Source organism: Streptomyces sp. NPDC096136 (assembly GCF_044763325.1).
Lineage (GTDB): Bacteria > Actinomycetota > Actinomycetes > Streptomycetales > Streptomycetaceae > Streptomyces.
The window spans coordinates 1-57,671 of record NZ_JBIWFZ010000011.1; the positions used below are offsets into that span (position 1 = coordinate 1).

Annotated in this window: 44 protein-coding genes (1 of these 44 running past the window's edge); 28 read left to right on the top strand and 16 right to left on the bottom strand. The window is 75.0% G+C overall.

What is annotated here, in order from left to right; genetic code table 11:
• From ACIRBY_RS22520 to ACIRBY_RS22550, 7 genes are all read left to right on the top strand, one after another.
• Nucleotides 1-891, top strand: an 891-nt coding sequence (locus ACIRBY_RS22520; RefSeq protein ID WP_403902925.1) for an urease subunit alpha, incomplete at its 5' end; no start/stop codon positions are given.
• Between the two features lie 95 nt (nucleotides 892-986).
• Entirely contained in the window at nucleotides 987-2,000 is a 1,014-nt protein-coding gene (locus ACIRBY_RS22525) for an agmatine/peptidylarginine deiminase (RefSeq protein WP_403902926.1), read from the top strand.
• A 90-nt stretch (nucleotides 2,001-2,090) separates the two neighbouring features.
• A complete protein-coding gene (locus ACIRBY_RS22530; protein ID WP_403902927.1) occupies nucleotides 2,091-3,752 on the top strand; it encodes an ABC transporter substrate-binding protein in 1,662 nt (553 codons plus the stop codon).
• Nucleotides 3,749-4,711, top strand: coding sequence for an ABC transporter permease (locus ACIRBY_RS22535; protein ID WP_403902940.1), 963 nt, complete (start codon nucleotides 3,749-3,751; stop codon nucleotides 4,709-4,711). The genes ACIRBY_RS22530 and ACIRBY_RS22535 overlap by 4 nt, the downstream gene beginning before the upstream one ends.
• Nucleotides 4,708-5,562, top strand: a complete 855-nt coding sequence (locus tag ACIRBY_RS22540; protein ID WP_403902943.1) for an ABC transporter permease — start codon at nucleotides 4,708-4,710, stop codon at nucleotides 5,560-5,562. Before ACIRBY_RS22535 ends, ACIRBY_RS22540 begins: the two co-directional genes overlap by 4 nt.
• Nucleotides 5,559-6,581 (top strand): ABC transporter ATP-binding protein, encoded by a 1,023-nt coding sequence (locus ACIRBY_RS22545; RefSeq protein ID WP_403902945.1) that lies wholly within the window; start codon nucleotides 5,559-5,561, stop codon nucleotides 6,579-6,581. Before ACIRBY_RS22540 ends, ACIRBY_RS22545 begins: the two co-directional genes overlap by 4 nt.
• On the top strand, nucleotides 6,571-7,392 hold the full coding sequence (locus tag ACIRBY_RS22550) for an ABC transporter ATP-binding protein (protein ID WP_403902947.1): 822 nt from the start codon (nucleotides 6,571-6,573) through the stop codon (nucleotides 7,390-7,392). The genes ACIRBY_RS22545 and ACIRBY_RS22550 overlap by 11 nt, the downstream gene beginning before the upstream one ends.
• Nucleotides 7,393-7,428: 36 nt before the next feature.
• On the opposite strand, the gene ACIRBY_RS22555 is transcribed toward ACIRBY_RS22550, so the two are convergent.
• Complete coding sequence (locus tag ACIRBY_RS22555; protein ID WP_403902950.1) at nucleotides 7,429-8,082, bottom strand: TetR/AcrR family transcriptional regulator; 654 nt, start codon at nucleotides 8,080-8,082, stop codon at nucleotides 7,429-7,431.
• Between the two features lie 157 nt (nucleotides 8,083-8,239).
• Here ACIRBY_RS22555 and ACIRBY_RS22560 point away from each other — a divergent pair, with 157 nt between their 5' ends.
• From ACIRBY_RS22560 to ACIRBY_RS22595, 8 genes are all read left to right on the top strand, one after another.
• Nucleotides 8,240-9,406, top strand: coding sequence for an agmatine/peptidylarginine deiminase (locus tag ACIRBY_RS22560; RefSeq protein ID WP_403902953.1), 1,167 nt, complete (start codon nucleotides 8,240-8,242; stop codon nucleotides 9,404-9,406).
• Between the two features lie 175 nt (nucleotides 9,407-9,581).
• On the top strand, nucleotides 9,582-11,129 hold the full coding sequence (locus ACIRBY_RS22565) for an alpha/beta fold hydrolase (RefSeq protein WP_403902955.1): 1,548 nt from the start codon (nucleotides 9,582-9,584) through the stop codon (nucleotides 11,127-11,129).
• Nucleotides 11,130-11,141: 12 nt separating this feature from the next.
• Complete coding sequence (locus tag ACIRBY_RS22570) at nucleotides 11,142-12,758, top strand: alpha/beta fold hydrolase (RefSeq protein WP_403902958.1); 1,617 nt, start codon at nucleotides 11,142-11,144, stop codon at nucleotides 12,756-12,758.
• Between the two features lie 383 nt (nucleotides 12,759-13,141).
• Complete coding sequence (locus ACIRBY_RS22575) at nucleotides 13,142-14,605, top strand: xanthine dehydrogenase small subunit (protein ID WP_403902960.1); 1,464 nt, start codon at nucleotides 13,142-13,144, stop codon at nucleotides 14,603-14,605.
• Nucleotides 14,602-16,968: a xanthine dehydrogenase molybdopterin binding subunit gene (gene xdhB / locus ACIRBY_RS22580; RefSeq protein WP_403902963.1), complete on the top strand. Its 2,367-nt coding sequence runs from the start codon at nucleotides 14,602-14,604 to the stop codon at nucleotides 16,966-16,968. The genes ACIRBY_RS22575 and xdhB overlap by 4 nt, the downstream gene beginning before the upstream one ends.
• A 1-nt stretch (nucleotide 16,969) precedes the next feature.
• Nucleotides 16,970-17,779: a xanthine dehydrogenase accessory protein XdhC gene (gene xdhC / locus ACIRBY_RS22585; RefSeq protein WP_403902966.1), complete on the top strand. Its 810-nt coding sequence runs from the start codon at nucleotides 16,970-16,972 to the stop codon at nucleotides 17,777-17,779.
• A gap of 173 nt (nucleotides 17,780-17,952) precedes the next feature.
• Complete coding sequence (locus ACIRBY_RS22590; protein ID WP_403902969.1) at nucleotides 17,953-20,658, top strand: AAA family ATPase; 2,706 nt, start codon at nucleotides 17,953-17,955, stop codon at nucleotides 20,656-20,658.
• Between the two features lie 133 nt (nucleotides 20,659-20,791).
• Nucleotides 20,792-21,754 (top strand): helix-turn-helix domain-containing protein, encoded by a 963-nt coding sequence (locus ACIRBY_RS22595; RefSeq protein ID WP_403902972.1) that lies wholly within the window; start codon nucleotides 20,792-20,794, stop codon nucleotides 21,752-21,754.
• 16 nt (nucleotides 21,755-21,770) lie between these two features.
• On the opposite strand, the gene ACIRBY_RS22600 is transcribed toward ACIRBY_RS22595, so the two are convergent.
• From ACIRBY_RS22600 to ACIRBY_RS22620, 5 genes are all read right to left on the bottom strand, one after another.
• Nucleotides 21,771-22,412, bottom strand: coding sequence for a hypothetical protein (locus ACIRBY_RS22600; RefSeq protein ID WP_403903563.1), 642 nt, complete (start codon nucleotides 22,410-22,412; stop codon nucleotides 21,771-21,773).
• A 71-nt stretch (nucleotides 22,413-22,483) separates the two neighbouring features.
• The gene (locus ACIRBY_RS22605; protein WP_403902974.1) at nucleotides 22,484-24,385 is read right to left on the bottom strand and encodes an amidohydrolase; all 1,902 of its coding nucleotides are present in this window, start codon (nucleotides 24,383-24,385) and stop codon (nucleotides 22,484-22,486) included.
• 95 nt (nucleotides 24,386-24,480) lie between these two features.
• Entirely contained in the window at nucleotides 24,481-25,311 is an 831-nt protein-coding gene (locus ACIRBY_RS22610; RefSeq protein WP_403902977.1) for an alpha/beta fold hydrolase, read from the bottom strand.
• A 72-nt stretch (nucleotides 25,312-25,383) separates the two neighbouring features.
• Complete coding sequence (locus ACIRBY_RS22615; RefSeq protein ID WP_403902979.1) at nucleotides 25,384-25,878, bottom strand: DoxX family protein; 495 nt, start codon at nucleotides 25,876-25,878, stop codon at nucleotides 25,384-25,386.
• Nucleotides 25,879-25,882: 4 nt separating this feature from the next.
• On the bottom strand, nucleotides 25,883-26,545 hold the full coding sequence (locus ACIRBY_RS22620; RefSeq protein ID WP_403902982.1) for a hydrolase: 663 nt from the start codon (nucleotides 26,543-26,545) through the stop codon (nucleotides 25,883-25,885).
• Between the two features lie 333 nt (nucleotides 26,546-26,878).
• Here ACIRBY_RS22620 and ACIRBY_RS22625 point away from each other — a divergent pair, with 333 nt between their 5' ends.
• The gene (locus ACIRBY_RS22625; RefSeq protein ID WP_403902985.1) at nucleotides 26,879-28,375 is read left to right on the top strand and encodes a DHA2 family efflux MFS transporter permease subunit; all 1,497 of its coding nucleotides are present in this window, start codon (nucleotides 26,879-26,881) and stop codon (nucleotides 28,373-28,375) included.
• A 322-nt stretch (nucleotides 28,376-28,697) separates the two neighbouring features.
• Here ACIRBY_RS22625 and lanKC read toward each other — a convergent pair whose 3' ends face one another.
• On the bottom strand, nucleotides 28,698-31,295 hold the full coding sequence (gene lanKC / locus ACIRBY_RS22630) for a class III lanthionine synthetase LanKC (protein ID WP_403902988.1): 2,598 nt from the start codon (nucleotides 31,293-31,295) through the stop codon (nucleotides 28,698-28,700).
• 204 nt (nucleotides 31,296-31,499) lie between these two features.
• Between lanKC and ACIRBY_RS22635 the strand changes: the two genes are divergently transcribed.
• The 4 genes from ACIRBY_RS22635 to ACIRBY_RS22650 all read left to right on the top strand — a co-directional run bounded on the left by ACIRBY_RS22635 (nucleotide 31,500) and on the right by ACIRBY_RS22650 (nucleotide 40,029).
• Nucleotides 31,500-34,601, top strand: a complete 3,102-nt coding sequence (locus ACIRBY_RS22635; protein ID WP_403902990.1) for a type 2 lanthipeptide synthetase LanM family protein — start codon at nucleotides 31,500-31,502, stop codon at nucleotides 34,599-34,601.
• A 122-nt stretch (nucleotides 34,602-34,723) separates the two neighbouring features.
• Nucleotides 34,724-34,924 (top strand): hypothetical protein, encoded by a 201-nt coding sequence (locus ACIRBY_RS22640; RefSeq protein WP_403902992.1) that lies wholly within the window; start codon nucleotides 34,724-34,726, stop codon nucleotides 34,922-34,924.
• A 124-nt stretch (nucleotides 34,925-35,048) separates the two neighbouring features.
• Nucleotides 35,049-38,006 carry a helix-turn-helix transcriptional regulator gene (locus tag ACIRBY_RS22645; protein ID WP_403902995.1) on the top strand — a complete coding sequence of 986 codons (2,958 nt, stop codon included), beginning with the start codon at nucleotides 35,049-35,051 and terminating at the stop codon, nucleotides 38,004-38,006.
• 226 nt (nucleotides 38,007-38,232) lie between these two features.
• Complete coding sequence (locus tag ACIRBY_RS22650) at nucleotides 38,233-40,029, top strand: BTAD domain-containing putative transcriptional regulator (RefSeq protein ID WP_403902998.1); 1,797 nt, start codon at nucleotides 38,233-38,235, stop codon at nucleotides 40,027-40,029.
• Between the two features lie 110 nt (nucleotides 40,030-40,139).
• On the opposite strand, the gene ACIRBY_RS22655 is transcribed toward ACIRBY_RS22650, so the two are convergent.
• The 6 genes from ACIRBY_RS22655 to ACIRBY_RS22680 all read right to left on the bottom strand — a co-directional run bounded on the left by ACIRBY_RS22655 (nucleotide 40,140) and on the right by ACIRBY_RS22680 (nucleotide 46,340).
• On the bottom strand, nucleotides 40,140-41,675 hold the full coding sequence (locus ACIRBY_RS22655; RefSeq protein WP_403903000.1) for an MFS transporter: 1,536 nt from the start codon (nucleotides 41,673-41,675) through the stop codon (nucleotides 40,140-40,142).
• Nucleotides 41,672-42,604: a DUF6895 family protein gene (locus ACIRBY_RS22660; protein WP_403903003.1), complete on the bottom strand. Its 933-nt coding sequence runs from the start codon at nucleotides 42,602-42,604 to the stop codon at nucleotides 41,672-41,674. Before ACIRBY_RS22660 ends, ACIRBY_RS22655 begins: the two co-directional genes overlap by 4 nt.
• Before the next feature lie 2 nt (nucleotides 42,605-42,606).
• Nucleotides 42,607-43,833, bottom strand: a complete 1,227-nt coding sequence (locus tag ACIRBY_RS22665; protein WP_403903566.1) for a radical SAM protein — start codon at nucleotides 43,831-43,833, stop codon at nucleotides 42,607-42,609.
• Between the two features lie 38 nt (nucleotides 43,834-43,871).
• Nucleotides 43,872-44,834, bottom strand: coding sequence for a DUF6895 family protein (locus tag ACIRBY_RS22670; protein ID WP_403903005.1), 963 nt, complete (start codon nucleotides 44,832-44,834; stop codon nucleotides 43,872-43,874).
• Nucleotides 44,806-46,101 carry a glycosyltransferase gene (locus ACIRBY_RS22675; RefSeq protein ID WP_403903008.1) on the bottom strand — a complete coding sequence of 432 codons (1,296 nt, stop codon included), beginning with the start codon at nucleotides 46,099-46,101 and terminating at the stop codon, nucleotides 44,806-44,808. The genes ACIRBY_RS22670 and ACIRBY_RS22675 overlap by 29 nt, the downstream gene beginning before the upstream one ends.
• 116 nt (nucleotides 46,102-46,217) lie before the next feature.
• The gene (locus ACIRBY_RS22680) at nucleotides 46,218-46,340 is read right to left on the bottom strand and encodes a hypothetical protein (protein ID WP_403903011.1); all 123 of its coding nucleotides are present in this window, start codon (nucleotides 46,338-46,340) and stop codon (nucleotides 46,218-46,220) included.
• A 295-nt stretch (nucleotides 46,341-46,635) separates the two neighbouring features.
• Between ACIRBY_RS22680 and ACIRBY_RS22685 the strand changes: the two genes are divergently transcribed.
• The 6 genes from ACIRBY_RS22685 (at nucleotide 46,636) to ACIRBY_RS22710 (ending at nucleotide 53,239) form a co-directional block, all read left to right on the top strand.
• Nucleotides 46,636-47,721, top strand: a complete 1,086-nt coding sequence (locus ACIRBY_RS22685) for a radical SAM protein (protein ID WP_403903013.1) — start codon at nucleotides 46,636-46,638, stop codon at nucleotides 47,719-47,721.
• Nucleotides 47,718-48,380, top strand: coding sequence for a hypothetical protein (locus ACIRBY_RS22690; RefSeq protein ID WP_403903015.1), 663 nt, complete (start codon nucleotides 47,718-47,720; stop codon nucleotides 48,378-48,380). Before ACIRBY_RS22685 ends, ACIRBY_RS22690 begins: the two co-directional genes overlap by 4 nt.
• Nucleotides 48,377-48,604, top strand: coding sequence for an aroma-sacti cluster domain-containing protein (locus ACIRBY_RS22695; protein ID WP_403903017.1), 228 nt, complete (start codon nucleotides 48,377-48,379; stop codon nucleotides 48,602-48,604). The genes ACIRBY_RS22690 and ACIRBY_RS22695 overlap by 4 nt, the downstream gene beginning before the upstream one ends.
• A 66-nt stretch (nucleotides 48,605-48,670) precedes the next feature.
• Entirely contained in the window at nucleotides 48,671-51,808 is a 3,138-nt protein-coding gene (locus ACIRBY_RS22700; RefSeq protein WP_403903020.1) for an adenylate/guanylate cyclase domain-containing protein, read from the top strand.
• Nucleotides 51,805-52,638 (top strand): S8 family peptidase, encoded by an 834-nt coding sequence (locus ACIRBY_RS22705; protein WP_403903023.1) that lies wholly within the window; start codon nucleotides 51,805-51,807, stop codon nucleotides 52,636-52,638. The genes ACIRBY_RS22700 and ACIRBY_RS22705 overlap by 4 nt, the downstream gene beginning before the upstream one ends.
• 25 nt (nucleotides 52,639-52,663) lie before the next feature.
• On the top strand, nucleotides 52,664-53,239 hold the full coding sequence (locus tag ACIRBY_RS22710; RefSeq protein WP_403903025.1) for a GAF domain-containing protein: 576 nt from the start codon (nucleotides 52,664-52,666) through the stop codon (nucleotides 53,237-53,239).
• A gap of 82 nt (nucleotides 53,240-53,321) precedes the next feature.
• Here ACIRBY_RS22710 and ACIRBY_RS22715 read toward each other — a convergent pair whose 3' ends face one another.
• Nucleotides 53,322-53,729, bottom strand: coding sequence for an FKBP-type peptidyl-prolyl cis-trans isomerase (locus ACIRBY_RS22715; RefSeq protein ID WP_403903028.1), 408 nt, complete (start codon nucleotides 53,727-53,729; stop codon nucleotides 53,322-53,324).
• A 229-nt stretch (nucleotides 53,730-53,958) separates the two neighbouring features.
• Nucleotides 53,959-55,098, bottom strand: a complete 1,140-nt coding sequence (locus tag ACIRBY_RS22720) for a PucR family transcriptional regulator (RefSeq protein WP_403903031.1) — start codon at nucleotides 55,096-55,098, stop codon at nucleotides 53,959-53,961.
• An 87-nt stretch (nucleotides 55,099-55,185) separates the two neighbouring features.
• Here ACIRBY_RS22720 and ACIRBY_RS22725 point away from each other — a divergent pair, with 87 nt between their 5' ends.
• Entirely contained in the window at nucleotides 55,186-56,241 is a 1,056-nt protein-coding gene (locus tag ACIRBY_RS22725; RefSeq protein WP_403903034.1) for a ferredoxin reductase, read from the top strand.
• A 7-nt stretch (nucleotides 56,242-56,248) separates the two neighbouring features.
• A complete protein-coding gene (locus ACIRBY_RS22730) occupies nucleotides 56,249-57,367 on the top strand; it encodes a fatty acid desaturase family protein (RefSeq protein ID WP_403903036.1) in 1,119 nt (372 codons plus the stop codon).
• 95 nt (nucleotides 57,368-57,462) lie between these two features.
• Here the strand turns inward: ACIRBY_RS22730 and ACIRBY_RS22735 are convergent, their stop codons facing one another.
• On the bottom strand, nucleotides 57,463-57,671 hold the 3' portion of the coding sequence (locus ACIRBY_RS22735) for a hypothetical protein (protein WP_403903039.1). The gene runs 28 nt beyond the window's last position; 209 of the gene's 237 nt are visible here — the last part of the coding sequence; its start codon lies off the right edge, out of view — the gene reads right to left on this strand; it ends in the stop codon at nucleotides 57,463-57,465.

A 57,671-nucleotide genomic window follows, 5' to 3' on the forward strand; every position in this document is an offset into this window, starting at 1 on the left:
GGCTGCGGCGGCGGACACGTCCCCAACGTCCTGAAGATGGCGGGCGTGCCGAACGTGATCGGCTCCTCCACCAACCCCACCCTGCCCTTCGGCCGCGACGCGGTCGCCGAGCACTACGGCATGATCGTCTCCGTCCACGCGCTGAAGACGGACCTCCCCGGCGACGCGGCCATGGCCCGCGACCGCATCCGCGCCGGGACGATGGGGGCCGAGGACGTCCTGCACGACCTGGGCGCCATCGCCATCACCTCCTCCGACGCCCAGGGCATGGGCCGCGCCGGCGAGACCGTCCGCCGGACCTTCGCCATGGCCGGGAAGATGAAGGCGGATCTGGGTCCGATGGAGGGGGACGGGGAGGGCGACGACAACGCCCGCGTCCTGCGGTACATCGCGAAGCTGACGATCAACCCGGCCATCGCCCACGGCCTGGCCCACGAGATCGGCTCCATCGAGGTCGGCAAGCTCGCCGACATCGTCCTGTGGCGCCCCCCGTTCTTCGGTGCCAAGCCCCAGATGGTCCTGAAGTCCGGATTCCCGGCGTACGGGGTCACCGGCGATCCCAACGCCGCCACGGACTGCTGCGAACCGCTGGTCCTCGGCCCGCTCTTCGGCGCCCACGGCGCCGCCCCCGCCGACCTCTCCGTCGCCTTCGTCAGCCGCGCCGCCGCCGAGTCCGGCTCCTCCGGCGCCCCGTACGACGCCCTCGGCACCCGGCGCCGCAGGGTGGCCGTCCGCGGCACCCGGGGCATCGGCCCGGGGAGCATGGTCGGCAACGCCCGCCTGGGGGAGGTCGACGTGGACCCCCGCAGCGGCCTCGTGACCCTCGACGGGGAGCCCCTGCGCTCCGAGCCGGCGGACCGGGTCTCCCTCAACCGCCTCTACTTCCTCTGAGGCCGTCCCGCCGCCCGTCCTGCCCCACCGCTCAGCTCTTGACTGAATTTTCAGTTCGATGGAAGACTCCACCGACAGAAGAAATGAGACACCTGATGGCTGAATACCGTATGCCCGCCGAATGGTCCGCGCACGAGGGCTGTCTGATGGCCTGGCCCACCCGTGAGGACCTGTGGGGCAGCGTCCTGGACGACGTCAAGGAGGAGTACGCGAACGTCGCCCGCGCCATCTCCGCGTTCGAGCCCGTCACCATGGTCGCCCCGCCCGGACACGGCGAGGACGCCCGCGGCCACTGCGGGGACGGCATCACCGTCATCGAGCTGCCGCTCGACGACTCCTGGTTCCGCGACTCCGCCCCGCTGTTCGTCCTGGACGGCGACGGCCGGCGCGCGGGCGTGGACTTCCGCTTCAACGCCTGGGGCGGCAAGCACCACCCCTTCGACGCCGACGACCGGATCAGCTCCCTGCTCCTGGAGCACCTCGGGGTCGACCGCATCGCCTCCGGCATGGTCCTGGAGGGCGGGGCCATCACCGTCGACGGGGAGGGCACGCTCATCACCACCGAGCAGTGCCTCCTGCACCCCAACCGGAACCCCGGCATGACCCGCGAGGAGATCGAGGACGAGCTGAAGACCCGCCTCGGCATCACCAAGGTCATCTGGCTGCCGTACGGCGGCCTGCGCGACACCGAGACCGACGGCCACGTCGACGGGGTCTGCGCCTTCGCCGCACCCGGCACGGTCGTCGTCTCCCTCCCCTCCGATCCCGCCCACCCCGACTACGCCCGGATGCGCGCCAACCGCGCCGTCCTGGAGGCCGTCACCGACGCCCGCGGCCGGCGCCTGGAGGTCGTCGAGGTGCCCCAGACGGCCTTCACCGACCTCGCCGACGGCGAGATCGAGGTGTCGTACATGAACTACTACATCGCCAACGGCGGCGTCGTCGTCCCGGTCGCCGGCGTGCCCCAGGACGAGGACGCCCTCGCCGTGATCGCCTCCGCCCACCCCGGCCGCAAGGTCGTCGGCGTACGGGCGCTCGCCATCGCCTTCGGCGGCGGCGGTGTCCACTGCATCACCCAGCAGATCCCGGCCCCGCCCGCCGCCGGCTGATCCCCACGCCCTTCCGCTCCAGGCGGACCGCCCGCCCCGGCGGTCCGCCCGCTCCTCCCCCCGACCCTCACGGAACGAAAGAGCGCGACGATGACCAGCTCCCCACCCCGCACGAGCAGACGCCCCCGCCCCCGCCTCCGCGCGGCGGCCGCCCTCACCGCCCTCCTGACCTCCTGCGCCCTCCTCTCCGCCTGCTCCGGCCCGCCCAAGGACGCGGCGGGCGGCGTCACCGACGTCACGCTGTCCCCCTCCACCCCCGAGGCCCGCGGCGAGATCGACTCCTTCACCTGGGCCGTCTACGCCGAACCGCCCACCCTCGACTACACGGCGGCCTTCGACTACCCGCAGAACACCGTGCTCTCCAACGTGTGCGAGAGCCTCATGCGCTGGACCCCCTCCCTCACCACGGAGCCCGGCCTCGCCCGGCAGGCGACCAACCCCGACCCCACCACCTGGGTCTACGACCTGCGCCCCGGCGTCCGCTTCCACGACGGCCGGGAGATGACCGCCGACGACGCAGTCTTCAGCCTCGCCCGGCAGATGGACCCCGAGAACGCGGCCGCCTGGGCGCAGGTGTTCCAGAACGTCGCCGCCGTCACCGAGACCGGCCCGCTCCAGGTCACCGTCAAGCTCAAGAAGCCCGACTCCCAGTTCCCCCAGTACATGGCCACCGCCGCCGGCGTGGTCGCCTCCAAGGCCACCGTCGAGGCCGCGGGCAAGGACTACGGCACCACCGGCGACCTCGGCTGCACCGGCCCGTTCAAGCTCGGCCCGTGGAACAAAGGGCAGTCGATCGAGCTGGACCGCTTCGACGGCTACCGCGGCCCCAAGACCAAGTCGAAGAAGGCCGTCTTCCGCATCCTGACCGACCCCTCCGCGCGCACCAACGCCCTGCTCAGCGGGGAGGCCGACGGCGGCTACCTGATCCCCACCGAGAGCTACGCCCGGCTGCGCGACAGCGGGACCGGGACGCTCTACTTCGGCGAGGGCCTGAGCACGGTCAACCTCAACGTCACCGACATGAAGGGCCCCCTCGGCGACATCCGCGTCCGCCGGGCCCTGTCCCTGGCCCTCGACCGCACCGGCTTCGTCAAGGCCGGACTCGGCGGCGCGGGCACCGTCACCAACTCCCTCACCACCCGCGCCGCCTGGGCCGCCGCGCCCGAGCGCACCCTGAAGACCGCCTTCGACGGCCTGCCGCCCACCGGCCAGGACATCGAGAAGGCCACGGCCCTGGTCAAGGAGGCCGGGGCCACCGGCAAGACCCTGACCGTCGCCACCAGCTCCATCGGCCAGGACGTCTCCCTCCTCGCCACCGCCGTCCAGGCGGCCGGCACCCGCATCGGACTGGACGTCCGGCTGAAGACGATCGCCCCGAACGCCTTCACCGCCCTGTTCACCGACCCCCGGGCGCGCGAGGGCATCGACATGTTCCCGCTCACCTACTACGACTCGATCACCGACCCGCTCGACCTGCTGGTCAACTTCAAGACCGGCGCCTACCTCAACTTCGGCGGCTACAGCGACCCCGAGTACGACCGCCTCGTCGACCAGGCCACCGCCGCCTACCCGACGGAGGAGCGCATGGACATCGCCGCCAAGCTCCAGCACCAGGCGTCCGAACAGCTCCTGTGGATCCCCGTCGCCGAATGGCCCACCGCCCTGTTCATGAACAAGCGGATCACCGGCGCCCCCACCACCATCTCGTACATGTACCACCCGTGGGCCGCCGACGTGGGGGCCGCCCAGTGAGCTTCCTCAGATTCGCCGTACGACGGGTGGCGGAGATGGCCGCCACCCTGCTCGTCGCCTCGTTCGCCGTCTTCGGGGCCCTGTACCTGGCACCGGGCAACCCGGCGAGCTTCCTGCTCGCCGGCCGCTCCGCCTCGCCGGACGCCCTCGCCGCCGTCAACGCCCAGTACCACCTGGACGACCCCTTCCTCGTCCGCTACCTGCGCTGGCTGGGCGACGTCCTGCACGGGGACTTCGGCCGGTCGATCACCTACCGCACCGACGTCTCCCGCCTGCTCGCCGACCGGCTGCCCACGACCCTGGTGCTGATCGCGATGTCGCTCGTCGTGGTCGTCGCGGCCGGCCTGCTCCTCGGCCGGATCGCCGCCGTCCGCGGCGGGGCCGCCGACTCCGCGATCCTCGTCACCACGACCCTCGCCGTCGGCACCCCCTCCTTCGTCGCGGCGGTCCTCCTCCAGGGCCTGTTCGCCGTCGACCTCGGCTGGTTCCCCAGCAGCGGTACGGGCGAGGGCGGCTTCGGGGACCTCGTGTGGCACCTCGTCCTGCCCTCGGTCGCCCTCGCGCTGTACCTGATCGGCATGCTCGCCCGGGTCACCCGCTCCGCCATGCTCGAAGCCCTCGACAGCGAGCACGTCACCGTCGCCCGCAGCCGCGGCGTCCCCGAACGCCAGGTCATCCGCCGCCACGTCTTCCGCAACTCGCTGGGCACCGTCCTGACCACCGGCGGCCTGATCGTCTCCACGCTGCTGGTGTGCACCATCCTCGTCGAGACCGCCTTCAGCGTCGGCGGGATCGGACAGCTCCTGGAACTCTCCACCACCACCAAGGACTTCCCGACCGTCCAGGCCATATCGCTGATCATCGTCGCCCTCTTCATGACCGTGAACCTGCTCGTGGACCTGGCCCTGCCCCTCGTCGACCCCCGGGTCGCCCTCGGATCCAGGAGGGCCGCCGCGTGACCGCCGTACTGACCCGCAGGCCCGGCCTCGCCCGGATCCGCGCGGCAGCCCCCCCGCTCCACATCGCCTGCCTGGCGCTGGTCGCCGTCGTCGTCCTCGCCGCCCTGCTCGCACCCTGGCTCGCCCCGCACGACCCCAACACGGTCGACCTGGGCGACGCCCTCGCCGCGCCCTCCGCCGCACACCCCTTCGGCGTGGACGCCGCCGGCCGCGACACCCTCTCCCGGCTGGTGCTCGGCGCCCGGACCTCCCTGCTGGGACCGCTCGGCGTCGTCGCCTTCTCCACCGTCGCCGGCATCGCCATCGGCACGGCGGCGGCCTGGCGCGGCGGCTGGCTCGACTCGGTCCTCTCCCGCAGCACCGAGCTGGTCTTCGCCTTCCCCGGCATGCTGCTCGCCATCCTGATCATCTCCGTCTACGGAGAGGGGCTGCTCGCCCCGGTCCTCGCCCTCGCCGTGGCCTACACGCCCTACGTCAGCCGCCTCACCCGCTCCCTGGTCCTGGTGGAACGGGCCCGGCCGTACGTCAGCTCCTACCGGGTCCAGGGCCACTCCGCCCTCCAGATCTGCCTGCGCCACGTCCTGCCCAACATCGCGCCCGTCGTCCTCGCCCAGTCCGCCATCAACTTCGGCTACGCCCTCATGGACCTCGCCGGACTGTCCTTCCTCGGACTCGGCGTCCCCGCGCTCACGCCCGACTGGGGCCGCATGGTCTTCGACGGACAGACCGCCGTCCAGCACGGCTACCCGCTGTCCGCGATCCTGCCCTGCGCCGTCATCGTGCTGACCGTGGTCGCCTTCAACGTGGTGGGCGAGCGCTGGGCGGACCTCGTCGCCAGGAGAGACCGATGAGAACACCGAATCCGTCCGCCGCACCCGCCGCCGCACCGGGCCCCGCGCTCGACATCCGGGGCCTGAGGATCACCCTGCCCGGCACCGCCCGGCCCGTCCTCGACGGGATCGACCTCACCGTCGCCGCCGGCGAGACCGTCGCCCTCGTCGGCGAGTCCGGCTCCGGCAAGTCCCTCACCTCCCGCAGCGCCCTGCGCCTGCTGCCGCCCGGCGCCGCCGTCGAGGGCGAGGTACGGGTCGGCGGCCGGGACGTCCTCACCCTGAACGCCGCCGCACTGCGCGCCGTACGGTCCGGCACGGCGGCCATGGTCTTCCAGGACCCGCGCGCCGCCGTCAACCCGCTGCGCCGGATCGGCGACTTCCTCACCGAGAGCGTCACCCTCACCGGGGCCATGGGGCGCGACGGGGCCGCCTCGCGGGCCGCCGAACTCCTGGGGGCCGTCGGCCTGGACGCGTCCGTCCTGCGCAAGTACCCCGGCCAGGTCTCCGGCGGCATGCTGCAACGGGTCGTCATCGCGGCGGCCCTCATGGGAGACCCCGCGCTCCTGCTGGCCGACGAACCGACCACGGCGCTCGACGTCACCAGCCAGGCCGAGGTCATCGCACTGCTGGCCGCACTGCGCGAACGCTTCGGCACCGGACTGCTGTTCGTCACCCACGACCTCGACCTCGCCGCCGCCATCAGCGACCGGGTCTACGTCATGTACGCCGGACGGATCGCCGAGACCGGCCCCGCCGAGGCCCTCTTCGCGCGCCCCCGCCACCCCTACACGGCGGCCCTCCTCGCCTCCACCCCGCGCATGGGCGGCCCCCGGGGCCGGCTCGCCGCCATCGCCGGCCAGCCGCCCGACCTGCGCCGGGAACTGCCCGGCTGCGCCTTCGCCGCGCGCTGCCCGCTCGCCACCGAGGTCTGCGACGAGCGGGCCCCGCTGCCGGCCGCCGCCCCGGACCGCCCGGAGCACCGGGCGGCCTGCCACCACAGCGACCGGCTCGAAGGGAGCGCCGTCGATGCCCGATGACGTGGACGACGTACGGGACGTACTGGAGGTCAAGGGGCTGCACCGCTCCTACGGAGCCGTGCGCGCCGTGGACGGCGTGTCCTTCTCCCTCCGGGCGGGCGGATCGCTGGGGATCGTCGGGGAGTCCGGGTCCGGCAAGACCACCACGGCCCGGATCGTCGTCGGCCTGGAACGGGCCGACGCCGGCGAGGTCCTGGTCGGCGGCCGGTCCCGGACCGCGCCGGGCGGCGGACGCGGCCGGGCCCGCCGGCTGGCCCGCGCCCGCGAGGTCCAGATGGTCTTCCAGGACCCGTACCTCTCCCTCGACCCCCGTACGACCGTGGAGCAGGCCCTGCGCGAACCGCTCGGCCTGCACTTCCCCGGCCGCGACCACACCCGGCGCGTCGGCGAGCTGCTGGACCAGGTCGGCCTGGGCACCAGGGCCGCCGACGCCCTGCCCCGGCAGTTGTCCGGGGGCCAGCGCCAGCGCGTGGCCATCGCCCGGGCCCTGGCCGTCGAGCCGGCCGTCCTCGTCCTGGACGAGGCGGTCGCCGCCCTCGACGTCTCGGTGCAGGCGCAGATCCTCAACCTGCTCGCCGACATCAGGGAGCAGACCCGCATCGGGTACCTCTTCATCACCCACGACCTGGGCGTCGTCCGGTGCGTCACCGACGAGATCGTCGTGATGCGCCACGGCCGCATCGTCGAGGCGGGGGCCACGGCCGAGGTGCTCGCCGCGCCCCGGCACGCGTACACCCGGCTGCTCCTGGAGTCGGTGCCGCGCCCGGGCTGGGACCCGGAGGCGATCGCCGCGGCCCGCAGGGCGCTCTAGGACGGGGGGAACGGGGGAACAGGGGAACAGGGGGGCTCAGGCGCCGGCGGCGAGCGTGCGGATCAAGGTCCGCAGGACCGGCTCGCCGCCGTCGCCCAAGACGGCTCCGCCGTCGGCCCCCAGGGACTCCATGGCCGCCAGCCCGTCCACCGCCGCCGCCACGGCCAGCCCCAGCGGGCGGGGGTCCGGTGCTCCGCCGCGCTCGTCGGCCAGCACCTGGAACAGGGCGACGAAGCAGGCCCGCCAGCGCCGGTACTCGGCGTCCAGCACCACCCTCACCCGGGAGTCGTTCAGGGCGTGCCAGTGCAGCGCGGAGTGGAGGTGCGACAGCTCCGCGCCCTCGGGCCGGCCCAGCAGCCCGACCACCCGCTCGGCCCGCTCCGCGAAGGTGCCGGGGCGGGACACGGCCTCCTCCAGCGGGGTGATCCACTCGGGGTGGATGTCCGCGATGACCGCCAGGACCAGATCGGTGCGGTCCTGGAAGTGGTAGTGGCACATCCCGTGCGAAACCCCGCTCAGCGCGGCCACGTTGCGCGTGGTGAACCGCTCGCCCGGCTCTCCGGCGAGCAGGGTCCGCGCGGCGGCGATCAGCCGCGCCCGGGTCTGCTCGCCCTTCGCCGAGGCCCGCGGGCGGGCGGCCCGCGCGGGCGGGGCGGGCGGTACCTCGGAATGCTGCGCGGAAGCTGCCATGGGCGTCACTCTAACCAGCCTCCACCACGCGACCTGGGGCTTTCCCCGATCCGCCGGAAGAACCCTGTCGCATCTATTGACCGAGCGCTTGGCCAGTTCTAGCTTTCCGGCCAACCCCACCTACCGCGTGGGGAGTTGGAGCATGGGAGGAACCGTCATGAACGACCACATGGTGAACCGGCCCGAGGGCGGGGCGCTGGACCGGCGCAGATTCCTGACGGCGGCCGCCGCCACCGGGATCGCCGCCGCCGGCCTCGCGGCGTCCGGGGGGCGCGCCCGGGCCGCCTCCGCCTCCGTGCCCCGGCCCGCCGCGGCGGGCGCCTTCCGCGTACCGGCCGAGGACGTCCGCCACACCCGTACCTGGATGGCCTTCCCCGACAGCAGCGCCATCTGGGGCGGCGCGCTCTCCGGGGTCCAGTCGGACATCGCCCTGATCGCCCGGACCATCGCCAAGTACGAACCCGTCCACCTCTGCGCCAACGCGGCCAGCGCCGCCAAGGCCCGCTCCCTGTGCGGTCCGACCGTCACCGTCCTCACCTCGATCCCGGTCGACGACTGCTGGATGCGCGACAGCGGACCGGTCTTCCGCACCGACGGGGCCGGCGGCCTCGACGCCGTCGGCCTGAACTTCAACGGCTGGGGCAACAAGCAGACCCACGCCCGCGACGCCCTCGTCGCCGGCCGGATCGCCGCCTACGCCGGGGTCCCCTTCACCGCCGCCGGAGTGGTGGGGGAGGGCGGCGCGGTCGAGCAGGACGGCGCGGGCACCCTGATGGCCACCCGCAGCAGCCTCGTCAACAAGAACCGCAACCCGGGCGCCTCGCAGACGCAGATCGAGGCGGCCCTGCGCGCCGCCTACGGGGCCTCCAAGGTCATCTGGTTCGACGGCGTGGTCGGTCAGGACATCACCGACGACCACGTCGACGCGACCTCCCGCTTCCTCGCCCCCGGCCGGGCCGCGGTCCAGATGCCCCTGGCCACGGACACCGACGCCTACGCCAAGGACGCACGCCTGCAGTACCGGGCCCTGTCCGCCGCCACGGCCGCCGACGGCACGCGCATGGCCGTCGAGCAGATCCAGGGCCCCGACTACGACAAGATCCGCTCGACGAACCGGGACTTCCTCGCCTCGTACGCCAACTACTACCTGTGCAACGGGGCCGTCGTCTCGGCCCACTTCGGCGACACCCGCGCCGACTCGGCGGCCCGGGCCACCCTGGCGCGCCTCTACCCGGGCCGCACGGTCGAGCAGCTGAACATCGACCGCCTGGGCACGGGCGGGGGCGGAATCCACTGCGTGACCCAGCAGCAGCCGGTGCCGTAGCGGACCGGGGGCGAGGGGGCTGCCGGTGACCGGCCGCGCCACCGGCAGCCCGCCCGCCTCCGGCGTGCGGGCGCCCGCGGGAGCCGGTAGCGTCGAATGCGTACGTTCCGCCCAGAGCGCCGCGACGCCCGCCCGGTACGGCCGGCCGCAGGAGTCGGCAGAGGAACGGGATCCCATGGCGAAGCACACCCGCAGCGCGGCGGCCGCGGCGGCCCTGGCCTTCCTGGCCGCGATCGCGGCGGCGCCGGCCGGCGCCGCGCGCCCGGGCGCTCCCGGCGCGGCGCCCGCCCCCTCCACCCCGGCGCGGTTCGTGCCCGGGCCCTGCCCGAAGACGGCCGAGCCGGTACCCGCCCTGGCCCGGGCGCGCTGCGGCCGGCTGGAGGTCCCGGAGGACCGCGCCCGCCCCGGATCCCGCACCATCCGACTGGCCGCCGCGGTGATCCCGGCCACCTCGGCCGAGCCCGCCGCGGAGCCGGTCGTGTTCATGGCGGGCGGCCCCGGCGGCGAGACCTTCGACGACATCCCCGTCCTGGTCGACGCGGGCCTGAACCGGGACCACGACCTGATCGTCATGGCACAGCGGGGCAACCGCTACGACGAGCCGAACCTCGCCTGCCCCGAGGTGGACCGGTTCAACGCGCGCTACCCGGGCCTCGGTTACGACTCGGCCGAGGCGAATCGGCTGATGCTGGAAGCGTTCACGAAGTGCCGGGACCGTCTGACGGCGGACGGCACCGACCTGGGGGCCTACAACACCCTGGAGAACGCGGCCGACTTCGCCGACCTGCGCACGGCGCTGGGCATCCCGCGGTGGAACGTGTACGGCTACTCCTACGGCTCCGACCTGGCCCTCACCTACCTGCGCACCCACCCCGAGGGGGTCCGCGCGGTGGCGCTCGACTCCCTCACGCCCCCGCAGGCCGCGATCCTGCCCTGGGGCTGGCCCAGCGCGCGCGAGGGCACGGGCGCCGTCCTCGCCGCGTGCGCGGCCGAGCCCGCCTGCAAGAGCCGCTACCCGGACCTGGAGCGCACCCTGACCGAGCAGGTGCGAAGGCTGGAGGCGAAGCCGCTGACGCTCACCGCCCGGCCGCCGAAGGGCGGGGAACCGGTGAAGGTGGTCCTCGACGGGGGAGCGCTGCTGAACCTGCTGGTCGCCAACGCCGTCCGGCCCCCCGACGTCCCCGCCGCCCTCGACGAGCTCGCCCACGGCCGGCCGGAGCGCTTCGCGCGGGCCCGCGCCGCCGACTCGGTCCAGGCGGCCGGCATGACCGCGCACGGCCTGACCCAGTCGGTGGCCTGCGCCGAATGGGTGCCCGGGGCCTCGGAGTCCGACGTGCTGGACGCGGGGCGCGAGGCCTTCCCCGGGTGGCCGCGGACCGTCCTGGCCCAGGCGCCGCAACTCCCCTTCGAGCACGACGTGTGCCGGATCTGGAACGTGCCGGACCGCTCGGCGGAGCAGCGGACCGCCACCGTCAGCCGGGTGCCGGCGCTCCTGTTCTCCGGCACCTTCGACGCGAAGACGGGTGCGTCCTTCGCCCGGGACGCGGCCCGTACGCTCTCCCGCTCGACCTCCGTGAGGATCCCCGGCGTCACGCACTGGGTGGTCCCCCAGTCGCCCTGCGCCCGGAAGGTGCTGGCCTCCTTCCTCGCCCGTCCGACCGCACCCGACACCGGCTGCGTGGCCGGCCTCGGGCCGGCGCCGTTCACCCTCACCCCGAAGTGACCGGGAGGACCGATGGCCCGCACCCGCGCGTCCCGCCATGGCCGCTCCGTACGGCGGCTGCACGCCACCTCCGCCGGACTGGCGACCGGACTGCTCCTCACCGGCCTGGTCACCGCGCCCGCCCACGCCCACGGCACCGCCGGCCCCACCCCCACGCCCGGCGCGGCGCCGCTCGGCAGCGTCGCGGGGACGGCGTCCGGGGGCGCCCGCTACGAGCCGGGCGACTGCCCCCGGACCCAGCAGCCGATCGCCGAGCTCGAAGGGGCCCGCTGCGGCACGCTCACCGTCCCCGAGAACCGCTCCGCACCGGACGGGCGGACCATCAGGCTCGGGGTGGCGGTCGTCCCGGCGGTCTCGGCCGCACCCCGCCCCGACCCGGTCGTCTGGCTCGCCGGAGGACCCGGCGACGACGCCGTCGGGGAGGCCGAACTGGCGGTCGACGGCGGCCTCAACCGCGACCGCGACGTGGTCCTCATGTCCCAGCGCGGCACGTACTCGGCCGACCCGGCGCTCCTGTGCCCCAACGTCGACGAGTTCCACGCGCGCGTGATCGGCCTCGTAGCCGCCGCCCCGTCCACCGAGCGCGCGCACCTCGACGCGACGAAGGCCTGCCGGGACAAGCTGGCGGCCACCGGGGCCGACCTCGGCGCCTACAACGACATCGAGAGCGCCGCCGACTACGCGGACCTGCGCTCCGCCCTGGGCGTCAAGGAGTGGAACCTCTTCGGGATCTCCTACGGAACCCAGCTGGCGCTCACCACCATGCGCCTGCACCCCGAAGGCATCCGGTCGGTCGGTCTCGACGGCATCCTGCCGCCCTCCAGGGGAGGTTCGGCCGCGGCGTGGAGCAGCGCCCGGCAGGGATTCGACGGCCTGTTCAAGGCGTGCGCGCAGCAGCCCGCCTGCAACCGCCGCTATCCGAACCTGTCCGCCACCTTCGAACGCCTTGTGCGTGAGCTGGAGGCCAGGCCGGTCACCACCACCGTCACCGTTCCCGGACAGCCCAAGCCGGTGAAGGTCGTCCTGGACGGCTCGGCGCTGGTGACCTGGCTGACCACCGCCACCCACGCCGCGGAGGGGGTGCCCCGCTCCCTCGACGAGCTGGCCCACGGCAGGCCGGAGCGGATCGCCCGGCAGTGGGCGGCCTGGCGGCTCGCCCCCCAGGCCGTCGGGAGCGTGTCGCACGGCCTCGAATACGGGGTCTTCTGCAGCGAGTGGACCCCGTACGAGACCCAGGCCCAGGCGCTCGAAGGAGGCCGCCGGGCCTTCCCGGCGTTCCCGCCCTCGGTGCAGGCCCAGGCCCCGCAGCTGGCCTACCTCCGCCCGGACTGCAGGGTGTGGAACGTCCCCGCGGCCCCGCCGTCGATCCGCGACGCCACCCGCAGCGACATCCCCACCCTGGCCCTGTCCGGCGGCTTCGACGCCCAGACGGGCGCGGACAACGGCCCGTACGTCGCCCGCACCCTGCCCCGGGCCACCGTCGTCACGGTCCCGTACGAGCCGCACGTGGTCTTCGCGACGTCGAAGTGCGCCCAGGCGATCACGGGCTCCTTCCTCGACGACCCGACGGCCCCGGACACCGCGTGCCTCAAGGACCTGCGGGCCCCGGCCTTCGAGACCGGTCCCTGAACCCTCCGCAGCGGCGGCGGCGCCACGCCGTGGACACTGCTTGACCGATCAACCGGCCGCGACGTAGCTTCGGGCGCAACGACTCGTGAGCCCGGGAAGGAGGCGGCGTCGGATGTCCACCCCCTCCGCACCGCCGCGCCCCGCGCACGAGGTCGCCTGGGCTCCCGGCCGTGTAGCACACGGCTGCTGAACGGCCCCCCCTCCTCCCGGTGCGCCCCCTCGCGGCCCCGGGCTTCCCTTTTCCTCCCCATCGCCCGCGGTGCGCCGCCGTGTGCCGGCATGCGCTCCGCGGGCCGTGAGAGCAGCGCCACCGAAAGAGAAAGCTCCTGAAATATGGCGACTAGAAGAATCATGCCCTTTACGTTCCGAATCGAGGGCGTGCGATGGTAGCGGCGCGGATCACCGTCAACGGCAGCGAGACCCCGATCGAGCCGGCCTCCCCCCACACCACGGTGCTGGACTTCCTGCGCGAGCGCGGCCTCACCGGCACCAAGGAGGGCTGTGCCGAAGGAGAATGCGGCGCCTGTTCGGTCCTGGTGGCCCGGCCCGGCGTGGACAAGCCCACCGACTGGGTGGCGGTCAACGCCTGTCTGATCCCGGCCGCGGCACTCGACGGCCAGGAGGTCGTCACCTCCGAAGGCCTCGCCACCGCCGGCGAGCCCGGCACACCGCCCGCCCTGCACCCCGTGCAGGAGGAGATGGCGGTCCGCGGCGGCTCCCAATGCGGCTACTGCACGCCGGGGTTCGTGTGCAGCATGGCCGCCGAGTACTACCGCCCCGGCCGCTGCGCCCACGACGGGCAGGCCGACGGCGCCGACCTCGAGCACGGCCCGAACGGCTTCGACCTGCACGCGCTGAGCGGGAACCTGTGCCGCTGCACCGGGTACCGCCCCATCCGCGACGCCGCGTTCGCCGTCGGCGCCCCCGCCGGGGACGACCCGCTGGCACGGCGCCGCGAGCAGTCCCCGCCCGCACCGGTCGCCACCGCCTACACCCGGGACGACAGCGCGTTCCTGCGGCCCGGCACCCTGGACGAAGCGCTGCGGCTGCTGCGCGAGCGCCCCGACGCGGTCGTCGTCGCCGGAAGCACCGACTGGGGCGTGGAGGTCAACATCCGCTCCCGCCGCGCCCCTTGCGTGATCGCCGTCGACCGGCTGCCCGAACTGCGCACCCTGCACGTCGCCTCCGACCACATCGAGATCGGCGCGGCGCAGAGCCTCACCGAGATCGAACGCCGCCTCGACGGCAGGGTCCCGCTCCTCGCCGAGCTGTTCCCCCTGTTCGCCTCCCGCCTCATCCGCAACAGCGCGACCCTCGGCGGCAACCTGGGCACCGGCTCGCCCATCGGCGACAGCCCGCCGGTGCTGCTCGCGCTGGAGGCGTCGGTGGTGCTCGCCGACGCCGACGGCCGGCGCGAGGTCCCCCTGCGCGACTACTTCACCGGCTACCGGCAGAGCGTGCGCCGCCCCGGCGAGCTGATCCTCGCCGTGCGCGTGCCGCTGCCGCTGTCCCCGGTCACGGCCTTCCACAAGATCGCCAAGCGGCGCTTCGACGACATCTCCAGCGTCGCGGTCGCCTTCGCGCTCGACATCGAGGACGGGACCGTCCGCACGGCGCGCATCGGCCTGGGCGGCGTGGCCGCCACCCCGATCCGCGCCCTCGCCGCCGAGGCCGCCCTGGAGGGCCGGGCCTGGACGGCGGAGACCGTCGAGGCCGCGGCCCGGGTGCTGGAGGCCGAGGGCACGCCGATGGACGACCACCGCGCCAGCGCCGGGTACCGCTCGGCCATGCTCGGCCGGAGCCTGCTGAAACTGTACGCACAGCACACCGAGGCGGTGTCGTCGTGAGCCACCTGTCCCAGCGCCCCGAGAAGCCCGCCGTCGGGCTCCCGCTGCCGCACGAGAGCGCCGCCCTGCACGTCACCGGCGCCGCCCTCTACACCGACGACCTGATCCACCGCACCAAGGACGTCCTGCACGCCCACCCGGTCCAGGTGATGAAGGCCCACGGCAGGATCACCGCCCTGCGCACCGCGCCCGCGCTCGACGTCCCCGGCGTGGTCCGCGTCCTGACCGCCGCCGACGTGCCCGGTGTCAACGACGCCGGCATGAAGCACGACGAACCGCTCTTCCCCGACACGGTCATGTTCCACGGCCACGCCGTCGCCTGGGTGCTCGGCGAGACCCTGGAGGCCGCGCGGCTCGGCGCGGCCGCCGTCGAGGTGGAACTCGACGAACTGCCCTCGCTGGTCACCCTGTCGGAGGCGATCGCCGCCGAGAGCTTCCACGGCGCCCGCCCCGTGATGCTGGCCGGCGACGTCGACGCCGGCTTCGCCGAATCCGCGCACGTGTTCACCGGCGAGTTCCGGTTCTCCGAGCAGGAGCACTTCTACCTGGAGACCCACGCGGCCCTCGCCCACATCGACGAAGCCGGACAGGTCTTCGTCCAGAGCAGCACCCAGCACCCCTCGGAGACCCAGGAGATCGTCGCCCACGTCCTCGGGCTGCACAGCCACGAGGTGACCGTGCAGTGCCTGCGGATGGGCGGCGGCTTCGGCGGCAAGGAGATGCAGCCGCACGGATTCGCGGCCGTCGCCGCCCTCGGCGCCCGGCTCACCGGCCGGCCCGTCCGGGTACGGCTCACCCGGACCCAGGACCTGACCATGTCGGGCAAGCGGCACGGGTTCCACGCCTCCTGGAAGATCGGCTTCGACGCCGGGGGGCGCATCCGCGCCCTGGACGCCACCCTGACCGCGGACGGCGGCTGGAGCCTGGACCTGTCCGAGCCGGTGGTGGCCCGCGCGCTGTGCCACATCGACAACACCTACTGGATCCCCCACGCGCGCATCGCCGGCCGGATCGCCCGGACCAACAAGGTCTCCAACACGGCCTTCCGCGGCTTCGGCGGACCCCAGGGCATGCTGGTGATCGAGGACATCATGGGACGCTGCGCCCCCCTCCTCGGCCTGGACCCGACGGAGCTGCGGGAGCGCAACTTCTACCGCGAGGGCCAGCACACGCCCTACGGGCAGCCGGTCACCCAGCCCGAACGGATCTCCGCCGTCTGGGAACAGGTCAAGGAGAACGGCGCGATCGCCGACCGGCGCCGGGAGATCGCCGCCTTCAACGCCGCGCACCCGCACACCAAGCGGGCCCTGGCGCTCACCGGCATCAAGTTCGGCATCTCGTTCAACCTCACCGCCTTCAACCAGGGCGGCGCGCTGGTGCTGGTCTACAAGGACGGCTCGGTCCTGATCAACCACGGCGGCACCGAGATGGGCCAGGGCCTGCACACCAAGATGATCCAGGTCGCCGCGACCACCCTCGGCATCCCGCTGCACAAGGTGCGGCTGGCGCCGACGCGCACCGACAAGGTGCCCAACACCTCGGCCACCGCGGCCAGCGCCGGGGCGGACCTCAACGGCGCGGCGGTCAAGAACGCCTGCGAGCAGCTGCGCGGGCGGCTCCTGGAGGTGGCCGGCACCCGGCTGGGCGCGAACGCCTCGGACGTGCGCATCGTCGAGGGCGTCGCCCGCGTCCTCGGCGACGACCGCGAACTCGCCTGGGACGACCTGGTGCGCACCGCCTACCTCCAGCGCGTCCAGCTGTCCGCCGCCGGCTTCTACCGCACCGAGGGGCTGCACTGGGACGCGAAGGCCTTCAGGGGCTCGCCGTTCAAGTACTTCGCCCACGGCGCGGCCGCCGCCGAGGTGGAGGTGGACGGGTTCACCGGCGCGTACCGCATCCGGCGGGTGGACATCGTGCACGACGTCGGCGACAGCCTGTCCCCGCTGGTCGACATCGGCCAGGTCGAGGGCGGCTTCGTCCAGGGCGCGGGATGGCTGACCCTGGAGGACATGCGCTGGGACACCGGAGACGGCCCGCACCGCGGGAGGCTGCTGACCCAGGCCGCGAGCACCTACAAGCTGCCGAGCTTCTCGGAGATGCCCGAGGAGTTCAACGTCACGCTGCTGCGGAACGCCACCGAGGAGGGAGCGGTCTACGGCTCGAAGGCGGTCGGCGAGCCCCCGCTGATGCTGGCGTTCTCGGTACGGGAGGCGCTGCGGCAGGCCGCCGCGGCCTTCGGACCCCCGGGGGCCTCGGTGGAACTGGCCTCCCCCGCGACCCCGGAAGCGGTGTTCTGGGCGGTCGAAGCGGCCCGCGCCGGCGCCGTCGCCCCTACCGGCGCGAGCGTTTCGAGCCATGCCTGACATGACCTGGGTAGCCGCGGTCGCGCGGTTGCGGGCCCGCCGGGAACCCGGCGCGCTCGTGACCGTCGCGACCGTGCGCGGCCACGCACCCCGCAAGGCCGGCGCCAAACTCGTGGTGGGGCGGGACGGGACCTGGGGCTCGATCGGCGGCGGCAACATCGAGGCCGTCGCCGTCGACCGGGCCCGCGAGGTGATCGACACCCCCGACGCGGAGCCGGAGCTGATGGAGTTCGCCCTCAACGACAAGGTCACCGGCCGGCACGGCGTGCAGTGCTGCGGCGGCGCCGTGTCGGTCCTGCTCGAACCCCTGCCGGTGGTCCCGGCGGTGGCGGTCTTCGGCGTCGGGCACGTCGGACTGGAACTGGCCCGCATCCTGGCCCGCTTCGACCTCGACCTGCACCTGGTCGACAGCCGCCCGGGCCAGCTCGCCGAGGAGCGGCTCGCCGTGCTCGGGGACGCGGTGGCGCAGGTCCACGTCCACCACACCCCGCTGCTCCCGGAGGAGGTGCTCGCCGACCTGGCCCCCGGCACCCACGTCCTGATCATGACCCATGACCACGCGGAGGACGCCGCCCTGTGCGACGCGGCCCTGCGCACCGAGGGCCTGGGCACGATCGGACTGATCGGCTCGGCCGCCAAATGGTCCAGGTTCCGCCACCGCCTGTCCACCGAGGGCGGCCACGACGACGCGACCATCGACCGCATCAAGACCCCGATCGGGATGACGGAGATCACCGGCAAGGAACCCGCCGCGATCGCCGTGGGCGTCGCGGCCGACCTCCTGTGCACCTTCGAACGGGAAAGGAGCTGAGGAACCGGGGCCGCCGCCGGAGGATCTCCGGCCGGCGGCGGCCCCCGGCGCCGACCCTGCGGAATGCGTCCCCGCACGCGCTCCGACTATGCTCCGGCACATGCCCGCCCCGTCCGCCCGTTCGGACGGGGCGGACCGCACATCGCGCGCAAAGGGTCTACAGGAGTCCAGTGTTGATCGGACGTCAGGAAGAACGGGCGTTCATCGCCGCGGCACTCTCCCCCCGGGCGGCCACCGCGTCGCTGCTCCTGCTCGGGGAGCCCGGCGTCGGCAAGACCCTGCTGCTGGACGCCACCGTCGCCGACGCCGTACGCGAGGGCACCCGGGTCCTGAGGGTGCGCGGCAACGCCGCCGAGGCCGAGCTCGCCTTCGCCGGCCTGCACCAGCTCCTGCTGCCCGTCCTCGACGGCGCCGACGTGCTGCCGGCCCGTCAGCGCGCCGCCCTGTTCGCCGCCTTCGGGCTGGGCGACGACCCCGCCCCGCCCGACCTCATGATGATGAGCCTGGCCGTCCTCACCCTCGCCTCGCAGACCGCCTCGACCGGCCGGCTCCTGCTCGCCGTCGACGACGCCCAGTGGCTCGACCACGGAAGCCGGCAAGTGCTCGGCTTCCTCGCCCGGCGCCTGGCCGGCGAGCCCATCGGCCTGCTCGTCGCCGCGCGCGGCACCCACCACCCCGACTGGCTGGACCCCTCGGTCCCGCTCCTCGTGGTCCCCGCGCTCCCGCCCGCCGAGGCGGAGGAACTGCTCAGCGCCCAGCCGCACCCGCCGGCCGGGCCGATCCGGCGCCACGTCCTCGCCACCGCCGCCGGAAACCCCCTCGCCCTCGTCGAACTCGCCCGGTCGGCGGCGCGCGACGGAGGACTCCCCGCCGCGGCCCCCGTCCCCGTCACCGACCTGCTGGAACGGACCTTCGCCGCCCGCGTCGACGAACTGCCCGCCGCCACGCGCGAGGCCCTGCTGGTCGCCGCGGCCGCCGAGGGCGCCGCCCTGTCCGACGTCCAGGCCGCCCTGGAGCCCGGGTCCCCCGTCGACGTCTGGCTGCCCGCCGAGCGGGCGGGACTGGTACGGGTCCACGCCGACCGCGTCGACTTCCGCCACCCCCTCGTCCGGTCGGCGATCTACGGGGCGGCCCCGTTCGCCGAGCGGCGCCGCGCCCACCTGGCCCTCGCCGAAGCCCTCGCCGCGGACCCCGACCGCCGCGCCTGGCAGCTGTCGGCCGCCACCGTGGCACCCGACGCCCCGGTCTCCGCCGCACTGGAGGACGCCGCCACCCGCGCCCTGGTCCGCGGCGCCGTCGCCGAGGCCCTGGCCGCCCTGGAGCGCGCCGCCCAGCTGAACCCGTCCGCCGACGAACGGAGCCGCCTGCTGGCCACCGCCGCCTACGCCGCGATCGTGGTCGGCGACGTCGACCGGGCACGGCAGCTGGCCGCCCGGGCCTCCCGGTCCGACGGCGACCCGGAGGCCACCCGGTGGATCTCCGCCTTCAGCGGGCTGGTCGACATGCTGATGCTGCGCATGGAGCGCGCGTTCTGCCTGGTCGTGCCGGACGGGCTGCCCGGCGCGGAGCGCATCGACGCGGGCGTCTCCACCATCGCGACGGGCATCGTCTACCACTCGGGCATACCCGCCCAGCGCGAGCGGATCAGACCGATGCTGGCCGCGCGCGGCGACGACGAGGGCATGGCCGCCCACCCCTTCCACCTGTGGGACCTCGGCGCCACCGACCCGTACCGGTACGGGAACACGGTGCGCGGCCACCTCCCCGCGCTCACCACCGCCCCGGGCCTGCTCCCCACCCTCAAGCACACCCTCGGCGTCCTGAGCATGCTGCTCGACGAGACCGAGACCGCGGTGGGCCTGCTCGGCGAGGTGGTCAACCCGCAGTGGGAGGACGCCGCCGACTTCCACGCCGGGACGACCGCCGCCGACCTCGCCCTGGCCCACCTCGACGCCGGTCGCTGGGCGGACGCCCGGCTCGGCGTCGAACGGCTCGCGGGCCGCTTCCTGGACGGCCGGCGCAACCTCGGATCCGTCCGGGCCCTCGCCGTCCTCGCCACCCTCAGCGCCCTGACCGGGGAGCCCGAGGCGGCCCTGCGGCACGCCACCGCCGTCCTGGCCGTCACCGAACCGGCCCACGCGCTCGCCACCACCGTCCGCGCCCGCCGGGCCGCCGCCTTCGCGGCCACCGCCCTCGGCGACCACGCCGCCGCCCACCGCCACCTCGGCGCGCTGTTCGACGGCTCGGGGGCGCCGCTCCACTACCACCTGTCCTGCTACGCCGTCGCCGACCACGCGGCCGCCGCCGTGCTCACCGGCCACGCGGGGCAGGCCCGTACCGCACTCGACCGGGTCACCGCCGAGGTCGGCGACGGCGCCTCGCCCCGGCTGCGGCAGATCCTGCTGCGGGCCGCCGCGCTCCTCGCCGGGCCTGCCGAAGCCGGCGCCCTCTTCGCCGGGGCCCTGGAGGACCCGGCCGGACAGCGCTGGCCCTTCGAACGCGGCCAGCTGTGGCTGGAGTACGGCGAATGGCTGCGCCGGCAGCGGCGGATCGCCGAGGCCCGCACGGCCCTGACCAAGGCCCGGGAGGTCTTCGAGGGCCTCGGGGCCGTCCACTGGGGGGCGCGGGCCGAGGCCGAGCTGCGGGCGGCGGGGGTCGCCGTCGAGTCGGCGAGGCCCAGCGCACTGCGCTCCCTCACCCCGCAACGGCAGCGGATCGTCCGGCTGGCGGCGCAGGGCCTGACCAACCGGGAGATCGGGGAGCGGCTCTTCCTGTCGCCGCGGACCGTCGGGACCCACCTCTACCAGGCCTTTCCCGTCCTGGGCGTGACCGCCCGCAGCCAGCTGCGCGACGTCGTCGCACAGGAGCCGGGCGACTGAGGACCGGGCGGGAACCGGCGCGGCGGCGCGGGCCCTGTCACGACGCAAGTCATGTGACGGATGGCCGCGCCGCCGCCCGGTCCGAGAGTGGGAGCACAACCCCGCACCGCTCTGCACCGCACCCGGAGTCCCCATGCCCGTCGTCCTGTCCACCTCGCCGCTGCCGCCCTCCCAGCGCGCCGACTACTGGCACGACCTGGTGTCCGACACCTTCGTCCCGCTCGACGTCGAACTCCACGAGCCGGTACCCTCCGCCGGCACCATCTCCAGCCATCGGCTCGGCCCGCTCCAGATCTCGGTGGTCGAGGCCGGCCCGCAGACCGTCTCGCGCAGCGAACGCCGCATCTCCCAGGGCGGAGGGGAGTACCTGACCGTCACCCTCCAGCACCGCGGCACCGGTCGGCTCACCCAGGACGGGCGCCAGGCCCTGGTCGGACCCGGCGCGTTCACCTGCTCGGACGCAGGCCGGCCCTACCGCCGCGAGCAGCCCGCGGACTTCCGCTTCACGGCGTTCCGGGTACCGAAGGAGGACCTCGGCGTCACGGACGGCGACCTGCGGGCGGTCACCGGCACCCTGTTCAGCGGGAACTCCGGAACCTCCGCGCTCGTCGCCGGCTATCTCGGCCGACTCGCCGAACAGGCCGCCGGGTTCGACGGGTACACGCGCCACCGGCTCGCCCTGACCACCACCGACCTGCTCGCGCTCCTCGTCCGCGAGCGCCAGGGCCGGCTCGACCCGCGGGCCCCGGAGGCGGCGCGGGGTATGCTCGCCCGGATCAAGGAGCACGTCCTGCGCAACCTCGGCGACCCCGGCCTCTCGCCCGAGCGGATCGCGGCCGCGCACCACGTTTCGGTGCGCTACCTGCACAAGCTGTTCCGCTCGGACGGGACCACGGTGGGCCGCTGGATCCACCGCGAACGGCTGGAGCGGTGCCGGCGCGAGCTGTCCCGCCCCGGCGGCGCGGCGCCCGCGGTGGCGGCGGTGGCGCAGCGGTGGGGCTTCGTGAGCCCCTCCCACTTCAGCCGGGCCTTCCGGTCGGCGTACGGGATGTCCCCCCGGGAATGGCAGGCGGCCGCCCGCGCCGGCCTGGGCTGACCGGCCGGGCCCCGGCTCACAGGGTGCGGCGCACGCCCGCCTGCCGCTCCAGGTTCCGCAACTGCACGGCCAGGTCCCCTTCGACCGCCCGGTGCGCCGGCCCGCTGCGGCCGAGCGGCAGCACCTCCTCACCGCGCACGTCCTCCAGCAGCAGCGCGAACGCCGTGTACGCGCAGACCAGGGCCACCGCGATCCCGAGGGCCCCGGCCGTGCGCGTGAGCCACTCCGCCCCGGTGACCCCGGCCAGGCCCCCGGCCGCCCAGCGGGGCAGCGAGACCGCCAGGACGAGCCACAGGGCGCGTTTGGGCCGGGTCACCGCCGCCATCAGGGCGCCGAAGCACAGGAACGCCAGGTTGAACACGCCGAGCACCTCGGGCCCGCCGTCCGCACCGCTCCCCAGGACCAGCGCGTACGCCAGCCAGCTGCCGGCGAACGTGCCCATCAGGGTCGCCGCGATCACGTCCCGCGCCCCGAAGGCCAGCACGGAGACCAGCAGCTGGAGGGCGAAGGCGGGCAGCACGCACAGGGCGACCGCCCGCCGGGCCGAGCCGTCGAACACGCCGAGTTGCAGGCAGCCCGTCATCACGGACGCGATCGCCACGGTGAAGAAGCCGAGCGGCATCGGCGAGGCGACGGGGTGCAGGTTGATCCGCGTCATCGCGCGCAGGTCCGGCTCGAAGCGGCGGCCGGCCGGATCGGGGAGTTCCTCGCTCACGGGGCCCTCCCCGCTCAGTGCGCGAAGCACGGGTCGACGGGGTCCGCCGGAGGCCGGCCGCCCTCGCCGCCGTCCCGTGCCGCGCGCCATAGGCGGTGCCGCTCCGACTCCTCGGCGACCTCCGCCATCGCCTCGGCCTGCCGGGCGCCGGCCGCCGCGTACCCGCCGAAGTGTGCGACGGGGCTCCAGCCGGGGGCGACCGGCGGGAGCGCCTCGTCGAGGCCCGCGTACTCGGCCTCCGCGTGGACGACGCGCCCGCCGACGACGGTGAGCACCGACTCGATGTCGGGGATGGCGGCCTCGGGGACGGCGAAGTAGTCCTGCGAGAGGACCGCCAGATCGGCGTAGTACCCCTCGCGCAGCATCCCCTTGACGCCGTCCTCCCCGGTCAGCCGCGCCCCGCCCCGGGTGTACAGGTCGAGCGCCTCCTCCCGGCCGAGCAGGTTCGCGGCGGGGTAGAGGGCCGTCCCGCCGACGGTGCGGCCGGTCACCAGCCAGTGCAGCGACACCCACGGGTTGTACGACGACACGCGCGTGGCGTCGGTCCCGGCGGCGACGGTCAGCCCGCGCTCCAGCATGGCCCGGACCGGTGGGGTCCGGTGCGCCGCCCGGTACCCGTACCGCTCGACGAAGGCGGTGCCCTGGAAGGACATCCGGTTCTGCACGGAGACCGCGCCGCCGAGCGCGGCGATCCGGTCCAGGCTGTGGTCGGAGACGGTCTCGGCGTGGTCGAACAGCCAGCGTTCGCCGGAGGGGAAGAGGCCCTCCGCGGCGAGCTTCTCGAAGACCGCCAGGTCGCGGCGGATGGTCTCGTCGTAGGTGGCGTGCAGTCTGAAGCCCCATCCGTTCTCCGCCAGCAGCCGCACCGCCTGCTCGAACTCGGCCTCGTAGCCGGGTTCGAGCTCGGGCCGCGGCTGCGCGAAGTTCTCGAAGTCGGCGGCCGCCCAGGTGAGGTTCTCCCCGGCGCCGGCCAGCCTCAGCCACGCGTCCCCGTCCCCTGGCCGGACGGTCCGCGTCCAGCGCCGCAGGTCGGCGAGCTCCTGCCCGGCCGTCTGCGGGAACAGGTAGTAGGCGATGCGCAGGGAGAGTTCGCCCGAGCGGGCCAGGTCCACGACGGTCGCGTAGTCGTCGGGGAAGCTCTGGAAGCCGCCCGCCGCGTCCAGGGCCGAGGTGAGGCCGAAGCGGTTGAGCTCCTTGAGGAAGTGGCGGGTGGAGGTGCGCCGGTCGGCCGCGTCCAGCACCGGGGCCTTGGCGAGGGTGGAGTACAGGACGAGTGCGCCGGGGGCCGCCAGCAGCACGCCGGTCGGCTCGCCGTCCCGGCCGCGGACGATCTGCCCGCCCCGCGGGTCGGGGGTGTCGCGGTTGTACCCGGCGGCCCGTACGGCGGCCCGGTTCATCAGGGCCGACTGGTACAGGTGCAGGACGAAGACGGGGGTGTCGGGCGCGGCGGCGTTCAGCTCGGCCACGGTCGGCATCCGGCGCTCGGCGAACTGCTCGGGGGTCCAGCCGCCGACGACCCGGATCCACTGGCCCCGGGGCGTCCGGCCGGCCTGCTCGCGCAGCATCTCCAGCGCCCTGCGCAGGCTGCGCACCCCGTCCCAGCGCAGCTCCAGGACGTAGTGCAGGCCGCCGCGGACGACGTGGAGGTGCGAGTCGTTCAGGCCGGGCACCACCCGGCGGCCGAGCGCGTCGACGACCCGGGTCGCGGGGCCCACGAGAGGGGCCAGGTCGTGGTCGTCGCCGAGGGCCAGGACCAGGCCGTCGCGGACGGCGACCGCGCGGGCCTGCGGCCGGCGGGGGTCGCCGGTGAACACCTTCGCGTTGCGGACGAGGAGGTCGGCCGCGCCGCCTCGGCCCTCGGTGGGACGCAGCCCGGCGACGGGCATGCCCGGCTCCGGGGCGGGCTGGTGGGACATGGTGGGGCTCCAGGGGTGGGGGAGGTCGCGGGGGCCGTGCCGGCGGCCGTCCCCGGTGGGGGACGGCCGCCGGCACGGGCGGGCGGAGGGGTCGCTCAGCCGAGGAAGTCGAGCAGGGCGGAGTTGACCTCGGCGGCGTGGGTCCACAGCAGGCCGTGCGGGGCGCCGGGGATCACCTTCAGCTCGGCCCCGGCGATGAGCCGCGCCAGCGGGACGGCGGTGGAGTCGATCGGCAGGGTGCGGTCGGCGTCGCCGTGGATGATCAGCGTGGGGACGTCGATGCGCGGCAGGTCCGCGCGGAAGTCGGTCAGCCAGGCGTCGACGCAGTCGAGGGTGCCCTTGGCGGACGCGCCGACGGCGACGTTCCAGCTGGCCCGGACGGCCTGCTCGCTGATCCGCTCGCCGCCCAGCACGTCGACGTTGTAGAAGTCGGCGAGGAAGTCGGTCATGAACGCGAAGCGGTCGGCGCGGATCGCCTCCTGGATGCCCCGGAACACCGAGGCCTCGACCCCGGCCGGGTTGTCGTCGGTCTTGAGCAGGAACGGCGGGACGACCCCGATGAGGACGGCCTTGGCGACGCGGCCGGAGCCGTGGGTGCCGAGGTAGCGGGTCACCTCGCCGGTACCCATGGAGAACCCGGCCAGGACGACGTCGCGCAGGTCGAGTGCGGTCAGCAGCCGGTCGAGGTCGGCGGCGAAGGTGTCGTAGTCGTAGCCGTCGGAGGGCTGGTCGGAACGCCCGAAGCCGCGCCGGTCGTAGGTGATGACGCGGTGGCCCGCGGCGAGCAGCGCGGCGGTCTGCTTCTCCCACGAGGCCCCGTTGAGCGGCCAGCCGTGGATCAGCACGACGGGCCGGCCCGCGCCGTGGTCCTCGTAGTACAGCTCGACCGGCGCGGAGTTGCCTTCCGCGACCTTGATGTACGGCATGTGCGTGTCTTCCTGTTCGATCGGGCGCGGCCCGGCGGACGGCCGGACCGCGGAGGGCGGGGACGAGGGGGGTCAGGCGTCCGGCGCGGGGCGGTGCAGTGCCAGCCGGGTGAGGAGTCCGCTGCCGATCCCGGCGGCGAGCACGAGGGCCGCCCACCACACGGGGTGGCCGCCGAGGCCGAGGGCCCGGTCCAGGGACCAGGCCCCGGGGCCGGTGGCCGCCAGGGCGGCGGCGGTGTCGATCAGGACGAGGGGGTACTCGTAGCCGTCGTCCTGCACCCAGAGGCCGTTGTGCCACTTCACGGTGAGGGCGACGGTCATGACCCCGACGGCCCCGGTCGCGGCGAGCGGGGTCAGCAGTCCGGCGGCCAGCAGCAGCCCGGACCCGATCTGGCCGACGCCCGCCGCGAGGGCCGTGAGCGCGCCCCCGCGGAAGCCGTCCGCGCGGAACTCCCGCGCACCGCCGTCGAGTCCCTTGCCGCCCAGGCGCCGGCTGATCTTCTGCACTCCGTGGCCGGCGACGAGCAGGCCCACCAGCAGCCGGAGTGCGAGGAGGCCGATGTCCAAGGGGTCAGCCGGCCGCGTGCGCGCCGATGACCGCCTGCGCGTAGACGACGCCCAGCCCGTACGCCCCCGCGTGCTCCTTGACGATCTCCATCACGGCGCCGTACGTCTCCTGGCGCGCCCAGTCGCGCTGGAGCTCCAGCAGGACCTGCACCCAGGTCACGGGGACCGCGCCGGCGGCGACCATCCGCTGGAGCGCGTGCTCGTGGGCGGCCGGGCTGACCCCGCCGGAGGCGTCGGCCACCACGTACACCTCGTAGCCCTGCTCCAGCGCCGAGAGGGCGGGCAGTACCAGGCAGACCTCGGTCCACAGTCCGGACAGGACGATCTTCCTGCGGCCGGTGGCCCGGACCGCCTCGACCAGGGCCTCGTCCTCCCAGGCGTTCATGCTGGTGCGGTCGACGGCCTTCTGCCCGGGGAACACGGCGGCCAGCTGCGGCAGCAGCGGCCCGGAGAAGGAGTCGGCGGCGACCGTGGTGAGCACGGCCGGCACGCCGAACGCACGCGCCGCCTTGGCGAGGCCCACCGTGCTGTTGACGATCGCGGCGCGGTCGCCGCTGCCGGTGCCGAAGAACATCTGGGGCTGGTGGTCCACGAAGAGCATGACCGCGTTGTCGGGCGTGAGCAGATCGGCGCCGGGTGCGGCCTGCACCCGCGAGATGTCGAACATGAGGGGTCCTCTCACAAGGCAAAGCGCATACAAGGAAATTGACGGCCGGTCATGTGTTGCTGACCGGCCCGCCACCCGAACGTAGGCCCGTCCGTCCCGCCGCAGTTGCCCCTCCGTGCCCGCCCCCTTGCCCCCCAGCGCACCGGAGGGCGCCCGACGCCGCCTCACGTGCGTCGGCGCGCGGGGGTCACTCCCGCTCCCGGACCGGGCTCCCGGTCGACAAAATGGGGTGAGCCCCGGCGGCGGCAGCGACAGGATCGAGGGGGACACCGATGAGTTCTCCCCGGCGAAGCGGTCTGTCAGGGTGACCTGTCACGTGCGTAGGAGGCTCACATGACGGAAGGCACCATGCCCGCACCCCTCGCCACGCCCGCCCTCTCGCCCGCCCGCGTCACCGCCGTGCTGCGGATCCTCGTGCTGTCGACGTTCGTCGTCTTCCTCAACGAGACGATCATGATCAACGCGATCCCGCGGCTCATGCGCGAGTTCGAGGTCACCGCGGCGGCCGCGGGATGGCTGTCCACGGCCTTCATGCTCACCATGGCCGTCGTCATCCCGGTCACGGGCTGGTTCCTCCAGCGCGTGACGACGCGGACCGCCTTCGGCCTGGCCATGGCGCTGTTCCTGACCGGTACGGCCCTGGCCGCGGCCGCGCCCGCCTTCCCCGTGCTGCTGGCCGCCCGGGTCGTCCAGGCCGGCGGCACCGCCGTGATGATGCCGCTGCTCATGACGACCCTGATGACGCTCGTGCCCCCGCAGGACCGCGGCCGCGTCATGGGCAACATCACCCTCGTCATCTCCGTCGCGCCCGCCCTGGGCCCCGCGGTCTCCGGCGTGCTGCTGCAGCTGGGGAGCTGGCGCCTGCTGTTCCTGGCGGTGCTGCCCATCGCCGGGGCCATGGCCGTCTTCGGCCGGCGCAACCTGGTCAACGTCGGCGAACCGCAGGCCGGCCCGATCGACTGGGTGTCCGTCCCCCTGGCGGCGGCGGGCTTCGGCGCCCTGGTCTACGGACTGGGCGAGCTCGGCGCCGGCGACGCGGTCCGTGCCCCCGTCCCCCCGGCGGCCACGACCCTGGCGGGCGCCTTGCTGGTCGGCCTGTTCGCCTGGCGGCAGCTGGCGCTCCAGCGCTCGTCCACTCCGCTGCTCGACCTGCGCACCCTGACCTTCCGCCACTTCTCCGTGGCCCTCGCCCTGATGTGCCTGTCCTTCATGGCCCTGATGGGCGCGTTCATCCTCCTGCCGATCTACCTCCAGGAGGTGTGCGGCCTGACCTCCTTGCAGACCGGGCTGCTCCTCATTCCCGGAGGCCTGACCATGGGCCTGCTCGGACCGCAGGTCGGCAGGCTCTACGACCGGCTCGGCGCACCGCGGCTGGTCGTACCCGGAGCGGTCCTCATCGCCGTCTGCCTCGCGCTGTTCGCCCTCACGGGCGAAGGGACCTCGCCGTGGCTGGTGCTCGCCCTCCACGTGGCCCTGAGCGCCGGCATGGCGTTCGTCTTCACCCCGGTCTTCACCTCCGGCCTGTCCGTCCTGCCACCGCACCTGTACCCGCACGGCTCCGCCGTCCTGGGCTCGCTCCAGCAGGTCGCGGCCGGCGCCGGAACCGCCCTGGCCATCAGCGTCATGTCGGGACACGCCGCCGCGGAGGCCGCCGACGGAGCCGACGCCACCGCGGCCCTGGCCGCGGGCGTGCGCTGGGGGTTCGGCATCGGCGCCGCACTCGGCGTCCTGACCGTCCTGATCGCCCTCCTGGTCCGCACCCCGCCCACCCCGCCGGCCCGGGGAGAGGACGGCACCACGACGCACGAGTCCGCCCACACCCCCACCTGAGCCCCGGACGGCCCGCACGGGGGCCGTCGCCGCCGAGGGTGCCCGGCGGGCGAACGCACCGGGCCGGGACCGGTGGCGGGGCCACCGGTCCCGGCCCTCCGGGTGCCGGCTCGTTACATCGGCTCGGGGAAGATGTCGCCGATGCTCCAGGAGGCGCTGAAGCAGGGCGGGAGGAAGTCCTCCGGCTCGGTGTCCAGGGCCTGGAGCGCGAGGATCTGGCTCATGGTGGTCTCACTTCCTGTTCGGGATCGTTCGGTCGGTCACTGCACCCCCGGCGCGGGGTCGGTCGTTCCGTGCCGGGGCGTTCAGGGGGCGGCCGCCGTCAGCCGGCCGCCGGGACCGGCGGGCGTGCGCGGCGGGGTTCCGCCAGGAGCGGGCCGGCCAGCAGGCGGTGCAGGGCCAGCAGGACTCCGGCCCCGCCGTTGGAGAGGTCGGCGGTGTACCGCATCGAACCCGCGCCGAGGAAGCGCACCCCGCGCCGGTACGGGACGGCGTACTTGACCAGGCCGGTCGCGGCGCGCACGGCGTCCGCGCGGGCGGTGTCCGCGCCGGTGAGCTCGGCGTGCCGGGTCAGGAACCAGGTCAGTCCGGCCAGCCCGCGGTACAGGCCCGCCTCCTTCGTGGCGCAGGAGACGCGGATCCCGGCCACCAGCTTCGGCAGCGCCGCGGCGCAGCGCTCGTCCGGCGCGGTCGCCACGTAGTGGGTGAGCGCGGCCGCGACCCCGGCCGCGCCCGTGGCCAGGTACGGCATGGCACGGGTGAGCCGGGCGTCGTCGGAGACGGACAGGGCGCCGTCGTCCAGCGCGAAGGTGCGGTCCAGCTCCTGGTGGAGCAGCAGGCGGCCCGCCTCCATCCAGCGGGCCTCGCCGGTGGCGCCGGCCAGGCGGTGGAGGAAGAGGGCGACCCCCGACCGGCCGTGCAGCAGACCGCGGGCGTCGTGCTCGCCGAGGGTGGCCGGCAGGTCGGGAGCGCGCAGGAGGCCCTGCGCCGCCGCGACGGCCCGCTCCAGGTGTCCGTCCTCCCCGGTCAGCCGGTGCAGGGCGAGCCAGCCCAGGCCGACCCCCGCGCGCCCGCCGGCCAGGGTGGCGCAGGAGGCGGTCAGCGGGTGGCCGTCGGCGTCCTCCATCAGGTCGACGGCCTCGTCCAGCAGGCCGAGGCCGGCCAGCACCGGGGCGATGCCGGCCGAGCCGACGAGCAGTCCGGGAGGCAGCGCCCCGCGCAGCGCCAGCGCGTCGCGGCGCAGCCGCTCGCCGATCTCCGCCGGCACCGCGACCCCGGCGCGCCGCAGGGCGTGCACCACCCCGGCCGTGCCGTAGGCCAGGCAGACGTTGTTGGTCCCGAACGCCTCGGCCGAGGGCGGGAAGGCCCACTCCGGCCGGTCGGCGTCCGCCGTCCCCAGCAGCCCTTCGGCCACCTCGTCGGCCAGCCGGGTGAGGCAGCCCCGGGGGTCGGCGTCCAGCTCGGCGGGGGAGGGCGGGCGGCCGGGGCCGTCCTGGTCCCGCGTCCGCTCCCGCGCCGCGTGGAAGGCCGTCGCCCGCTGCCACAGGTCCTGCGGCGGAGCCACGTCCGCCAGGTCGCGGCGCAGCAGCGCGAGGTTGCCGGGCGCGTGTTCGGCGGTCTCGGTGAACGGCGCGAGGAAGGCGAGCGCGACCGCCGCCGCGCCGTACCGGTCCCTCAGCCGCGGATCCGTGCCGGCCCGCAGCAGGCCGGGCGGCGGCGTGAACCCCGGGGTGCTGACGCCGGAGGGCGCCGCGGACAGCAGCGTGGCCGCCTCGAAGTCCACCAGCCGGAGCCCGCCCGACGGGGTGACCATGATGTTGCCCGGGCTGAGGTCGCCGAACCGGTGGCCGGTGGCGTGCAGTCGCGCGAGGACCGCGTCCAACTGGGCCAGCAGGCCCCGGCACGCCTCGTAGTAGGCGGCGACGGACGCGTCCGTGCGGTCCGCGCGGGCCAGCGGCGTGGACCGGCTCAGCCAGGCCACCAGCGGCTGCCCCTCCACGAACTCGGTGACGAGGAAGTCGTGCTCCCACTCCGTGAAGTGGTCCAGCGGCTCCGGCCCCACCCCTGGGACGGCCGCGTGCAGGGCGCTCAGCACCTCGTACTCGTGCCGCAGCCGCTGCTGCGCGTCGGTCCCGTCGAAGACCAGGCCGTTGTGGGCGCGGGCCTCCTTGAGGAAGACCGTCCGGCCGGTCCGCCGGTCCAGGGCCCGGTAGGTGCCGCCCGCGTTGCTCAGGCGCACCGCGCGGGTCACCTCGTAGTCGCGGATCAGGATCGGGCCCGCGTGCGGCTGCTCCTCCTGCTCGACGAAGGGGTCCGTGATCCCGGGGGGCAGGTGGAAGGCGGGCAGCCGCAGGTCCACGACCTCGCGGCCGGAGCCGTCGGTGACCAGTCCCTCCCGGGTGCCGTCGGCCCGCAGCCGGCCGCGCGGACCGAAGGCGCCGTAGCGGTAGTGGACCGTGCGCGAGTCGCGGAAGCGCCGGTCGGTGAGGACGTACGGGCCCTCCTCCCCGTCGAGCGCGTCGCGCAGGCGCTCCAGCAGCCGGCGCGCGGTCGCCTGGTCGGGCGGGTAGACGGCGCAGAACTTGCCCGACTGGGCGCGTGCGGCGTGCTTGTGGTGGAGGTACAGGAAGAAGAGCCGGGCGCTCAGGTGCTTGAACGGCACGCCTTCGGAGAAGCAGATCCCGGCTACCGTGTCGAGCACGTGCTGGGCCCGGTCCAGCCGCGCCGACACGTGGATCTTCCAGCCCTGCTCGGCGAAGCCGGTCCGCGCAGCGCCCCAGAACGTCCAGATGCCCTGGGCGGAGCCGCGCAGGCCCGGCGGCACCTCGCCGGGGGCGAAGCGCGGCCCGGGGTCGGCCACGCTGGTCAGCGGCAGGTAGTACTCCTTGTCCGCGAGCGCTTCGCCGAAGCCTTCGAGCACGGGGTCTCCTTGCAGGGGGAGGGGGGAGGGGCGGCCGCACCGGTCCACGGCGTTCGTGCCGGACGCTAGGGCCGGAGGGTATGGAAACGGTTCGGCGGCGGCATGCGACCGGTATCGGGCGGGACCGCCTCCCGCACCGCCGGGGCTGCGCCGGCGCGCGCCGGGCATCCGACGCCGGTCCGCTCGAGGGCCGCTCGCGGCGCGGTGGAAAACATGGGGGACTCTCCCCCATGTGCGGGGGGCGCCCGCGTACCAGGATCGTGCCTGGCAGGGAGCCGTGGGGGTCGGGGTCGAGGAGGGGCGCGGGTGGCTGGGCAGGTGCGGGCGGGGGGCTCGCCGCCGGCGGGCGGGCGGTGGTGGGAGGCCGGGCTCGTCGGCCGCGGGGGTGACGGGCGGCCGGACTGGGCCGCGTTCGCCGAAGGGGCGACGGCCCGCGCGCCCGAGGAGGCGGTGGCGCCCGAGGGGGACCACCCGGGGCTGAGCGGCTTCGAGTGGGTGCTGCGGCCGTTCACCGTCCACGCGGGGGAGCGGCTGGAGCGGGGCCTGTCGCAGCGGGCGCGCCGGCTCGTGGACGTGCCCGCCGTGCGCGGCGACCTGGAGCGGCACCTCGGCGGCAGGCTGGCGCGGACGGCGGCGCGGACGCTGGTGCTGGAGCTGTACGGGGCGCGGACCGCCGGGCTGCTGGACGGGGACGACACCCGGGCCCGGTTCCGCGACTTCCTGGGGCGTACGGCGTCCCGGCGCGGTCTGGCGGCCCTGCTGGCCGGCCGGCCGGTGCTGGCGCGGATCCTGGGGCGGGCTGCGCTCGACGCGGCGGACGCCGTCGCGGAGGCGCTGGAGCGGCTGGCGGACGACCACGCCCTCCTGACCGCCGGCCTCCTGGCGGAGTCCGGCGGCGACCCGGGTCCGCTCGTGGGCGTCGAGCCGGGCGCCGGCGACGGGCACCGGGGCGGACGGAGCGTGATGCTGCTGCGCTTCGCCGACGGGACCCGGCTCGTGTACAAGCCGCGGCCGCTCGCCGTGCACCGCCACTTCAACGACCTCGTCGCCTGGTTCAACGCGCTGCCCGACGCCGTCGGCCTCCGTACGCTGCGGCTGCTCGACCGGGGCGGCCACGGGTGGGTGGAGTTCGTCGCCGCGGAGCCCTGCGCCTCCACCGCGGAGGTCGAGACGTTCTACCGCCGCCAGGGCGCGCTGCTGGCGCTGCTGCACCTGGTCGACGGGACCGATCTGCACCACGAGAACCTGATCGCCGCCGGCGCCCACCCGGTGCTGATCGACCTGGAGACCCTGTTCCACCCGCCGCCGGCGGGCAGCGCCACGGAGGACCCCGCCGCCCGCGCGCTCCACGACTCGGTGTACCGCGTCGGGTTGCTGCCCCAACTGTTCGTGGGCGACCACAGCGCCCTGGACATGTCCGCGGTCGGCGGCGGCCGCGCAGCGGTGTCGCCCGTCGCCCGGGCGGACTGGGAGGACGCCGGCACCGACCGGATGCGCCTGGTGCGCAGGGCCGGGACGTTCGGCGAGTCCGCCAACCGGCCGCGTCTCGCGGACGGCGGGCCCGTCGACCCCGCGGCCCACGTCGAGGCGCTCTGCGCCGGATTCCGCGCCGGGTACACGGCGATCGGCGCGGCCAGAGAGGAACTGCTGCACGAGACGGCCCTGTTGAAGTCCTTCGCCGAGGACGAGGTACGGGTGGTGGTCCGTCCGACCTGGGTGTACGCCACTCTGCTCGACGAGTCGACGCACCCCGATCTGCTGAAGGACGCGGGCGAGCGCCAGCGGGTCCTGGAGACCCTGCGGACCGGCGTGTTCGGGCCGGTCCCCGCGCCCGACCTGGTCGACGACGAGATCGCCCAGCTCTGGGAGGGGGACGTACCGCTGTTCACCGCCCGTCCGGGCCGGGACCGGCTGTGGGGCGCGCCGGAGCGGCCGTTGGCCGGCCGTACGGACCTGTCCGGGATCGCCCGCGTCACCGCGCGGCTCGCCGCCCTGGACACCGTCGACCGCCAGGACCAGGAATGGATCGTGCGGGCCGCGATGGCGACGGCCTCCCGCGCACCCGTGCACCGGCCGGTCGACGGCCGGCGCACCCGTACGGCGGAGCGCGCCCCTGAGCCGGAGCGGCTGTTGTCGGCGGCCCGGTCCGTCGGGGACCGGCTGGTCTCCCTCGCGTACCGCGAGGGACCGCGCAGCAACTGGATCGGCCTGGAGCTCCTGGACGACCGCTACTGGCGGATCGGTCCGATGCCGGCCGACCTGGCCGGCGGCTACACCGGGCCGGCCCTGTTCCTGGCGCAGTTGGCGGCGCTCACCGGGGCCGGACACTACGCGGAGGCGGCCCGTACGGCCCTGGCGCCGGTGCCCGGGCTGCTCGACGCGCTGCGCGCCCGGCCCGCGGACCTCTCCGCGGTGGGCTCGGGGGCCTTCTCGGGCCTCGGCGGCATCGCGTACGCGCTCGCCGAGGCGGCACGGCTGCTGGACGATCCGGAGGTCGGCTCGTGGGCGTCGGCCATGCTGCGGCTGGCGGGCGCGGCGGCCCTGTCCGAGAGCGAGCAGGGGGTGGGGGCGGGCGTCGCGGGCGGGCTCGTCGCGCTGCTGGCCGCCCACCGGGCCGGGTCCGGTGCCGGGTCCGCTGCCGGCGACGAGGAGCGGCGGACCTGGCGGGACGCGCGGGCCTGCGCGGACCGGTTGGCCGCCGCGGATCCCACGTCGGGCGGGCGGGGATTCACGACGGGGGCCGCCGGGCTCGGATGGGCCCTGCTGCGGTTCGCCGAGGCCGAGGCCGAGGCCGCAGCCGGGTCCGGGGGAGGGGCGGCCGGGGGCGGCGAGCGGTACCGGCTCGCGGGCCTGTCCGCGCTGCGGGCGGCCGTGGGCGCGGAGCCGGCCGACGGGCCCGCGGGCCGGGCGCGGGCCTCGGCCTGGTGCCGGGGGCGCGCGGGCATCGCGCTCGCGGTGCTGGACGCGCCGGGCGCCCTGGACGACCCGCACCTCGCGGCCTGGTCCCGCCGGACCGTCGAAGGGCTGGGCCGGGACAGGCCGGCCGCCGACGACAGCCTGTGCCACGGCGAGGCCGGACTGTGCGAACTCCTGGGCCACGGCGCCGTCCCGGAGGCACGCCCGCACTGGATCCGTCGGGCCGGAGCGCTCCTCGCCTCCGTCGAGGAGACCGGTGCCCGCAGCGGCGCCCCGGACGGGGTCGCGCATCCCGGCCTGCTGACCGGGCTGGCGGGGATCGGGCACGGACTCCTCCGGGCGGGGTTCCCGGAGCGCGTGCCGTCCCTGCTCCTCCTGCAGACGGCTTGAGGGCCGGTCACGTACGGCCGCCGTCCGGACGCGGCCCACGGAACACCCCGACCGCACGACCGGACCCACCGCACCACCGCACAGCTCGGCACGACCACCACTCCAGCGGATACGAAGGACGGATGAGGACCATGCAGATCAACGACTCGATGACGTACGTCGACGGCGGCGCCGGCGCGGAGACCGCGTCCCACGACCACCCCGTGGGCGAGGTGATGCTCGGAGCGGGCGGGCTGCTGGGGCTGCGCAGCCAGCTGCTCAGCACCACGGACTCCGAGGCCGGCGCCCTCACGGGCTGGACCACGGGTTCCCACTGGTTCTGAGGGGAGGACGGACACGTCGCGCGGGGGCGGGACGTGTCGGGGACGCTGACGTGGCGGATCGGGCGGAGGCCGGGGGATTCCCCGGCCTTTGCCGTGTTTGAACAAGATCCAGTAGCCTGCGCCCATGCGAGCGACGTCGTCGGTCATCGTGGGGCGGGCCGCAGAGATCCGGCTTCTGGACGAGGCCCTGGAAAGCGCCGGGCAGGGTGCCGGACGGGCGGTGTTCCTCGTCGGCGAGGCGGGGATCGGAAAGTCCCGGCTGGCCGGCGAGTCCGCCCTGCGCGCCTACGACCGGGACATGCCGGTCCTGCGCGGACGCGCCACGTCCACCGGGCTCGTCGTGCCCTTCCGCCCCCTGGTCGAGGCCCTCTCCTCGCGGTTCCGGGCCGCCGGCGCGCCGGACGACCCCGAACTCCAGCCGTACCGGCCCGCGTTGGCCGGCCTCGTACCCGAGTGGCGGGCCGCTGCGGTGGCGCCCGGATACGCGATCTCCCTGGTCGAACTGGCCGAGGCGCTGCTCAGGCTGCTGGCGGTGCTCGGCCGCGAGCGGGGCTGCCTGATCCTGCTGGAGGACCTGCACGACTCCGACACCGAGACGATCGCGGTCGTCGAGTACCTCGTCGACAACCTGGCGGAACTGCCGGTCCTCCTGGTCGGCACGCTCCGGCCCGACCCCGGCCCGGCGCTGGACCTCGCGCTCGCCGCCGAGCTGCGCAACACCGCCTCGCTCGGGGAGCTGGGGCCGCTGGACGAGAGCGCCGTACGGGACATGGCGGCCGCGTGCCTGGACGCCGGGCCGGGAGAGGTGCCCCCGGCGGCGCACCGCCACCTCGCGCAGTGGGCGGGCGGGAACCCGTACCTGGTGGAGGTGCTCCTGGCCGACCTGCTGGACACCGGACGGCTCGGCAGGACCGACGACGGCTGGCGGCTGGCGGAGCAGGACGGGGCGACGGTGCCGGCGGGCGCGGTCCGCAGCTGGGCGCGCCGGCTGGACCGGCTCGACGAACCGGTGCGAGAACTGCTGCTCGTCGCGGCGACGCTCGGCGGCCGGTTCTCCGTCGGGGCCCTCAGGGCGGTGACCGGACTCGACGACCGGGCGCTGTTCGCCCACCTCCGGTCGGCCTTCGAGGTGGGGATCATCGCCCCGGACGGGGCCGCCCACGACCACTACACCTTCCGGCACGCCCTGACGGCGGACGCGCTCAGGGCCTCGCTGCCGCCCGCGGAACAGGCCGCGCTGGCCCGGCGCGCGGCCTCGGCCATCGAGGAGTCCGCCGCGGAACTCTGCGGAGACCAGCGCCAGTTGGTGGCCACGCTGCGGCTGGCGGCGGGCGACAGGGTGGCGGCGTCCCGGCAGTTCGCCCAGGTCGGCAGGCAGATGCTGGACGCCGGTGCGTCGGGCTCGGCCGCCGTGCTGCTGGAGCGCGCCCGGGGGCTCGCCTCCGACGAGGAGCGGGACGAGGTCACGGTGCAACTCGCCATCGCCCAGGCCGAGTCCGGGCGCCTCCACGAGGCGGCCGCACTCCTCGACGACCTTCCGCCCGCGGCCGCCGGGTCGCGTGCCGCGGAGGAGCGGGCCCAGGCGCACACGCAGGTCGCCTGGGTCGCGACCATGGCGGAGCAGCAGGAGGAGGCGGGCCGCCGGATCCGGGCGGCCCGCACCCTGCTCGGGGCCGCCCCGCGACCGGAACAGGAGGCGGCGCTCGCGGTGGTCGAGGGCCATCTCGCGCTGCTGCCGGAGCAGGACGGCGGCAGGAGCGACCCGGCGGTCCGGGACGGCGAGGACGGCCGCGGGCGACGGGAAGAGGCGGAACGTTCCGCCAGGAGCGCCGCGCTCACCGCGGAGCAGCGCGGCCGGCCCGTGGTGGCCTGCCAGGCGTGGCAGCTGCTGGCGATGCTGTCCCGGGAGCGCGGCTTCGACGAGGCCGACGCCTGCCTGGAACGGATGCTCGCCGTCGCCGAGGAGCACCGCCTGGCCCTGTACCGGGCCGAGGCACTGGTGCGGCTCGGCACCAACGCGTTCATGCGGACCGGTGGGGCGACCCGTCTGGAGGCCGCCCGCACGGCCGCCCACGAACTCGGTTCGCTGGCCCTGCTCCAGACCGTCGACGGCCTGCTCGCCATGCAGAGCGTGCTCGGAGGGCGATGGGACCGGGCCCGGGAGATCGTCGAGCGGTCGGTGGAGGCCAGCGCCCGCCTCCAGAACCTGTCGACGCACCGCTACCTGCTCCTCGTCGACGCCACGCTCGCCGCCCACCAGGGGCGGGCCCGCGACCAGGACCGGGCCCTGGTCCGGTTCCGCCGGGCGGGCGGCGAGGAATCCATGCTCGTACCGCTGCAGCGCGGACTGTGCCAGGCCGTGGGCGCGCTGATGGGGGAGGACCGGCAACGGGCGAAGGCCGAACTCGACGCGGCGCTGGAGTGGGAGCGGGAGCACCCGAGCTTCTTCTACCTCAGCGGCCGCTACGGGCTCGGCCCCCTGCTGCGGATCCTCGACGGCGAGGACGCGGGCCGGGAGGCGTACCGGGAGGCCCTGGACTCGCCGGGCGGCCAGCTGGCCTGGAACCGGATGTTCCTCGGCCTGGCGGACGCGGTGCTGCGCGGCCGGGACGGGGACCCGGACGGCGCGCTGCGCGCCGTGGAGCGGGCCGGCCGGGCGGCGACGGTGTTCCCGCAGGCGTGGCACCTCGCGCTGCGGCTGACCGCCGAGGCGGCGCTCGCCGACTCCTGGGGCGACCCGGTCGCCTGGCTGCGGACCGCCGAGGAGTACTTCCACGAGGCGGGCGTGACTCCGGTGGCCGGGGCCTGCCGGGCCGTCCTGCGGCAGGCGGGGGTCAGCGTCCCGCAGCGCCGGGGCGGCCGGGAGCGGATCCCCGCGGGCCTGCGCACCGCGGGCGTCACGCCGCGCGAGTACGAGGTGTTCGTGCTGCTCGCGCAGCGGCCGGGCAACCAGCAGATCGCCCAGAGCCTGTGCATCTCGCCCCGGACCGTGGAGAAGCACATGGCGAGCCTGATGGTGAAGACCGGCTCGGCGGACCGCGCGGCGCTGTGCGCCCTGTCGGCGGAGTGCGCGCAGGAGTAGCGGCGGGCGGCGGGGGCCCGGTGGGGCTTGGCTGGGGGCGGGCTGGGGGCCGGGCTGGGGACGCCCCCGTCAACATGGGGGTCCGGACCCCCATAGGGGGGTGCCGGACCCCCATGGCACGGTCACGGGCGGCGCGAGTCTGCGGGCCCGGTACCGATGTGTGACGGGGTGCGGGCCGCTGATCATCGGGGGGACCGATCCGCTCCCGTCACCCTACGGAGGTTCGATGCCGCTTCCGTCCGCGCAGCCCGCAGCGTCACCCGGCACGCTCAGGTTCTCCCTCCTCGGCCCGCTCACGGTCCACCGGGACGGCCGGGCGCTGCCCCTCGGCCCGTTGAAGCAGCGGGTCGTGCTGGCGACCCTGCTCGGCTCCGCCAACAGCCCGGTGTCCGTCGACGCGCTGACCGACGCGGTCTGGCAGGAGGACCCCCCGCGTACCGCCCGCAAGAACCTCCAGGTCTACGTGAGCGCCCTGCGCACGCTGCTCGCGGACGACGGCGCGGACCGCCCCCGGCTCACCCACACGGGCGGCGGATACGTACTGCGCGTGGCGGAAGACGAGCTCGACCTCCTGGGATTCCGCTCCCTGGTGCGGGCCGCCGAGGGCCAGGGGCCCCGCCCGGCCGCCCGACTGCTGCGCCAGGCCCTCGACCTGTGGCAGGGGCCGCCGCTGGGCGACGACCTGCGGCAGTCGCCCCGGCTGGCCGAGGAGGCCGAGCGGCTGGAGCTGCGCCATCTGACGGCCTGCGAGGGCTGGGCGGAGGCGGAGCTGGAACTGGGCGGTGCGCCGGCGGTGGCCGAGGCACTGCGCGACCTGGTGGAGCGCCACCCGCTCCGGGAGCGGCTCAGGTCCGCCTGGATGTGCGCGCTGGGCCGGTCCGGCCGCCAGGCCGAGGCGCTCGCGGCGTACGACGACTACCGGCAGCTCCTCGCCCGCGAACTGGGCCTGGAGCCGGGCGGCGCCATGGCGGCCCGGTACCGCACGATCCTCGCGGGCGACGCCCGGGCCGGGGCGTCCGCGGCCGCCCGGCCGCGGACCGCCCTGCCGCCCGACCTCGCCGACTTCACCGGACACGGCGAGGAACTGCGGTACCTCGTCGACCTCCTGGAGGACGACGGCGCCGGCCGCACCGTGCTGCTGTCGGGCCCCGCGGGGGCCGGGAAGACCACCCTCGCCGTGCGGGCCGCCCACCTGCTCGGCGACCGGTTCGCCGACGGCCGGATCTGCGTCTCCCTGCGCGACGCCGACGGCCTCCCGCGCCCGCTGCCCGCGGTGCTCGCGGAGCTCGGCGAACGGACCGGCCGGAGCACGGCGTCCGGGCCCGAGGCCTGGCGGGAGTGGCTGGAGGAGCACCGCGTACTGGTGGTCCTGGACGACGTGCCCGACGAGCGCGCCGTACGGCCGCTGCTCCCGCACGGAGGGCGGGGCAGGGTGCTGCTCACCGCGCGCGGCCAGCTGGGCGGCCTGGCGCCGGTGCACCGGCTCTCCGTCCCGCCGCTCGGCACCGCCGAGTCGGTCCAGCTGCTCGCGGGGCTCGTCGGCCAGGGCCGGGTGCGGGCCGACCGGGAGGCCGCCCTGCGCATCGTGCGCGCCTGCGGCGGGTCGCCGCTGGCGGTCCGGGTGAGCGGGATGCGGCTCGCGGTGCTGCGCCACCTGCCGCTGAGGGAGTTCGCGGACCGGCTCGCCGACCCCGCGGGGGCGCTGGACGAGCTGACCTCCGGGGACGTGTCCGTCCGTCGGTGGCTGGCCCACGGCTGGGAGGCCCTGCCCGAGGAGTGGGGCCGCGACGCGGGACGGCTCGCCGCGGGCACCGGGGAGGGCCCCTTCGGCCTGACCGAGGCGGCCGAGGCCCTCGGCTGCGACGAGCGGCACGCCGTACGGGTGGTGGAGGCGCTCATCGACGCCGGCGTCGTGACGTCGCCTTGCGGCGAGGTCACGGCGCACGCCGCGCAGTACGAACTGCCGCACCTGATACGGCTGTACGCACGCGGCTCGGGACTCGCCACCCCCGTGCCGGCCTAAGGGGTGTCCGCGAAGCAGTGCCTGCGGGCGGACGGCGCTCCTTTGCGGACCCCCCCCGGGCCCTCCGGCGCCGGCTCCGGCCATCCCCCCGGGCGGCCGGAGCCGGCGCGTCAGCGGGCCGTCGGACCGGTGCTTTCCGGGGCCGGGGCCCCGCCCGTCGCGCCGGGACGGCCCGGCACGCGGCCCGCGGACCCGCCGCGCGGGACGCCCGTCGGCGGTCGGGGCGCACCGGCGACGGGGCGCGACGCGGGCGGGTGGTCACCGGCCGGCGCTGCCGTGGTGCCGCCGGAGCTCCCGCCGGCCTTCCCGCCGGCCTCCGCCGCGGCCTTCCCCGCGCCTTCGGTGCCGGGCAGGGCGGCCATCGCGAAGAACCCGGCCAGGAGGACGACCAGCCCCGACACGGCGAAGACCGTGTCGACGGGGCCGAACCGGAATCCGCCGAGCGAGCCGCCGACGTCCCGCAGCAGGGATCCGGCGAGCCAGCCGGACAGCGCCGCGGAGAGCATCGACGCCAGCCTCGTCACCGGGTAGAACACGGCCATCACCCGGCCCCGGTAGTCCGCGGGCGCCGCCGCGAGCAGCAGCGGTGACATCGCGGTGTTGAGCAGGGTGAGCGGAACGGTGAACACGAACAGCAGGGCGACAGCGCCCGGGAAGCCGGTCTGCCGGGAGTAGGCGACCAGCAGCAGACCGCTCACCAGCAGGGCGATCCAGGTGGTCCGTCGAGCCCCGAGCCACTGCACCGCCCGGCCGCCGGCCAGCGCTCCCGTGATGCCACCCGCACCCATGGCCATGCCGAGGTACCCGTAGAGGTGGGCGTCCGTGTGGAGGTGGTCGGTGGCGAAGAAGACGTTGAGGGTGCTCAGTGCGCCGACGCCGAACTGGCCGATGACGGAGAGCAGGAGCAGCGTCACCAGGAACCTGCTTCGAGCGAAGAACCGCAGGCCGTCCGTGAACTCCCGGCGCAGTCGAGCCCTTTGCCGCCCGGCGGGCTGCCGCGCGCGGCCCGGTCCGGCGGAACCCGTGCCGGGCCCGGGTACGCGGATGGAGCGGATGGCGACGTAGGACACCGCGTACGACAGGCCGTTGAAGAGCAGGGCCCACTGCAGCCCGGCGGTGAACAGCAGCGGCGCGGCGAGGGGCGGCCCGATGATCCAGGCCGTCTCACCGGTCGCCTGCCCGATGCCGGCCGCCCGGGCCCGGTCGGCGTCCCCGGTCACCAGGTCCGCCAGCACCGCGAAGCGCGCCGGGGAGAAGAACTGGCCGGCGGCGTTGAGCAGGAGCACGGTCGCGTAGACCAGGGCGAGCCAGACACCGGTCGGGAGGGCGTCGGCCGGCAGGAAGGTGACGGCCGTCAGTACGGCCACCAGACCGCCGCGGAGCACCTCGGAGCGCAGCATCGTGGCGCGCTTGTCCCAGCGGTCGACGAACACGCCCGCGAGCGGGCCGATGACCAGTACGGCGACGCTCGACGCCATCACGATGCCGCTGACCGCCAGCGGCGCCCACGACTCGTCCTTCGCCAGCACGGTGGCCACCCACAGCACCAGCGTCGTACCGAAGACGGCGTCCCCGACGGACGAGACGGCCTGGCCGAACCAGAGCCGGGTGTAGTCGCGGTTGATCAGGGTCAGCCGCGGCCTCATGACGGCCGCCCCGGCGACGAGACGACCAGCGCCATGAGGGCGGTGACCAGGGTCGTGTGGTACGCCCTCTCGAAGAACTCCCTGCTCGGGGCCGACGGGTCCGCCGCGACCGCCGCCGACCGCCCGGGGATCGCCCCGTCGGGCCGCTGGGCCCGCACCAGGCATTCCACGGCCGCGGCTCCCGAGGGCGTCTCCAGCGGCGCGCTCCCCAGGACGTACTGGGTGAGGACCAGCTCCGCGGCGAGGTCCCACCGGTCGTGTGCGACGCAGTGGACCAGCGACCGGTCGACCAGGTCCCGGGCGTGCTCCAGGGCGCCCCCGTCCAGCCCGGGGGCGGTCCGGCCGAAGTCGCCGAGGTAGAAGGCGGTGTGCGTCACGGCGTACGCCTGCGGCTCGGTGAGCGGCGCCCCGTCCTCCGGGACCGGGTCACCCGGCCCGGCGGCGCGGAAGGCGACGAGCGGGCTGTCCGGCAGGAGCTCGGCGTAGGGTTCGACCGTGTGGCGGACGCCGGCCTTGTCCGCGTAGTGGCGGATCTCGATGCGCTGGTAGGCGGACTTCCCCCGTGGTGAGAGGAACTCCGCGTCGAGTCCGGCGCGTGCCGCCCGGACCTGGGTGTCGTCGATGGCGTCGGGGGCCAGGGCGGCGTAGATCAACCCGTAGGCGGACCCGTGCTTCGGGATGCCGGCGAACAGCCGTGGAAGGTCCGGGTCCTGCCAGAGCTTGCGGACCAGGGCCCGCGCCCCGTCCAGCGCCTCCGGGGGGTCGGGCAGACGGGCCGCGCAGTGGCAGAGCAGCGCCAGTTCCAGCGCCGCCTTCGCCCGTCCGAGGGGTTGCGCCGGGGCGCCCGCCGAGAACGGGTCGAAGTGGTCCAGGTTCCCGCTCAGCCAGCCGAGCGCGCCGGCGGAGAGCCGGTCCAGGGGTGCGGACATGACTACAGGCGCCCCGTCTCTTGCAGGTAGTCGAGCAGGGCCGTGTCGACGGAGTCGCCGAACCTCGCCAGCGTCCGCGCGTCCTCGTCGTAGCGGTAGAGGTCCTGGCAGCCGATCCAGCGGTCGCGGGTCTCCTCGCCCGGCCGGTAGCCGTCGGCGACCGTGCCGACCTCCCAGTCGGGCTTGCCCGCGGTCTCCCAGCAGCTGGCCAGGGTGCCGTCCGCGCTCACCACCGCGCCGTAGCGGCCGTCGGTGTGACCGCAGGTGGCGCAGGTCTTGCGGGAGCCGGGGCGGGCGACGGTGAAGCCGAGGTCGAGCGCCCGGCGCTGCCACCGGCTGAAGGCGGCCGGGAGTTCGCCCGTGTGCAGCAGGCTGTTGGCGTAGCCCACCCCCACGTCGCCGATCCGGGCGAAGTACAGCGTGCACCGGGTCGGGTCGAGCGCGCCGGCGAGCCGGTCGACCAGGGCGTCCACGCCGTGGAAGGTCTCCTGGGAGACGTTCACCCGCAGCGTCCACTGGAGCGGGGTGGCCTCGGAGGCCTTGGCGATGTTGCCGACGATCTTGTCGAAGGTGGCACCGCCGTCCGCCCGGCCGATCCGGATCCGGTCGTGGTCGGCGCGGTCGCCGTCGAAGGTGACCTGGACGGACGTCAGCCCCAGGTCCGAGAGCCGGCGGGCCAGGGACGGGGTGAGCAGCGTGGCGTTGGAGATCATCCAGGCCGAGGTCGGCGCGATCTCCGCGGCCCGCTCCAGGAGTTCCAGGCAGCCGCGCGGGTTGAGCAGGGGCTCTCCGCCGAAGAGCAGGATCCTGAGCTTCTCCAGGCCCGCGGCGGCCATCTGCCGCTCGGTGAAGCCGAGGATGTCGGTGATGGTCTGCGAGGTGAGGCGGGTCTGGGCGATCCGGGGCGGCCGGCTGCCGCCCAACTGGTCCTGGGCGGTGTTCTGGAAGCAGTACCCGCAGCCCAGGTTGCAGTGGGTGCTGGTGAGGACGGTCAGCGCGTAGGAGCTGATCCGGCCGGTGGTCAGCATGCCGGTCTCGTGCAGCCGCCGCTCCGCCTCGGGACGCAGGCCCCCGTCGGCGGTGACGTGCCGGTCGCGCAGACGGGCGACCCCGCCCGGACCCAGGAACCACCAGTTCCGCTCGCCCTTCAGGAGGCGGGCGCCGGCGGGGAGGGGCGCGGGGTTCCCGGCGGCCGTGGCCTGCGGTCCCGCGTCCGCGCCCGCTCCGATCCTCACGGGGAGGCCGATGCTCACTGCTTGGTCGATGCTCACAGGGTCTCCCGTATGGCCGTTGCCGCCGTCAGGGCGGGCTCCTTGGTCCGGCCGCCGGTGACGACCAGCGTCATCAGCGCCACGACGAGGGTCACTTTGTAGGACTTGCGGAAGTACTCGACGGGCGTGGCGTCCGCCGGGACCCGCTCGTCGGCGGAGCGTCCGGGGATCGCTCCGTCAGGGGCCTGGGCCGCGACGAGCATCCGCAGGCCGGCCGCGCCGGAGGGTGTGCGCAGCGGATCCGCGCCCAGGGCGTACTGGGCGAGCAGCAGCTTCGGCACGACGTCCCAGTCGCCGAGTACCGCGTAGTGGTCCGTCAGGCGTTCCACCACGCGCAGGGCCCGGTCACGTTCCTCCTCGGGAAGGAGGAGGTCGCGCAGGCCGAAGTCGGTGAGGTACAAGAGGGTGTGCGCGACCTGGCAGCCGTCCAGGTCGGACACGGGCAGCGTGGCCGCGCGGGGGAGCGGACTCGCCTCGTACAGCTCCTCGTACGGGGCGAACTTGTGCTCGACGCCCGCGAGATCGGCGTAGAACCTGGCTTCCAGATGCACGAACGGCGACTTCCGGCCCGGCACCAGGTAGCCGTCGGCCGCCAGCCGGTCCAGCAGGGCGCGGGGCGCCCCGGTGGCCGACCCGGTCGGTGCCAGCGCCGCGTACATGAGCTCGAACTGGCGTGCACGCCCTCCGTCGAGGGTGAGGAGCTGCGTGAAGTCGGGCCGCTGCCAGACCTGTTCGACGACCCGGGTCACCTCGGCCAGGGCCGGGTCCGCGGGGGCGCACTTCTCCCAGTAGCGGCGGAGCATCGCGAGCTGCAGGAGGGCCTTCGCACGCGGGACCACCGGCAGTTCGGCGTGTGCCGCCGGGGAGTCGAGGTAGGCCGCGTGCAGCCCCGTCCACCGCCGTGCGCCCGCCGACAGGCGGGTCACGGCCTCATCGAGGCCTGCTGATCGCGTACTCATGGTTCTCCTTTGCGGAAACGGGCGCTTCGGCCGAGGGGGCGGCGGACGCCCCGGCCGGGAAGGCGGGGGTGGCCCCGGCCGGGAAGGCGGGGGTGGCCCCGGCCGAGGGAGCGGTGGACACCCCGGCCACCCGCTCGACGACGTCGGCCGCGCGTGCCGCGCTGTCGATCGCGGCCAGCCTGCCGCCCAGCGCATGGGCGCGGGCCCGCAGGCCGGCGTCCTGCCACGCGGACTCCAGCAGCGCCGAAGGCGCCACGGACGGGCTGTTCCGGAAGTGCACGGCCACGCCGGCCCGCAGGCAGGCGCCGGTGAGCAGGGGCTGCTCGGAGCCGTTGGGTGACAGTGCGAGGGGCCGGCCGCGAAGGAGCGCGGCCAGTACGGGCGCGGAGGTGCCGCTGCTCAGCACGAGGCCGGCGCGGTCGACGAGCGGTCCCATCCAGCGCTTGCGGACCAGCAGGACGTCGGCGCCCGGGGCGGGCTGCGGGTCGGTGGACCGGCCCTGCTCGACCACCGCCTGGAACCGGCCGCCGGTGAAGACCTCGTTGAGCCGCGGCCACAGGTTCGTGCCCTCGAAGAAGCGGCCGAGATGGACGTAGACCACGGGCTTCCCGGACCGCGCCAGGTGATCGTCGACCGCCTCGACCTCCGCCGGGTCGGGCGTCGGCTCCCAGGACAGCGGTCCCACGTGCCGGATCCGCTCCGGCAGCCGCGCACCCGGATACTCCAGCTCCGGATCCCCGCGCAGCAGCAGCGCGTCGCCCAGCAGCGGTTCGTCCCCCCAGCGGGAGGCGCGTCCCGCCAGACCCGCCTCCTCCCGGAGGTCGGTGTAGAGCCCCAGGCAGCCCTCGGTCCGGCTCCGCCGGGTCCGGCCCAGGTGCGGCTCGTCGTCGCCGCCGGACCGGTAGTCCCACAGGTGCGCCGCGAGCCCGACCACCACGACCGGGATGTCCAGCGCCTCGGCGGCGAGCAGGGCGCCGTTGCAGAGCACGGAGGTGACCAGCAGGTCGGCCCCGGTCTCGCGGGCCGCGCGTACGGTCGCCCGGTACTGCGCCGCACCGTGCGGCCCCCACCACGTGGCGGAGAACGCCCGGCGGCCGCCGAAGTCCTCGGCCGCCGCGAACGGCAGTCCGGCATCGGCGGCGACGGGCGCTGCGGTGGACCGGCCCAGCACGCTGACGTGATGGCCCCGGCGCCGTAGTTCGCGGCCGGCCGCGATCGCCGGGTAGAGGTAGCCGCCGTCACTGAGCGGACAGAGAAGGATCTTCATGGTGTGCCGCTCCTCACGGTGTGGCGGATGCCAGGGTGGCCGCGGGCCCCCGGCTCCGCGGCAGAAGCTGCCGAGAGCCGGGGGCCCGCGCGGTCATCAGACGAGATGAGGACTCGTCACATCTCGTGGGAGTGGTTGATGATGCAGGCGCCCGAGTCGACCACGCCGTCCTCGCTGTGGGCGACGACCTCGATGTCCTCGTTCTCGGTCTCGGCCTCGGGGTTGATGTTCTCGCTCATGTTCTTCTCCTTTGTTTTGCCGGCGTCGTTCCGCCGTCTGAGAAGAAAGTTACGGACCCCGGGTACGGGAACGCCTGGCCACCGGTTCGGCACCGGTATACGCCGAGCTCACCGACGCGGTACGGCCCCCGAGCCCCGCCGCACGCCCTGTCGCGCCCCGCCCTCCGGCCGCCCTGACCTGCGGATGAACCGATCACCAGGCGTTCGTGAACCGGAAGCCTGCCGCGCACGGGCACGATCCGGGCCATGCACGCGCGCGACCCGAGCGCGCGGTACGAGCTACGGAGGAAGAGACGTGGAGCTCGCGGAGCTCATCGGCCTGAGGCCGGTGCCCTGTGGCGGACTGCTGGTGGCGCTCACCCGCCGCTGCCCCATGAGCTGCGCGCACTGCTCCACCAACTCCTCCATGACCGCCTCCGACCAGCCCGACCCGCAGGACCTGCTGCGCTTCGTCGGCTCGTTCGGCGCCGAGGACCGCCCCGAGGTGGTCATGCTGACCGGCGGCGAACCGCTGCTGCTGCCGGAACTCGCCGCCCGCCTGGCCGGCCTCGCCCGCGCCGCGGGCTCCCGGGTGGCGCTGCTCAGCGGGATGTTCTTCGCCCGGGACGGGCGCGTCCCGGACCGCATCATGCGGGCGATCACCGCCCTCGACCACTTCTCGGCCAGCATGGACGTCCACCACGAGCGCGAGGTCCCGCGGGCGGACGTGCTGCGCGCCCTGCGGGCCGTGCTCGACGCCGGGATCCCGGCCAGCGTCCACCTCACCGGTACCGGGCCCGACGACCCGTACCTCGCGGAGGCCGTCGCGGACGTCCGCCGCGCCTTCGGCGGCCGGGTGCCCCTGCTCGTCAACGAGGTCCGGCCGCTCGGCCGCGCCGCAGGCCTCGTCCGGGCCACACCGCCCGGACCGGACGGCTCCGTGGCGGCGCCGTGCACCCTCGCGGCCTGGCCGGTCGTCGCCTTCGACGGGACCGTGGCCGCCTGCTGCAACCAGTGGACGGTCGACCGCCGCCCCGTTCCCCCGCACCTGCGCCTCGGACACATCGCCGACGACGACTGGCAGGCCGTCCGCGAACGCTCCCTCGGCTCCCCGGTGCTGCGCCTGCTCCGCTCCGTCGGCCCCCGGCGGCTGCACGCCCGCTACGGGACCGAGCCCGCCCCGGCCGGCTACTGCCGCAGCTGCCACGCCCTCGCCGACCGCCCCGAGGTCCTCGCGGGCGCGGCCCGCGACGCCGGCGGCCGGGTCGGCGAGCTCCTCGACCGGCTCGGCGCCCAGCAGCAGCTCGCCGCCGGACCCGCCGCCCTGGTCAGCCGTATGGGCTGCGCCCGCTACGCCCACCTGGTCGAGACGCTTCCCGCACCGGAGGAGGGCTCCCGATGACCGCCACCGCGTCCCTCGCGCTCAGGACCAAGCTCACGCCCACCACCACCGTCCTGAGGGCCGCGACCGCGGCCCTCTGGCGACCGGACGGACTGCGGCAGCGGTACCTGCGCTACCTGGCCGCCATGCATCCGCTCGTCCGCGCCTCGGTGCCCCTGCTGGAGCGGGCCGCCGAACGGTGCGCCGACCTGGACGACCCTGCCGCGCGGACCCTCGCGGCGTACTACACCCGCCACGCCGAGGAAGAGCGCGACCACGACACCTGGCTGTTGGAGGACCTCGCCGCCGCCGGTGCCCGGCCGGCCGCCGTCCCGCACCCCGTGGTCGTCGAACTCGCCGGGGCGCAGTACTACCGGATCGAGCACGAGCACCCCGCCGCCCTCCTCGGGTACATCGCGGTCCTGGAGGGCAACGCCCCCGGTCCCCGGCTCGCCGACCGCCTCGCCGAGGCCACCGGGCTCCCCGGCGCGGCGTTCCGCACCCTCAGGGAACACGCCGAGCTCGACGGCGGCCACCTCGACGACCTCCACCGGGTGCTCGACCGGCTCGCGCCGGACCCGGACCGGCAGACCGCCGTCTCCGTCAGCGCGCTGCACACGGCGAACCTGCTCACCCGCCTCTTCCTCTCCCTCGCCGCCGACCCCGGAGGACACCCGTGACCGAGCACACCACGCCGTACGACGACGCCCCGTCCGAGCCCACCCTGGAGGCGCTGGCCGCCGCGGGCTTCGACCTCGACGCCCTCAGCGAGGAGCAGCACGAGGTCCTGCGCACCCTGGCCCCCGAGGAACTGGCCCTGCTCGTCGACATCAGGGGGCGCCTCGACGCGGCGGCACCCGAGGTGCAGGCCCACGCCGACGTGGCCGGCGGCGCCCTCTTCTGACCCCCGGCGCCCCCTTCCGACCCCAACGCCCCGACGTCCCGCTGCCCCCGTCCACCGGAGGAATCCATGTCCTGCGCCTCCTGCCGGAGCGAACTGCCGCCCGACGCCCGGTTCTGCCCCTTCTGCGGCAGCCCGTGCGCCCCCGGGCCGGTCACGGTCAAGCCGACCGGCCGCAAGGTGGTGACCGTCCTCTTCTGCGACCTGGTGGGTTCCACGGCGCTCTCCGGAGCACTGGACGCGGAGACCCTGCGCTCGGTGACGCTCCGCTGGTTCGACCTGATGAGGCTGCGGATCGAGGAGCAGGGCGGCACCGTGGAGAAGTTCATCGGGGACGCCGTGATGGCCGTCTTCGGCGTCCCCGCCGTACGGGAGGACGACGCCCGCCGGGCGGTCGCCGCCGCCCTGACCATGCGGGAGGCGCTCTCCGGGCTCAACGCCCGGCTGGAGCAGGGCGTCGGCGTACGGCTGGAGATGCGCATCGGACTCAACACCGGTCAGGCGGTGACCGGTTCGGCGACCCTGCGGCAGGCGATGGTCTCCGGCGAGGTGGTCAACGTCGCCGCGCGCCTGGAGCAGAACGCCGCCGCCGGGGAGATCCTCATCGGGCCGGACACCCTGGCGGCCGCCGGACCGGGCGTCCGGACGACGGAGACCGGCCCGCTGCTGCTCAAGGGCAAGAGCGACCGGGTCGCCGCCCACCGCCTGCTCGGCCTGGACGAGGACGGGGGCCCGGAGGCGCTGCGCCGCTTCGACCTCGCCTTCGTCGGCCGGACCGGTGAACTCGCCCTGCTCGACCGGGCACTGGACCGTGTGGTGCGGACCCGCCGGGCCGACCGCGTGGTGGTCGGCGGCGAGGCGGGCCAGGGCAAGACCCGACTCGTGCGGGAGTGGCTCCACCGGACCGCGGCCACCGCCGGCGGCCCGCGCCACGGCGTCGGGCGCTGCCGGGCCCGGGGCGAACAGCCCAGCCTCGGACCGCTCGCCGACGCCGTGGCCGACCTGCTGAAGACCGGCGGCGAGCCCGTACCGTCGCCCGAACCGGACCTGCTCCACCAGGGCCTGCTCCTGGACGGAACGCCCAACCCGTCGCCCGCGGACACCTGCGCCGCGCTCGCCAAGGTCCTCGCCGGCCTCTCCGGAGCGCAGCCCGTGGTCCTGGTGATCGACGACTGCCACTGGGCCGCACAACCGCTCTTCGACGCCCTCGACCGGCTGCTGCGGGCCCTCGCCGACGCGGCCGTGCTGATCGTCCTGCTCACCCGCCCCCAACTGTTCGACGTACGGCCCGAGCTGGTCCTGGACGCCGTGCCCCTCGGCGGTCTCTCCGACGCCGAGGCACAGCTCCTGGCGGCCGAGCTGACCGGGGGCACGGCGGAGGGCGAGCCGCTCGGCCCGCGGGTCCTGGCACGGGTGGGCGGAAACCCGCTGCACCTGGAACAGCTGCTGGTGGCGGGCGACCCCGTCGCCGCGGACAGCGTCCCGCTCCCGCTCCAGGCCCTCATCGGCGCCCGCATCGACGCGCTCGACCCGCCCGAGTACCGGGCCCTGGGCCTGGCGTCCGTGCTGGGCGGCGACTTCACCGCCGACGAACTGACCGCGCTCGCCGGGGACCCCGCGCCGGAGTGGACCGGGTCCGAGCTGCGCCCCCTGCTGTACCGGCTGGTCCGGCACCGCCTGATCAGGCCGGACGGCGGGGCGTTCCGCTTCGCCGGGGGGCTGATCCAGGAGGTCGTCTACGCCAGCCAGTCCAAGCAGGACCGGGCCGACCGGCACGAACGGGCGGCCCGACTGGACTCGGTCCGCGGGCGGGGCGCCGCGGCGGTCGGGGGCCACCTGGAACAGGCGTACCGCTACCGGGCCGAGCTGGGCGCCCAGGACGCGCACACCGACGGGCTGCGCCGGGACGCCGCCGACGCGCTCGCCGAGGCCGGGCGGCTGGCCCTGGCCCACGCCGACCCCGTCTGGGCGGCCGACGTGCTGTCCCGGGCCACGGCCCGGTACGCGGCGGGCGAGCCGGGGAGCACGGCCGCCCGCCGGAGGCTCGGCCAGACCCTGCTGGACCTGGGGCGCGGCACGGAAGGCCGGGCGCTGCTCGAAGAGGTGCTGGCCGAGGCCCGGTCCGGCGGCGGGGACGCGGTGGAGGCCGCGCACGCCCGCCTCGCCCTGGCCTCGGGCGGCCGGTCCGCGGGACCGGACGGGTCGCCGGCGGAGGCCGCCGACGCCACCCTGCCGGTCTTCGCGGCGGCCGGCGACGACCTCGGCCAGGCCAGGGCCTGCCTGCGGCTCGCCCAGCGCGCCCAGGAACAGGGCCGGCACCGGGAGGCGGAGCGCCTGCTCGCCCGCACGCTGGGCCACGCGGTACGCGCCGACGCCGAGCCGGAGCGGGCCGCGGCCCTCGGCGCGACGGGGGTCTCGCTCTGGCGCGGCCCCCAGCCGGTCGCGGACGCGGTCGCCCGGTGCCGCGAGCTCCTCGCCGAGCAGGGGTCCGGCCGCCGGGCCGTCCGGCTGACGCTCAACTGCCCGCTGGCGGTGGTGCTGGCCCTCCACGACGACCGCGACGGGGCCCTGGCCTGCCTCGCGGAGGCGGAGCACCTCGCGAAGCGGCTCGGCTACGCCGAGGCCGACGCCTTCCTGCCGATCTTCACCGCGACCGTGGCCGACCTGACCGGCCGCCGGGAGGAGGCGCTCCTGGGCCTGGAGCGGGCCGCGGCCGCCGCACGGGACCTGGGCGCCGGGGCGCTGCTGCGCAGCGCCCTGCTGGACACCGCCCGCATCCGGCTGGACCTCGGCGACTGGCGCACCGCCCGCGACACCCTCGCCGAACTGGAGGGGGAGGGGGCGCGGCCGTCCCGGCCGCGGGCCGAGTCGGCGGACCTCGACGGCCTGCGGGCCCGGATCGCCGCCGCACAGGGCCGGGCAGGGACCGCCGGCCGGCTGGCCGCCAGGGCGCTCGCCACCGCCGCCCGTACCGACTCGCCCGTCGTCCAGGGCACCGCCGCCCTCGACCTCGCCCGCACCGCACTCGCCCTGGGCCGCCCGGCCGACGCGGCCGCGGCGGCGACGCGCGCCCGCCTGCACTTCGCGGCGAAGGGACACCTCCCCGCCGTACGCCAGGCCGAGGCGCTGGTCTCCGGCTGCCACGCGCCCGGCGACGGACCAGCCATCGGACGACTCACCGCAGTCGGAAAGGAAGCACCACGATGACCACCGCCCAGCAAGTGGCGCCCGCACTCACCTGGGGCCTGCGCGGCAGGGGCCCCGCGGACGTCCCCGTGGAGGCCGACGGCCCGCCGGACCCGCCCGAGAGGGGCCTCCTCGGAGGCACCGGGCGCGGCGTACGCGTCTGCGTGGTCGACTCGGGCGTCGAACGGGACCACCCCATGGTCGGCCCGGTCGCCCAGTCGTGGCGGGTCTTCAAGGACGGCGACGGGGTCCACGTCGAGGAGACCGAGGAGGGGGACGCCTGCGGGCACGGCACGGCCTGCGCCGGGATCATCCGGCGCACCGCGCCGGACTGCGAACTCTCCAGCGTCCGGGTGCTCGGAGACCGGTTCTCCGGCAGCGGGGACGTCCTGCTCGAAGGGATCCGGTGGGCCGTGCGCCAGCGGTTCGACGTGGTGAACCTGAGCCTGTCCACCACCCACGAGCGCTTCGTGGACGAGCTGCGCCGGCTGGCCGACGAGGCGTACTTCCAGCAGACCGTGATCGTCGCCTCCGCGCACAACACGCGGGTGGAGAGCTTCCCCTGGCGCTTCTCCTCGGTGATCTCGGTCGGCAGCCACCAGGAGGACGACCCGGACCTCCACCTCTACAACCCCGAGCCCCCGGTGGAGTTCTTCGCCCCCGGCCAGAAGGTCCGGGTGGCGTGGCTCGGCGGCACGTCGATCCGCAGCTCGGGCAACAGCTACGCCACCCCGTTCATCGCGGGGCTCTGCGCGCGGATCCTGTCGAGCAGCCCCCGGTTGACGCCGTTCCAGCTGAAGAACGCCCTGTACCTGTCCGCAGCCAACGTCCGTGTCCACGGGCGCCGGTAACGCCCGGCGCCGGAAGGGAAGCCCCATGACCCAGACGATCGCCCCCGCCGTGTCCGCAGCACCCCGGCCGGATCCGGCCGTGGCCGAGCTCCTGCGGTCGGTGGTGGACACCGCACGCGCCATCTTCGGCGCGCAGGCGAGCTCCATCCTGCTCCTCGACGCGGACGAGCTCGTCTTCGAAGCCGTCTCCGGACAGGGACAGGAGTTCCTGGTGGGACGGCGGTTCCCGGCGGGCCGGGGGATCGCCGGGTGGGTCGCCGCCTCGGGGGAGCCGATGGTGGTCGACGACCTGCACGACAGCGCCTCCTTCGACCGGGACATCGCCGAGTCCACCGGCTACGTCCCGAACGCGCTGATGGCCGCCCCGCTCGTCCGCGGGGACCGGGTCCTCGGCGTCCTGGAGGTGCTCGACCCGTCCCCGCAGGCCCGCTCGGGCCTGCCGGAACTCGACCTGCTGGGCCTCTTCGCCCGCCAGGCGGCGGTCGCCCTGCACGTCCTGACCACCCGCGCCCCCCGGCCGGCCCCGGAAGCCCCGGAGGACCCGTCGCGCGCCGAACTCCTGCGCCTGCTCGCGGAGGCCCGCCGCGTCCTCGGAGACTGACCGGCACCTGCCACGGGCGACGGCGCCCGGCCGGGGACCGTCCCCCGTCAGGCGCCGTCCCCGGCCGGACGCCCGGCCGGGCTCACCGGCCCGTGCTCCACCCGGCCGTGCCGGAATACGAGTCGACGAGATCCACCACGAAGACCAGGGTCGACCCCGCCGGGATCAACGGCGAGGGCGACTGCTTCCCGTAGCCGAGGCGCGGGGGAACGACGATCTCGCGCCGACCGCCGACCCTCATCCCCCTCACTCCCCGGTCCCAGCCCTTGATGACCTTGCCGCCGCCCAGGGCGAACTTGTACGGCTCGCCCCGGTCCCAGGAGGAGTCGAACTCCTTCCCGGTCTCGAAGGTCACCCCGACGTAGTGGACCTTGACCACCATGCCCGCCTTCACTTCGGGCCCGTCCCCGACGACGAGGTCCCGGACCGTCAGCTCCTGGGGAGCATCACCCGCCGGAACCTCGACCTCGGGCTTCGTCGCTCCACCCATCGCAGCCACACCACTCTCCGCCGGAATCCCTCGTACAGATCAGCCGGGCGCCGGTCGCTCCACGCAGTGGACGATCACACCACCGGGAACACCGGGCCGACCGGAGTACATCCAACCCCATGGGACACGGCGCGGCGCGCCTCGCCTCGCACCGTCTCGTTGCCGGAGGCGCTGTCGATCACTGCCGCAGCGACCGCCCCGGCGCCCGCGCGCACCGCCGCACACGCGGTCAGCCCACCCGGAGACCGACCGCCAGCGTCAGTTCGAGGACCCGGTGGGGCGACCCGAGATCCGGAAACAGCTCTCGCACCTGCGACATCCGGTACCGGACGGTCTGGGGGTGGACGAACAGCGCCGCTGCCACCTCGTCCCGCCTTCCCTGGTGCAGCAGCCACGCCCGCAACGTCTCCTCGAGCCGCCGCGCGGTCGCGGCCGGCAGGGTCCGCAACGGTGCGAGGGCTCGGGCACGCAGGTCGGCGAACGCGTCCGCGTCGGCGCTCAGGACCAGCTCGGGCAGGTGGTCCTCGGTGTCGCGGATGTCGGAGGAGAGGGAGCGCGCGCGTACGGCTCGCGCGTACGAGGCGGACGCACGGGTCCATGGCCGGGCCGGGCCGACCACGGCGGTGCGGTCGGGCAGCTGCCTCAGGAGGTGTGCCCGGTCGGCATCGGGGACGAGCAGCACGCCGGAGGCGTCCGGCAGGTCGTCGAGGACAAGGGTGCCCGGGTCGAGCGTGCGGTAGGCGGGACGGGCCTGGGCGGCGGGCAGCAGGACCGCGGTCAGCGAGGCCGGCGGCTGCCACCCGGCCCGCTGGGCAGCGGCAAGGAGCACGTCCGGGCTCGCGCCGGAGAGGAGGTCGCGGGCCAGTTGTTCCAGGTGGCGCTCGTGGGCCCGGCCCCGCGCGGCCAGTTCGTCGGCGTGGCCCGCGGCGCTCGCGGCGGAGAGCTCGTCGATGTAGGCGAAGGTCAGCTCGGCGAACTTGGCGACCTGGGCGGCGGGCAGCCCTGCGGGTACGGCGCCTGCGGCCAGGCCCCGCCAGGCCACGCGGGCGCCGACCCGGTAGGCGCTGAGCAGGGCGTCCATCGAACGGCCGTCGCGGACCTCGCCGCGGCCCAGCTCGTAGGCCGCGGCGCCGGTGTCGACGCCCGTGGCGTTCCCGCTCGCGAGGTCGAGGTAGAGGCCCAGGGCGGTGCGGACGGCCCTGCGGATGGTGGCGCCCATGCGGCCCGAAAGGGCGTTGGCGTAGGGCGGGACCTCGTCGATGATCGCCTGGACGACCTCGTCGGCGGTGGTCCTCAGTACGGCCCGAAGCGCTGTGACCGTCGTCTCATCCAGGACCAGTTCGCTGGCCCTCCGGACTGCATGGCTCACGTCTTTGTTCCCTGCGAACAATTCAGCCGATCAGATTCACGTCCTACGGACAGGACTCTACCCCCTGAAGCACATCAAGCTGGGGTCATGACGAGTGCAGCCCTCCGCAGTAGGGCGTGGAAACTGCTGGAGATGGTCACGACGCCGGTGCTGCCGTCGGACTACCTCGACCTGGTCAGCCCGCTGCGTGCGGGCGCCGACCTGCGGGGCCGCATCGAGGCCGTGCACCCCGAGACGGGTGACGCCGCGACCGTCGTGATCAGGCCGGGACGGGGCTGGCGCGGCCACACGGCCGGTCAGTACGTGCGGATCGGTGTCGACGTCGACGGGGTGCGCCTGTGGCGCGCCTACTCGGTCACCTCGCCGACGAACCGCCGGGACGGCAGGATCACGATCACCGTGAAGGCGATCCCGGACGGCAAGGTCAGCAACCACCTGGTCCGCAGGGCGCAGCCGGGCACGCTGATCCACCTCGACCAGGCGGCCGGTGACTTCGTGCTCCCGGAGGCCAAGCCCGCCAAGGTGCTCTACCTGACGGCCGGCAGCGGCATCACGCCGGTGATGGGCATGCTGCGCGACACCGAGTTCGACGACGTCGTCATGGTCCACTCCGCACCGCGGCCGCACGACGTGATCTTCCGCAGCGACCTGCACGACCTGGTCGCGGACAAGAAGCTGCGCCTCACCGAGCTGCACACCGACACGGACGGCATGCTCGACATCGCCCGTCTCGGCGAACTCGTCCCCGACTGGGCCGAGCGCGAGACCTGGGCCTGCGGGCCCGCGGGCCTGCTCGACGCCGCCGAGGACCACTGGAGCGAGCACGGCGTCCCGGAGCGCCTGCACACGGAACGCTTCCGCCCCGGCGCCGTCGTCACCGGCGACGGTGGAGAGGTCACGTTCGCCGCCACCGGCAGGACCGTCGACGCGGACGGCGCCACGCCGCTGCTGGACGTCGGCGAGGAGGCCGGCGTGCTCATGCCCTCCGGGTGCCGCATGGGCATCTGCTTCGGCTGCGTCACGCCGCTCACCGCGGGCGCCGTCCGCGACCTGCGCACCGGCGAGATCACCGAGGCCGGCCCGGGCGTCCTCATCCAGACCTGCGTGTCCGCCGCGGCGGGCCCTTGCGACATCGAACGGTAGGAGCACCTTGACCGCCATCGACCCCACCGCCCACCTGAGCGCGGAGCAGATCGAGGAGCTCGGCCGCGAGCTGGACGCGATCCGCGACGAGGTGATCGCCAGCCGGGGCGAGAAGGACGCCGCCTACATCCGCAAGGTCATCTCGGCACAGCGCAAGCTCGAGCTGGTCAGCAGGGGCGTCCTGCTGTTCTCCATCTTCCCGCCCGCGTGGCTGATCGGCACCGCCGGCCTGTCCGTGGCGAAGATCATGGAGAACATGGAGATCGGCCACAACGTCCTGCACGGCCAGTGGGACTGGATGCGGGACCCGAAGATCCACTCCACCACCTGGGACTGGGACCACGTCTCGCCGGCCGACCAGTGGAAGCACTCCCACAACGAGCTGCACCACACGTACACCAACGTGCTCGGCAAGGACAACGACCTCGGCTACGGCATCATGCGCGTCGACGAGGACCAGAAGTGGCACCCGTTCCACCTCGGGCAGCCGCTGTGGAACTTCGTCAACGCCTGCTTCTTCGAGTACGGCATCGCCGCCTACGACCTGGAACTCGGCAAGAACCTGCACAAGCGCCGCCGCAAGAACCCGGAGTTCCGCGCGCGGGCCAGGGCCGTGGGCCGCAAGATCCGCAAGCAGGTGCTCAAGGACTACGTGATCCACCCGCTCCTCTCGGGCCCGTCGTTCCTCACGACGCTCGCCGCCACGTTCACCGCGAACCTGGTCCGCAACATCTGGTCCCACTCGGTGATCATGTGCGGGCACTTCCCCGAGGGCGTGCAGGTCTTCGAGCGCCGGTCGATCGAGGGCGAGACGCGCGGCCAGTGGTACCTGCGCCAGATGATGGGCTCGGCGAACATCAGCGGCAGCAAGGCCATGCACTTCATGACGGGCAACCTGTCGCACCAGATCGAGCACCACCTGTTCCCGGACCTGCCGAGCAACCGGTACGCCGAGGTGGCGGTGAAGGTGCGCGCCCTGTTCGAGAAGTACGAGCTGGAGTACGTCACCGGGCCGCTGCCCAAGCAGGTGTTCTCCGCGTGGCGCAAGGTCGTCCGGCTCTCGCTGCCGAACAGGAAGCCCAAGGCCGCGACGCCGGACCGCGAGCGGGAGCTCGTCGCGGCCTGACTGCAGCGGGCGCCGGCTCTCGCAGGGGAGGTCCTGGAGCGACGCACGGAGCACATGACCGAGGGCGAAGACGAGTGACCACCGGGCGTGTGCAGTCACTCCGAGCCGGCGAGGCTCGAAGCCTGCACGGGCAGCAGGCCGCGGAGATGGCCGAAGACCCAGGTGTCGACGGCGTTGGGGTAGCTGTTGATCCAGTCCGTCGGCGGCGGGTCGTGTGGGTCTTCCAGGCCGTGGCACCACTGCGAGATGATGTTGTCGCCGAGAGCGAGAGCCGTGACGGCAGTGCGCAGCTTGACGGCGGGGA

Excerpts from the sequence above, each read along its gene's own strand:
- ACIRBY_RS22620 (WP_403902982.1), bottom strand. The coding sequence starts at position 26,545 with ATGTTCGACATCTCGCGGGTGCAGGCCGCACCCGGCGCCGATCTGCTC.
- ACIRBY_RS22640 (WP_403902992.1), top strand. The coding sequence starts at position 34,724 with ATGAGGACCATGCAGATCAACGACTCGATGACGTACGTCGACGGCGGC.
- ACIRBY_RS22675 (WP_403903008.1), bottom strand. The coding sequence starts at position 46,101 with ATGAAGATCCTTCTCTGTCCGCTCAGTGACGGCGGCTACCTCTACCCG.
- ACIRBY_RS22710 (WP_403903025.1), top strand. The coding sequence starts at position 52,664 with ATGACCCAGACGATCGCCCCCGCCGTGTCCGCAGCACCCCGGCCGGAT.
- ACIRBY_RS22655 (WP_403903000.1), bottom strand. The coding sequence starts at position 41,675 with ATGAGGCCGCGGCTGACCCTGATCAACCGCGACTACACCCGGCTCTGG.
- ACIRBY_RS22570 (WP_403902958.1), top strand. The coding sequence starts at position 11,142 with ATGGCCCGCACCCGCGCGTCCCGCCATGGCCGCTCCGTACGGCGGCTG.
- ACIRBY_RS22575 (WP_403902960.1), top strand. The coding sequence starts at position 13,142 with ATGGTAGCGGCGCGGATCACCGTCAACGGCAGCGAGACCCCGATCGAG.
- ACIRBY_RS22660 (WP_403903003.1), bottom strand. The coding sequence starts at position 42,604 with ATGTCCGCACCCCTGGACCGGCTCTCCGCCGGCGCGCTCGGCTGGCTG.
- ACIRBY_RS22560 (WP_403902953.1), top strand. The coding sequence starts at position 8,240 with ATGAACGACCACATGGTGAACCGGCCCGAGGGCGGGGCGCTGGACCGG.
- ACIRBY_RS22610 (WP_403902977.1), bottom strand. The coding sequence starts at position 25,311 with ATGCCGTACATCAAGGTCGCGGAAGGCAACTCCGCGCCGGTCGAGCTG.
- ACIRBY_RS22605 (WP_403902974.1), bottom strand. The coding sequence starts at position 24,385 with ATGTCCCACCAGCCCGCCCCGGAGCCGGGCATGCCCGTCGCCGGGCTG.
- ACIRBY_RS22550 (WP_403902947.1), top strand. The coding sequence starts at position 6,571 with ATGCCCGATGACGTGGACGACGTACGGGACGTACTGGAGGTCAAGGGG.
- ACIRBY_RS22625 (WP_403902985.1), top strand. The coding sequence starts at position 26,879 with ATGACGGAAGGCACCATGCCCGCACCCCTCGCCACGCCCGCCCTCTCG.
- ACIRBY_RS22680 (WP_403903011.1), bottom strand. The coding sequence starts at position 46,340 with ATGAGCGAGAACATCAACCCCGAGGCCGAGACCGAGAACGAGGACATC.
- ACIRBY_RS22650 (WP_403902998.1), top strand. The coding sequence starts at position 38,233 with ATGCCGCTTCCGTCCGCGCAGCCCGCAGCGTCACCCGGCACGCTCAGG.
- ACIRBY_RS22595 (WP_403902972.1), top strand. The coding sequence starts at position 20,792 with ATGCCCGTCGTCCTGTCCACCTCGCCGCTGCCGCCCTCCCAGCGCGCC.
- ACIRBY_RS22525 (WP_403902926.1), top strand. The coding sequence starts at position 987 with ATGGCTGAATACCGTATGCCCGCCGAATGGTCCGCGCACGAGGGCTGT.
- ACIRBY_RS22705 (WP_403903023.1), top strand. The coding sequence starts at position 51,805 with ATGACCACCGCCCAGCAAGTGGCGCCCGCACTCACCTGGGGCCTGCGC.
- xdhC (WP_403902966.1), top strand. The coding sequence starts at position 16,970 with ATGACCTGGGTAGCCGCGGTCGCGCGGTTGCGGGCCCGCCGGGAACCC.
- ACIRBY_RS22700 (WP_403903020.1), top strand. The coding sequence starts at position 48,671 with ATGTCCTGCGCCTCCTGCCGGAGCGAACTGCCGCCCGACGCCCGGTTC.
- ACIRBY_RS22725 (WP_403903034.1), top strand. The coding sequence starts at position 55,186 with ATGACGAGTGCAGCCCTCCGCAGTAGGGCGTGGAAACTGCTGGAGATG.
- ACIRBY_RS22530 (WP_403902927.1), top strand. The coding sequence starts at position 2,091 with ATGACCAGCTCCCCACCCCGCACGAGCAGACGCCCCCGCCCCCGCCTC.
- ACIRBY_RS22645 (WP_403902995.1), top strand. The coding sequence starts at position 35,049 with ATGCGAGCGACGTCGTCGGTCATCGTGGGGCGGGCCGCAGAGATCCGG.
- ACIRBY_RS22690 (WP_403903015.1), top strand. The coding sequence starts at position 47,718 with ATGACCGCCACCGCGTCCCTCGCGCTCAGGACCAAGCTCACGCCCACC.
- ACIRBY_RS22565 (WP_403902955.1), top strand. The coding sequence starts at position 9,582 with ATGGCGAAGCACACCCGCAGCGCGGCGGCCGCGGCGGCCCTGGCCTTC.
- ACIRBY_RS22670 (WP_403903005.1), bottom strand. The coding sequence starts at position 44,834 with ATGAGTACGCGATCAGCAGGCCTCGATGAGGCCGTGACCCGCCTGTCG.
- ACIRBY_RS22600 (WP_403903563.1), bottom strand. The coding sequence starts at position 22,412 with ATGACGCGGATCAACCTGCACCCCGTCGCCTCGCCGATGCCGCTCGGC.
- ACIRBY_RS22715 (WP_403903028.1), bottom strand. The coding sequence starts at position 53,729 with ATGGGTGGAGCGACGAAGCCCGAGGTCGAGGTTCCGGCGGGTGATGCT.
- ACIRBY_RS22555 (WP_403902950.1), bottom strand. The coding sequence starts at position 8,082 with ATGGCAGCTTCCGCGCAGCATTCCGAGGTACCGCCCGCCCCGCCCGCG.
- ACIRBY_RS22545 (WP_403902945.1), top strand. The coding sequence starts at position 5,559 with ATGAGAACACCGAATCCGTCCGCCGCACCCGCCGCCGCACCGGGCCCC.